Source organism: Streptomyces sp. NEAU-174 (assembly GCF_052665095.1).
This window is the reverse complement of record NZ_JBQTCE010000001.1, coordinates 569698-625973: the sequence shown is the minus strand read 5'-3', so window position 1 is coordinate 625973 and position 56276 is coordinate 569698. Positions and strand designations below refer to the sequence as shown.

Genomic DNA, 56276 nt, shown 5'->3' with positions numbered 1-56276 from the left:
GGGATGGGTAGCCCGTAGCGGACCCCGGCCCGTAGCCGGACGACGACTACGGGCCACCGTCGCACGGAGAGGTGCCGGCCCAGCAGTGACACAGCCCTTTCGACTCCCCGACTTCTACATGCCGTATCCGGCGCGGCTGAACCCCCATGTCCAGGCGGCACGGGAGCACTCCACCCGGTGGGCCCGCGAGATGGGAATGCTCGAGGGCTCGGGGATCTGGGAGCAGGAGGATCTCGACGCCCACGACTACGCCCTGCTGTGCGCGTACACCCACCCCGACTGCTCCGACGCGGAGCTCTCGCTGGTCACGGACTGGTATGTGTGGGTGTTCTTCTTCGATGACCACTTCCTGGAGACGTTCAAGCGCTCCCAGGACCGTGAGGCCGGCAAGGCGTATCTCGACCGGCTGCCCGCCTTCATGCCGATGGACCCGGCCGCCGGGACCCCGGAGCCCACCAACCCGGTCGAGGCGGGGCTCGCGGATCTGTGGGCGCGGACGGTGCCCGCGATGTCGGCGGACTGGCGGGCGCGGTTCCGGGAGAGCACCGAGAACCTGCTCAACGAATCGCTCTGGGAGCTCTCGAACATCAACATCCACCGGATCCCCAATCCGGTCGAGTACATCGAGATGCGCCGTAAGGTCGGCGGCGCGCCCTGGTCGGCCGGGCTGGTGGAGCACGCCGTGGGGGCCGAGGTACCGGCGGTGATCGCCGGGTCGCGGCCGATGCGGGTGCTGCGGGACGCCTTCGCGGACGCGGTGCACCTGCGCAACGACCTGTTCTCGTACCAGCGGGAGATCGAGGACGAGGGCGAGCTCAGCAATGGCGTCCTGGTCCTGGAGACGTTTCTGTGCTGCACCACCCAGGAGGCGGCCGACTCCGTCAATGAGCTGCTCACCTCACGGTTGCAGCAGTTCGAGGACACCGCCCTCACCGAGCTCGGGCCGCTCTTCGCCGAGCACGGTCTGGACCCGGCGGCCTGTGCGGGGGTCCTCGCCTACGTCAAGGGGCTCCAGGACTGGCAGTCCGGCGGCCATGAGTGGCATATGCGCTCCAGCCGGTACATGAACGGTGCGCACGGCCCGGAGGGTACGGACCGTGTGAATGGCGCGGACGGCCCGGACGACATGCAGGGGGCGGACGGCCCGCACAAGGCCCCGGTGTGGTCGCCCTTCGCGCTCAGCGGGCTCGGCACCTCCGCGGCGAGCCTGCCGCTGACCACGGGCCGGGCGGAGGCGGCCCGGACCCGCAGGTTCAGCCATGTCCCGTTCCGGAGCACCGGGCCCTCCCTGGTGCCGGACTTCTTCATGCCGTTCACCCTCCGGCTCAATCGGCATCTGCCCGCCGCCCGCGACCACCTGGCCGACTGGGCACATCGGATGGGCATCCTCGGGCCGCAGCCAGGGATCCCCGGATCGCACGTCTGGGACGAGCGGCGGATGCTCGCCGCCGACCTGCCGCTGTGCGCGGCCGGCATCCACCCGGACGGCTCCCCGGACGAGCTCGATCTGGCGTCGGGCTGGCTGGCCTGGGGCACCTACGCGGACGACTACTACCCGGCGGTCTTCGGCCGCACCCACGACCTGGCCGGGGCCCGGGTCTGCAACGCCCGGCTCAGTGCGTTCATGCCGCTCGACGCGGGCCCCACCCCGGCCCCGGCGAACGCGCTGGAGCGGTCGCTGGCCGACCTGTGGAGCCGTACGGCGGGCCCGATGGAGGACCAGTCGCGCCGTGAACTCCGTAAGGCCGTCGAGAACATGACCGCCAGCTGGCTGTGGGAGCTGGCCAACCACACGAAGAACCGGATCCCCGACCCGGTCGACTACATCGAGATGCGCCGGCACACCTTCGGCTCCGACCTCACCATGAGCCTGTGCCGACTGGCGCGCGAACGGCGGGTGCCGCCCGAGATCTACCGCAGCGGCCCGGTCAGGTCGCTGGAGAACGCCGCCATGGACTACGCGACGCTGCTGAACGACGTCTTCTCGTACCAGAAGGAGATCGAGTTCGAGGGCGAGATCCACAACGGCGTCCTCGTCGTCCAGAACTTCTTCGACTGCGACTATCCGACCGGGGTCGCCGTCGTGAACGATCTGATGACGTCCCGGATGCGGCAGTTCCAGCATGTCGCGGCGCATGAGTTCCCCGTGCTGTACGACGACTTCGGCCTGGAGCCGGAGGCCCGGACGGCGATGGACGGCTATGTGGAGGAGCTGCGCGACTGGATGTCCGGGATCCTGAACTGGCACCGGGAGGTCTCGCGCTACCGGGAGGAGGAACTGCTCCGCGCCCACCGGCGGCCGGTGGCCACCGGGGCGGTCCCGGCCCCGGCGGACAGCCGGACCGTGACGGGCGCCGGGGCCGTGACGGGCGCCGGGGCCGGTTCAGGGGCGCGTCCGGTGGCCCCGTGGCACGGGCCCACCGGGCTCGGCACCTCGGCCGCGCGGGTTCCGGTGCCCACCGGAGCACGTACGTAAGGCCTCCGTGGGGACCGTAAGGCCCTCGGGAACGGACCGCCCCCGCCTTTGTCCGCCGGGACAGGGCGGGGCGGCCGCGCCGTGAGACCCGTAAGGACGGCGATTCTTACGGGGCCCGCGGTCCGAAGACCCGCGCAGCGATGACCACCGAGGAAGGCGAGTGACCGTGACGACGACGGACGACGATCTCTGCTTCAGGACCGCGCTGGACCTCAGCGCGCTGCTGCGCTCCCGCGAGCTGTCCGCGCGCGAGCTGCTCGAGGCCCATCTGGCCCGTATCGAACGGGTCAACCCGGCCGTCAACGCGATCGTCACCCTCGTCGCGGACCGCGCCCGCGAGGCCGCCCGGCGGGCCGATGAGCGGATCGCGGCGGGGGAGGAGCTCGGTCCGCTGCACGGGCTGCCCATCGCACACAAGGACCTCCACAACACCGCGGGCATCCGCACCAGCCATGGCTCGCCGCTCGCCGACGGCGTGCCCGACCAGGACGATCTGCTGATCGAGCGGATACGGGCCGCCGGGGCGATCACCCTCGGCAAGACCAACGTGCCCGAGTTCGGGGCCGGTTCGCACACCTTCAACCCCCTATTCGGCGCCACCCACAACCCGCACGACCTGGGCCGCAGCGCGGGTGGCAGCAGCGGGGGCGCGGCGGCCGCGCTGGCCTCCGGCATGGTCCCGATCGCGGACGGCAGCGACACCGGCGGCTCGCTGCGCAACCCGGCCTCGTTCTGCAATGTCGTCGGTCTGCGCCCATCGCCAGGGCGCGTCCCCAATTGGCCCTCCCTGACCGCCTGGGGCACCCTCGGCGTCAAGGGGCCGATGGCCCGTACCGTGGCCGACACCGCCCTGCTGCTGTCCGCCATCGCCGGGCCCGACGCGCGGTCGCCGATCGCCCTGGAGGAGCCCGGCGCCCGCTTCGCCCGCCCCCTGGACCGCGATCTGACGGGGTTGCGGGTGGCCTGGTCGCCGGATCTCGGGGGGCTGGTGCCGGTCGAGCCCGAGGCGGCCGCGGTGGTCGAGTCGGCGGCGGAGGTCTTCACCGGTCTCGGCTGTGTCGTGGAGCGGGCCTGCCCGGACCTGACCGAGGCCGAGGAGGTCTTCCGCACGCTGCGCGCCTCGGCCTTCGAGGTCGCCTTCGGCCCGCTCATGGACCGCCACCCCGACGGGCTGAAGCGGGCGATCCGGGAGAACGCCGAGGAGGGGCGCAAGCTCACCGGGCCGGACATCGGCCGCGCGGAGGTGCTGCACACCCTGCTCTTCCACCGTGTACGGGAGTTCTTCGGCCGCTATGACGTGCTGCTGCTGCCGGTGAGCCAGGTGGTGCCGTTCGACGTCGGCATCGAGTACCCGACCGAGGTCGCCGGGGTGGCCATGGACGACTATCTGGACTGGATGCGCTCGGCGTATCTGATCAGCTCGACCGGCAGCCCGGCGCTGTCCGTACCGGCCGGGTTCACACCCGGCGGGCTCCCCGTCGGGGTGCAGATCGTCGGGCCGCACCGGGCGGACTTCGCGGTCCTCCAGGTCGGCCACGCCTTCGAGCGGGCCACCGGGCACTGGCGGCGGCGCCCGGCGGGGATCGAGTAGCGCACGCCCCTGGAGAGCCCGTGCGCTCTCGGCCTCCGGGCCAGTGCGGTGTCCGGCCCGCTTCCCCGATGATGGCGGTTCACCCATGGGAAGGAGCGCATCCGTGCCCACTGCCATCGGTCCGTCCCGCCCACCGCGCAGCGCCGTCGTCATCGGTGCGGGCATGGTCGGTCTCGCCACCGCCTGGTCGCTGCGGAACCACGGCGTCGAGGTCACCGTCGTGGAACGGCGCCACCCCGCGGCCGGGGCGTCCTGGGGGAACGCCGGCTGGCTGTCCCCGGCCCTGACGCTGCCGCTGCCCGAACCGGCGGCGCTCCGCTACGGGCTGCGCGGCCTGGTCTCCCCCGAGTCGCCCGTCTACATCCCGCCCCGGCCCGACCCCCGGCTCGCCCGCTTCCTGCTGACCTTCACCCGGAACTGCACCCCGCGCCGCTGGCGGGTCCTGGCCGCCACGTTCGCCACGCTGAACCGCCATGCGCTGGACGCGTACGACGCGCTCGCGGCGGACGGCGTCGCCGAGCCGACCCGGCCCGCCGAACCCTGTCTGATCGCGTTCCGCACCGCGGCCGAGCGCGCCGCGATGGTCGAGGAGCTGGAGCACGCCCGCGCGGCCGGTTTCCGAATCGCGTACGAGCGGATCGACGGGGAGCGCGCCCGGGCGCTGGAGCCCGCGCTGGGCGACCGCATCGGCGCGGCCGTGGAACTCCACGGCCAGCGCTATCTCAACCCCGGGAACTTCGTCCGCGCCCTCGCCGACGCGGTGCGCAAGCGCGGCGGCGAGATCCTGGAGCGGACGGAGGTGTCCGGTATCCGGGACCTCGGGCGGGCGGGCGTGGCCGTCACCACCTCCGGGGGCCAACTCCGCGCGGACGTCGCCGTCGTGGCCACCGGCGCCTGGCTGGACCCGCTGGTGCGTCCGTTCGGGGTCCGGGTGCCGGTCCAGGCCGGACGCGGCTACAGCTTCAGCGTCCCGGCCGAGGGCGCCCCCACCCGCCCCACGTATCTAGCCGCCCAGAAGGTCGTCTGCACCCCGCTGGGCGAGGGCCGGGTGCGGGTCGCCGGAATGATGGAGCTGGCCCCCGCGGACCGGCCGGTGGACCCGCGCCGGATACAGGCGATCATCGCGGCGGCCCGTCCGCTGCTGCGGGGCGTCGACTGGGAGGCCCGTACGGACACCTGGGTCGGCGCTCGCCCCTGCACCCCGGACGGACTGCCGCTGATCGGCCCGACCGGTTCGCCGCGCGTCTACGTCAACGGCGGGCACGGCATGTGGGGCGTGGCCCTCGGCCCGCTCAGCGGACGGCTGCTGGCGGACGCCATCGCGACCGGCACCTCCCCGGCCGAACTGGCCCCGCTGCACCCCTTGCGCTGAGCGGAACCGCTCCCCCCGACCGTTCATGTTTCGGCTCGGCGGTCCCGGAAACCCGCCGTGGTGCGCGACGCGACAACGTCGAAAGGAGTCACCGATGAGCACCGTGCGGGAGTCCGTCGAGGTTGGGGTTCCGCTCCACACCGCGTACAACCAGTGGACCCAGTTCACCGAGTTCCCGAGGTTCATGGAAGGCGTGGACCAGGTCACCCAGGTGGACGATCGCCATAACCACTGGGCGACCTCCATTGCCGGTGTGCACCGGGAGTTCGACACCGAGATCGTGGATCAGCTTCCCGACGAGCGCATCGCCTGGCGCACCACCTCCGGTGATGTCCAGCAGCAGGGCCTGGTCACCTTCGAGCCCTTGGACGAGCGCCACACCCGGGTCAATCTGGCCCTGGTCTTCGAGCCGAGCGGAATGGCGGAGAAGGCCGCGGACATGACCGGGACGCTCGACCGGCGGGTGAAGGGGGACCTGCGGAGGTTCAAGGACTTCATCGAGCACCGCGGTGAGGCGGAAGGCGCCTGGCGCGGCCGGATCTCCCCCGGCTGAGCGCGGCGCATCGCACCGCACCGCACCGAACCCATCCCATCCATAAGCCCGCGAGGGCGTCGGCCGCACCGGTCGGCGCCCTCGCGCGTGTCTCCGGTGGAGATCGGATCCAGCGAGATCACATCTTGCTCATCCGGTCACATCAGGAGCAAGCTGAATATATGGGTGCGCAAACGGCGCCTACGCTGATCTCATCCGTTCAGCGGGCTTTCCGGTTGATGGAGGCAGTGGGCGCACACGAGGGCGGTGCGCCGGCCAAGCGTCTCGCCCGGGAGACCGGGTTGCCGCTCGCGACCACGTACCACCTGCTGCGGACGATGGCCCACGAAGGCTATGTGTCCCGGCTGGACGACGGCGGCTTCGTGATCGGCGACAAGCTGCGCGCCCTCGAATCCGGCAGCCGTGAGCAGGCGATGCTCGCCCGGGTCCGGCCCACCTTGGCCGCGCTGCGCGACGAGCTCTCGGCCGCCGCGTATCTCACCTTCTACGACGAGGGCGAGATCCGGGTCGCGGAGATCGTCGATGGCCCGCAGGCGCCCCGGGTCGATCTGTGGGTGGGGTGCGAGGATGCCGGGCACGCCACCGCGCTGGGCAAATGCGTACTGCGCGAGCTGGACGACGAGGCCCGTCACGACTATCTCTCCCGCCATCCGCTCGTCGATCTCACCCCGCGCACCGTCACCCGCTCCGACGATCTGCTGCGCCGTCTCGACTCCCCGACCGGAAGTCCCCTGGTCGCGGACCTGGAGGAGTACGCTCTCGGCACGGTCTGCTTCGCGGTGCCGATTTACTACGGGGACCGGCTCGGCTCGCTCGGGATCTCGCTGCGGGCGGACCGGCTGGCCCGGCTGACGGAGCTGGATCCGCACCGTGAGCTGTTCCGGACCCGCCTGGTGCCGACGGCGAGCCGGGTGAGCAGGAACCTCTCGCTCACTATCTGAAAACGCGGGCCTTGCCGAACCTATCGAATCGCTGTTTCTCTGGATGAAACGGACAAACCCGGTATCACTTGCCCCCGTGGAGAGAGAGCAGCGAAGCAGGTCATGTTCCCGGCCCGACTCCGCCCGTACGACCCGGACCAGCCGGACGGCGCTGGGCGCATAGCCCCCGCGGTCCCCGTCATCATCATCATTGGCGTGGCTCTGCTCGCCCTCGTCACCTCGGAGGGGCTGGCCTGGCTGCCACTGCTCGCCGTCGGCCCGGCGCTCGCCGCCGCCCACTCCGGACCGTACGGGGTGATGAGGATCGGCCTGCTCGCCGTGGTGGTGGGCGCCCTGCTGGGCACCCAGGGCGATGAATCGATGCGCACCCAGGCGATCATCCTGGCCACGCCCGCCGCCGTGGCCCTGGCGAGCTGCGGGGCGAGCGCCCTGCGCAGACGCCGTGAGCAGGTACTCGCCGCCGTCCGCTCGGTCGCCGAGGCCGCCCAGAACGCCCTGCTCACACCGGTGCCCGCCCGGGTCGGCCAGTTCCAGGTGGCGGTCCGCTACAGCGCCGCCGCCGCGGAGGCACGGGTGGGGGGCGATCTCTATGCCCTGCTGCCGACCCCGCACGGGGTGCGGCTGATCGTCGGCGACGTACGCGGCAAGGGGCTGCCCGCGGTGAGCACCGCCGCCCTGGTGCTCGGCGTCTTCCGCGAGGCCGCCTACGACGAGCCGAACCTGCTCGACGTCGTCGCCAGGATCGAGCGCAGCCTGTCCCGCAACCTGGCGCCCGACGACTTCGTCACCGCCGTGGTCGCCGGATACCCCAGCGAGGGCCGTATGGAGCTCGTCAACTGCGGACACGCCCCGCCGCTGCTGGTCGGCGAGACCGGCATCGTCGCCGTCGAGCCCACCCGCCCGGCCCCGCCGCTCGGTCTGGCCTCCCTGGGCGGCGAACTGCCCAGCCTCCAGGTGGTGCCGTTCGCCGAGGGCGACCAGCTGCTGCTCTACACCGACGGGGTCATCGAGGCGCGGGACTGCGGCCGGGAGTACTTCCCGCTGCTGGAACGGGTGCCGCGGCACATCTGCGACGAGCCGTCCCGCACCCTCGCCTCGCTCCACGACGAACTGCTGTCGCATGTGGGCGGCCGGCTGCACGACGACGCGGCGCTGCTGCTGCTCCGCAAGCCGGTGCTGGGCGCGGTGCGCAGGGTGGCGGATGTGCCGTCGGCGGGAGCGGATGCGCCGTCGGCGTGAGCGGATGTTGATGGATCGGCTGTTGATGGGTCGGCTGTTGATGGATCGGCTCAGTTGATGGGTCGGCTCAGTTGATGGGTCGGCTCAGACGACGCCCTGGGCGGCCATCGCCTCCGCCACCCGCACGAATCCGGCGGCGTTCGCGCCCAGGGCGTAGTCGTCGGGGGAGCAGCCGTAGCGGTCGGCGGTGGCCCGGCACAGGGTGTGGACCTCGGTCATGACGGCGGCGAGGCGGGCCTCGGTCTGGGCGAAGGTCCAGCGCTCGCGGGAGGCGTTCTGCTGCATCTCCAGTGCGGAGGTGGCCACCCCGCCCGCGTTGGCGGCCTTACCAGGGCCGAAGAGCACATCGGCCTCCCGGAAGATCTCGATCGCCGCCGGGGTGCAGGGCATGTTGGCGCCCTCGGCCACGGCCATCACACCGTTCTTGACCAGGGCGATCGCGCTCTGCTCGGTCAGTTCGTTCTGGGTCGCGCAGGGCAGGGCGACCTCGCAGGGCAGCTCGAAGACCGAACCGCGGCGGGAGAAGATGGCGCCGGGCTTGGCGTCGGCATAGGCGGAGATCCGCTGCCGCCGGACCTCCTTGATCTCCTTGAGCAGCGCGAGGTCGACACCGTCCGGGTCGACCACATGGCCGGAGGAGTCGGAGCAGGCCACCACCCGGCCACCGAGGGCGTGGACCTTCTCGATGGCGTAGAGGGCCACATTGCCGGAGCCGGAGACGACGACCGTAAGGCCGTCGAAATCCCTCTTGCGGGTGCGCAGCATCTCCTGGGCGAAGTGGACGGTACCGTACCCCGTGGCCTCGGTACGCGCGGGTGAACCGCCCCAGGCGACCGGCTTACCGGTCAGCACACCGGCCTCGAAGCGATTGGTCAGCCGCTTGTACTGGCCGAAGAGATAGCCGATCTCGCGGGCGCCCACCCCGATGTCCCCGGCCGGTACGTCGGTGTGCTCGCCAAGATGGCGGTGGAGTTCGGTCATGAAGGACTGGCAGAAGCGCATCACCTCGCTGTCCGAGCGCCCCTTGGGGTCGAAGTCGGCGCCGCCCTTGCCGCCGCCGATGGCGAGGCCCGTCAGCGCGTTCTTGAAGATCTGCTCGAAGCCGAGGAACTTCACGATGCCCAGATCGACGCTGGGGTGGAAGCGCAAGCCGCCCTTGTAGGGGCCCAGCGCGCTGTTGAACTCCACCCGGAAGCCCCGGTTGACCTGGACCTCGCCGTCGTCGTCCACCCATGGCACCCGGAACACGAGCTGCCGCTCCGGCTCGCACAGCCGCTCCACGATCCGGGCCTCCAGATACTCCGGATGCGCGCCGAGCACGGGGGCGAGGGCCGGCAGCACCTCGCGCGCCGCCTGGTGGAACTCGGACTCCCCGGGGTTGCGGTGCACGATCTGCGCGTAGACGGCCTCGATACGGGCGCTGACGTCCATGGGTGCGTGGTGCCTCTCTGTGGGCTTCTGTCTCATATGCCGGTCCTGCGGGGGTCCAGGATCTTGTCCTCGGCGGGGTTCACCACGGCGGCGCGCCCGGGGAGTCGCCCGCGAACCGGGAAGACCGGGGCTTCGGTCAGTGGAGGGCCGGGGGAGACCGGGGCTTCAGGTCGGCGGAGGACCGGGGGAGACCTGCGGTGATCGAGAGGTGGTGGAGCCAGCTCCACTACCGGGCCGGAGCCCCGTACCCCTCCCCTTACGGGACCGCGCTCTCTCCCGCCCGCCCCCGCCCGTTTCTAGCGTTCTTCGTGACCGGCGGACCCGTTTGATCCGCCCGGCGCGACGGAGGGGCGGAGAGATGAACCGGCAGTGGCGTGGCCGTACGACGGCCACCGCGGAGCGGACGGGGACCTGGCACCATGCGCTGACCCTGGACGGGGTCACCCGGGAGTACCGGCCGGGGGCCGTGGCGCTGCACCCCATCCATCTGACGGTGCCGCGCGGACGGTTCCTCGCGGTGATGGGCCCCTCGGGATGCGGGAAGTCGACCTTGCTCCAGTGCGCCGCCGGGCTGGACCGGCCGACGGCGGGCACGGTGCGCATCGGCGGCACGGAGCTGTCCTCGCTGAACGAGGCGGCGCTGACCCGGCTACGGCGGGAGCGGATCGGCTTCGTCTTCCAGGCGCACCACCTGGTGCCGTCCCTGAGCGTCGCGGAGAACGTCTCCCTGCCGCTGATGCTCGGCGGCCACAGCGTCGACGGCCGGGACCTGCGGGCCCTCGCGGCGGTCGGGCTGGGGGACCGCGGCGGCGCCATGCCGTACGAACTGTCCGGTGGGCAGAGCCAGCGGGTGGCCATCGCCCGCGCGCTGGTGACCTCGCCCGACATCGTCTTCGCCGACGAGCCGACCGGGGCGCTCGACCCCGCCGCCGCGGAGGAGGTGCTGACGCTGCTACGGCAGGCCGTCGACCGTGACGGCCATACGGTCGTCATGGTCACCCACGACCCGTTCGCCGCCGCCTGGGCCGACGAGGCGCTGTTCCTGATGCGGGGGAAGCTGGTCTGGCGGCAGGAGCGGCCGGAAGCGGCCGACATCCGCCGCGTCCTCAAGGACCTGGGAGGGCGGACCGCATGAAGGTGTCCGCCCTACTGGCCGCGCGCGCCACTCGTGCCCACCGTAAGGCGTGGACCGCGGTCTTCGCCGCGCTCGCCCTCACCTCGCTGCTGCTCGGCGCCTTCGGGCTGACCCTCGTCTCGGCCTGGAGCGCGCAGCCACGGGTGGAGCGGTACGCCGGGGCCGATCTCGTGGTGGCCGGCGACCAGACCACCCGCTTCAGCGCGACGTCCCTGGGCGAGCGCGAGACCGCGAGCGCCGGGCTCACCGAGCGGGTCCGGATCCCCCGGACGGCGCTGAGCGCGGTGCGAGGGGTGCCCGGGGTGCGGACGGCCGTCGCCGACACGGAATTCCGGGTGGGCCTCGCGGGCCGGGCCGCCACCGGCCACCCCTGGGAGACCGCCCGCCTGGCGCCCTACGCACTACGAACGGGCCGCGCCCCGGAGCGGGCGGACGAGGTGGTGGTGGGCGATGGAGCGGGCCGCGGCGACGCGGGCAGTGCCGAGGCGGGCCGTGGTGGTGTGGGCAGTGCCGGGGCGGGCCGTGGTGGTGTGGGCAGTGCCGGGGCGGGCCGTGGTGGTGTGGGCAGTGCCGAGGCGGATCGTAACGGCTCGGGCAGTGCCGAAGCGGGCCGCGGCGGTGCGGGCAGTGCCGAGGCGGGCCGTGGCGGCGTGGGACGCATCGGCGCGCGGCTGACGCTGCGCGTGGGCGGCCGGGACGCGTCGTACACCGTCGTGGGCGTCGCCGACGGCCCCCGTACGGATGTCGGCGACGGCCCCCGTACGGCCGTGTGGTTCACCGGCGCCGAGGCCCGGCGCCTGTCCGGCCATCCGGAAGCCCTGGACGCCATCGGGGTCGTCGCCGAACCCGGCACGGACCGGGCGGAGCTGGCCGAACGGGTGCGGAAGGCCCTGGACACGGCCGGTGTCACCGGCATCGGGCACCGCGCGGACGGCGACCCGGCCGCCGTGCGCGTCCTGGCCGGAAGTGAGCGCGGCGAGGCCGAGTTCCTGGCCGCCGTGCCCGCCCGTGGCGAGCTGCTGGCGGCGCTCGGCTCCGTGGCCGGAGCCGTCGTCCTCGTGGCGCTGCTCGTCGTGTCCTCGACCATCGTCCAGGCGCTGCGTCAACGCTCCCATGAACTGGGCCTGTTGCGGGCGGTCGGCGCCACCCCCGGACAGCTGCGCGGCGCGGTGGGCCGAGAGGTCGGGCGGGTCGCGGCCTGGGCGGCGCTGGTGGGCGCGGCCGGGGCGGTCCCCGCGTACCTGGGGCTGCGCGCACTGCTGGACGCGCGCGGCGCCCTGCCCACCGGACTCGAACTGACGCTGCCCCCGCTGCTGTGGCCCGCGCCCCTGGTCACCGCCGCCGTCACCGTCCTGGTGGCCCGGATCGCGGCGCTCATCGGCTGCTCCAGGACCGCCACGGCGCGCCCGGCGGAGGCGCTGCGCGAGAGGGCACCCGGCAGGGCACGGGGCATCACCGGTCTTGTGCTGCTGGGCGTGGGCGCGAGTTCGGCCGGAACGGCCGCCCTCCAGCAGGGCGCGACCGCGGCGGCCGCGGCCGGTGCGGCGGCGGTGACGATGGTGATCGCGTGCGCGGTGCTGGGGCCGTGGATCGCCGAGGGGGCGATGCGGCTGCTGGGCGCCCCGTTGCGGCTGTTCGGCCCCGGCGGCCGCCTCGCCGCCGCCAACTGCGCCGCGTCCGCCCACCGGCTGGGCGCGGCGATCACCCCCATCGTGCTGGTCACCGCGTTCGCCGGGGTCCAGCTCTCCGGCGGCGCGACGATGACCCACGCGGCGGACGCTCAAGCCCACCGGATGCTGCGCGCCGACGTGGAGGTGCGCGCGGACGGCGGCCTTACGGCCGGTGCGGTGGAGCGGATCCGCGAACTCCCCGGGGTGCGGGCGGCGACGGAGGTCGTCCCCGGCACGGTGCTGCTGGCGCGCAGCGAGCTCGGCTCGCCCGAAATCGAGCGGCTGCCCGTCTTCGGCGTCACCCCGGAACGGCTGACGCGCACCCTCGACCCGGGCGTCCGGAACGGGGACCTCGCCCGGCTGCGCCCCGGCACGGTCGCCATCGGCGCCGACCGTGCGGACTCCCTCGGCGCCCGGCCCGGCTCCACGGTGACCCTGCGGTTCGGTGACGGCCAGGAGGCGCGGCTGCGGGTCGTGGCGACGTACGAACGCTCCATCGCGCTCGGGGACTTCCTCCTCTCCCGCGATGAGCTGCTGCGCCACACATCAATGCCCGGCACAGGTCGGATCCTGGTCGCGGCCGCGCCCGATGCCGACCGTAAGGCGCTCACGAAGGCCCTGGCGCGGGCGGTTCCCGGGGCCCGGGTGGAGCGGGACCCGGCGCCCGTAAGGGGCGAGGCGGCGGGCGAGGCGCTGGCCGAGGTGGTGTCGGTGGCGGTGGTCGCGGCGATCGGCGCCTTCACGGTGATCGCCGTCCTGAGCACCCTCGCCCTCATCGCCACCGGACGCCGCCTCGAACTCCGCCTGCTCCGCCTCGCGGGCGCGGGCCGCCGCCAACTGCGCCGCATGCTACGGCTGGAGGCGGCGGCCACGGTGGTGACCGGCCTGGCGGTGGGCGCGGCCGTAGCGTCCGTACCACTCCTGGCCTTCAGCGCGGCCACGGCGGGCACACTCCCGTACCTACCGCCGCTCCAGGCCGCGGCCATCGTCTCGGTGGTGGCGACCACGGCAGCGGCGGGCTCACTGCCACCGGTATGGGGAACACTGCGAGGACGGTATGTTCCCAGCCCCTCCGGCGATTGAGGGTTCCCAGCCCCTCCGGCGATTGAGGAGCGGGGTCCGGGGCAGAGCCCCGGCGGGGGCGAGGGGGCGGAGCCCCCTCTTTCGGGAAGGGGCGGGGCGGGGAAAACCACAGCTCACCCGGCCGCGAACGCCGCTGGGGCGGCGAACGCCGCTGGGGCCGAACCCCCGCCGGGGCCGGGGCCGCGAACGCCGCCGGGGCCGTGAACGCCGCTGAGGCCGAGCCCCTCGCTGGGCCGAGACCCCCGCCGGGCCGGGCCAAGACCCGCACCGGTGCCAAGACCCGCACCGGCCTCGACCTCACCCCCTGCCCGCCGACTCCCCCATGCCCGTCGCCCCCTTGTTGAGATACGCGAGAACCGCCAGCACCCGCCGATGCCCGCTATCACTCGGCGGCAAGCCAAGCTTCGCGAAGACATTGCCGATGTGCTTGCTGACCGCGCGCTCCGAAACCACCAACGTGCCGGCGATCGTCGCATTGTCCCGGCCCTCAGCCATCAGATGCAGCACCTCACGCTCGCGCGGCGTCAAGGAGTCCACCGGATCGTCCCGGCGCCGGGTCATCAGCTCCTTGACCACCTCCGGGTCCAGCGCCGTACCGCCCGCGACCACCCGTTCCAGCGCGTCCAGGAACTCCTCGACCCGCCCCACCCGGTCCTTCAGCAGATAGCCGAGCCCGCTCGCCCCGTCGGCCAGCAGCTCGGCCGCGTAGGTCTCCTCGACGTACTGCGAGAGCACCAGCACCGGCAGACCGGGCATCTCCCGCCGCGCCGCGAGCGCCGCGCGCAGCCCCTCGTCGCGGAAGCCCGGCGGCATCCGGACGTCGAGCACGGCCGCGTCCGGGCGGTGTTCGAGGAGGGCGGGCAGTACCTCGGGACCGCTGGAGGCGACGGCCACCACCTCGTGCCCGGCGGAGTTCAGCAGCAGGACCATGCCCTCCCGCAGCAGAGCGTTGTCCTCGGCGATCACCACACGCACGGCAGCTCCACTTCGATCAGCGTCGGCCCCCCGACGGGGCTGGTCATCTCCACGGTCCCGTCGAGCGCCGCGACCCGGCGCCGCATGCCGAGCAGCCCGCTGCCGCCCGAGGGATCGGCCCCGCCCCGCCCCTCGTCCCGTACCGCGACCCTCAACCTATCGGGCATCCGGACGAGGCCGACCGACGCCTGCCGCGCCCCGCTGTGCTTGGCCGCGTTGGTCAGCGCCTCCGCGATCACGAAGTACGCGGCCGCCTCGACCGCCGCCGGGGCCCGGGTCCCGTCCTCCACCCCGTCGTCCCGTACGGACACCTCGAGCCCGCTGCCCGCCGCGAGCGCCCGTACGGCGCCGACGAGCCCTCGGTCGGTGAGGATCGGCGGATGGATGCCGCGTACGACATGGCGCAGCTCGGTGAGGGCCTCCTCCGCCTGGTCCTGCGCGTCCGCCAGCAGCTTGTGCGCCGCGTCGGGGTCCTTCTCGTACGCGCGCCGGGCCAGCCCCACCCGCATCGAGAGCGCCACCAGGCGCGCCTGCGCACCGTCGTGCAGATCCCGTTCGATGCGCCGCAGCTCCGCCCCGTGCGCGGCGACGGCGCCCGCCCGGGTCTCGGACAGCTCCTCCACCCGCTCGGCGAGCCGCGCGCTGCGCAGCGCCTCCGTCGACGGCAGCAGCAGCGCCCGCGACCACGCCGCGTCGAGGTCGACGAGCCGCTCGATCAGCGGCAACACCACGGCCCGTTGCTTCAGCAGCCCGCACCACACCCCGTCCACGAGCAGCCCGATCACCCACACCGGCATCGCACAGCAGGCCAGCAGCCAGCCGTAACCCGCGTGGGCCACCAGCCAGCGCAGATCGCGGTACGTGGCCGGATCGCCGACCGCCACCCGCGCCCGCGCGAACGCCTCCCCGGTCAGCGGCCGGTACGCCTCGGGCACCGGCTCGCCCGTCCAGGCACCCACCAGCCGCCGCTTGTACCCGGCCGTCCTGCGCAGCAGCAACACCGACTCGGGCAGCACCCCGGCCCCCACGACGGTGGCCATGGCCACGGCGGCGAAGATCACCACCCCGATGGACAAGTACGAGGCCAGCGCCAGCCCGGCCGCACGCAGCAACTCGACCGAGGCCCACCCCGCCCGCCGCACCGTCTCCCGCATGGCCGTCAGGCTAAGCGACCGGCCGGGCCCGCGGGAGCGGAGTGGGCCGACCGGTAGGTGAATCGGCGGGGTGTAGCCCGCTACACCACGGATCCGGGGGCGTGGCCCATCGAGCGGACGAGACGAACCCGGAATCGTGGACCTCAGCAAACGAACGTCCGATACAACGCCCGAACCAAACGCCCGAACCAAGGGCGGCCCCTCCGAAAGGACCCCCTCATGAAGTCCCTGCTCTGGCTGGTCCTGGCCCTCGCCGCCATCGTGAACGTCGCCTCGAGCTTCGCCTTCGACGGCATCGAGCAGATCCTGATCAGCAGCGTCACCGGCCTCACCGCCATCGCCTCCGCCACGGCCCTCTACCTGACCCGCGCCCGCCGCACCGCCTGAGCGGATGCCCCGGCGCCTACCTCACCTCGGACATCCCCCGCCACCACCGACTGTCCGGAGCGTCCACACGAACGATCCTGGCCCTCGCCGTGATCTTGGCGTCGAGGGCCCAGATGAGAGCCCGCAACTCGCGCGCGCTCTTCTTGGGCAGGGCGTGGAGCGCGGTCTCGAGGAGGTCGCGAAACGACCCGGGATCGCACCCACACTCATAAATCCCGCACCGAGGCCCCCAGAAAGCGTCGGTCACACCTCTGAGCGGACCGTGGGCCAGGGCCCTCCAGTGCCAGAAGGCTTCCTCGACCGCCTCGGGCCAGAAGCGAGTGCGCTCGAGCCGCCGCAGATCGGCGGCGCAGCTCCCCGAGAGACGGCCGATCGGCGGATACCGCCGCCGCCTCAGGAGACGGACCGGAATATCGCCCCGCAGGGCTGATGGGCGCCTACGCGGCATGACCCTTTCGACAGCTGCTCATGCCGGCCAACGTACCGCCCACGAAGAGCGACCGACCAAGCGTTTTTCGGCAGTACGCTCCCGGGTCGCTCAGGTCCCGGGCGGTGCGGGCGTCGGCGTGCGAACCTGCCTTTCGTGAACCACCTCCCTGGATGACCTCCTTGCTGCTCCAGAGGAGCAGCCGACGACAGGGCGGCGCTCATCATTGTGCCCCTGTCGGGAACGGGTCCGTGGGCGCACGTCAGACCTGGCCGTAGAGGGTCGCCAGGTCGATTAGTCGGATATTCCGGTCGGTCGCCGCTGCGGCGTGCGCTTTGTCGTTGAATCCGGCTCCGCTGAAGCAGATGAGCCGGGCGTTGGTTGTGTCATAGCGCCCGGCCCGGCCGATGAGGTCGCGGATGTGCCGGAGGCGTTCGATGTGAGCGATGCCCATGGTGTCGTTCCACTTGGCCTCCCCGATGGCCAGGAGTGGCGGCTTGGCGCCGTCGGCGATTCCGATGGCCGCGACGTCGACTTCGTGGCCGGTGCGTGCCTTGGGGTCATGAACGACACCGTGTCCGACGCGGGCGGGCAGACCGCCCAGAAGCTCGGGATCCGCGTGATGCAGCGCCCAGTCGCGGCAGACTTGTTCGAAATGGGGCCCGAGGACATTGCTGACGAAGCGGCGACGGCTGGCCTGCCAGACCCGTGTCGCGCTACCGGGCCGCTCGAGCTGGTCCCAGAGTGGTCGCATGATCGCGTGGTAAAAGCCGATCAGTGGCTCGGCGATGCGGTACGTGGGCCGGTTGTCGCGGAAGGCATCCGCGTCCCGGTGGAGCAGGCCGGCGTCTTCGAGGATGTTGATGGGGTGGGCGATGTCGGTGGCCTTGCGTTCCAGGTAGCCGGCCATGCCCCCGCGGGTGGCGTTGCCGTCGGCGACGGCGGCCAGGACGGACAGGTACAGGGCGGTGTCGCGGAGGTCGGGTTCCTCGGCCAGTAGATAGCGGGCCTCGCGGAAGAGGGGGGTTTCGGGATTGAGGACGGTGCGGATGACCCAGTCGTCGAAGTCGTCCGGCCCCTTGGGTGTGTCGCCACGTGCGAATTCGCGCCGGTAGGCGGGAGTGCCGCCCACGATCGAGTTCACCTTCATCGCCAGGTGGGGGTCGGTGATGTCCCAGAACTCGGCGGCGAGGCGGTGGTCGAGGGGGCGGACGACCAGTTCCAGCCCCGCCCGTCCGCGCAGTGGGGCGTTGCCCGACAGCAGTCGGCCCATGAAGGACAACGCGGAGCCACAGAGCAGCAGCCGGGTACGTGAGCCGACGCGCTGGTCACGCAGAGGCCGCAGCGCCTCTTGGATGATCGAGGGCAGCTCGGGGTTGGCTTTGACGAGGTAGGGGAACTCGTCGATCACCACGGGGACAGGCCGCTCGGCGCCGAGCGCGAGCAGTGCATCGACGACCTCTGACCAGTTGGCGAAGTGGAACGGGCTGGCAGGGCGGACGTGGGCGCTCAGCGCTGCGCTGATCCGCCGTAGCGACTCGGCGTCGGCGGCCTCGGTCGCACCGAAGTAGAACCCTCCGGCGACCCGGCAGGCGGCATCCAGTAGGAACGTCTTGCCTTGGCGGCGACGCCCGGAGACCACACCCAGGGTCGCTCCTGGCTGAGGATCGGTGATGAACCGGCTCAGCGCCGACCACTCGTTGTCCCGATCGAACATCCCGGCAGGCTTGTCCACGAGCCGCTCCAGATATAGAAGTACGCCTACATAAAACATACCCCTACTTCCTGGGGGGTGCGGGTGCCTCTACGCGATCGTCCTCTCGTGGTGCTACGGCTGAGGGTCGGGTTCCGGCGCGCTCGGAGGCCTCGAGCAGCCGGTGGGCCAGGGCGTCGCGTCACGGGAGCGCGGACCGAAGCCGCTTCGGCGCGGAGTTCTTTGATGCCTGCGACCCTGAAAGGCCAACAATACTGGCCGCCTCGCCAAAGCCAATATGTTGTGGCAGGAGATCAGAGACTCGATAGTAGAGATTCTTCCCGTCCACCCTGCCTCATTACGGCAGCCACTGCGGATTTTGTCATGAAGGATCTTGGCGTGGCCCATGGCTCCCATTCGTTGCAATAGGGATCCTGTTCGCTCACCGCGAATTCTCTCATTCGCGTCGGGATCGCGCACCGTGCTGGCATCAATGATTGAGGATGCGCGCAGCGTGGAATCTTCTTCATGCGTGGCATCGGCGATCACATACTCTGCACTTACTGCACACGTTTCCGGGCTTCCGGCTTCCACCAGGCCACGAGCGCCGGCGAACGCGCGAGTCATCATAGTGTCCAGGAGTTTCTTGGAAGGTATGCCACTTGGCAGGGAAAACCCTGCCGCCAGGGCGCCTTCAATCATCGCAGACCTGATGTCGGAGACATCGTAATGCCATGTTCGTGTCAACTCTTTCGACCATCCCCCAAAATATGGAGTAAGTAGATCCAGCAGGATGATCGACCACTTCATGTTTAGCGGCACGGCAATATGCGGGTGCATGAGTAGCGGCACTCGCCAGGTGGCGCTCGGCCCGACTGCGTCAATCACAGCGGACGCCAGCCTGGCGACTGCTGCCCTGGGTGAACGCCGCGACATGCTCCACGGCTTGTACTCCCGTGGCGTCGCGCTTGCTGAGGCACTGCTCGTGCATGAGCTTGTGGCTGCGGCGGTTGCCGAGCGCTGGCAGGTGGTCGCCTTGGCCGTCGATGGCGACGAAGTGGAGGCCGTTGAGGGTGCCGTCCACTGCGTGCTGGGTTCGTGGAGGCAGCTCGGACCTCGTCGGGGAGGCCGTGGCATGTTCGGTGGTGACGATGCGGATGCCAACGGCGCAACCGAAGAAGGGCCCGGACCGTGATCGGTCCGGGCCCTTCGGCTGCCCTCGCAGGCGGGTGCGGAGGATACGAGATTCGAACTCGTGAGGGGTTGCCCCCAACACGCTTTCCAAGCGTGCGCCCTAGGCCTCTAGGCGAATCCTCCGCTGGAGACTCTACAAGACGATCGGGAGTGCTTGCGAACTCGTTCCCACCCGGGTCTATCCGCTAGGGTAGGTGCCAGCCCCTCACGTGGCGCTATCTCACCGAACTCCCCCAGGGCCGGAAGGCAGCAAGGGTAAGTGAGCTCTGGCGGGTGCGTGAGGGGCCCCTTGCGTCTCTGAGGGCTGCGGGGGGCCGCGGGGGGTGTGGGGATGTGGGTGGGGGCCCGTTGTCCGTGGTCCCCGATATCGTCGTAAGCGTGTCGTCCCTCGCGCTGTACCGCCGCTACCGCCCCGAGACCTTCGCGGAGGTCATCGGGCAGGAGCATGTCACTGGCCCGTTGCAGCAGGCGCTGCGCAACAACCGGGTCAACCACGCGTATCTCTTCAGCGGCCCCCGCGGATGCGGCAAGACGACCAGTGCGCGCATCCTGGCCCGCTGTCTGAACTGTGAGAAGGGTCCCACCCCGGCGCCGTGCGGCGAGTGCCAGTCGTGCCAGGACCTCGCGCGGAACGGGCCGGGGTCGATCGATGTGATCGAGATCGACGCCGCGTCGCACGGTGGTGTGGACGACGCCCGTGAGCTGAGGGAGAAGGCGTTCTTCGGGCCCGCGTCCAGTCGCTACAAGATCTACATCATCGATGAGGCCCATATGGTCACCTCGGCGGGGTTCAACGCCCTGCTGAAGGTGGTCGAGGAGCCGCCGGAGCACCTCAAGTTCATCTTCGCGACCACCGAGCCGGAGAAGGTCATCGGCACGATCCGGTCGCGTACGCACCACTATCCGTTCCGGCTCGTGCCGCCCGGGACGCTCCGCGACTATCTGGGGGAGGTCTGCGGGCGCGAGGCGATTCCGGTCGAGGACGGGGTGCTGCCGCTGGTGGTGCGGGCCGGGGCCGGGTCCGTGCGGGATTCGATGTCGGTGATGGACCAGCTGCTCGCGGGCGCGGCCGACGACGGCGTGACGTACGCCATGGCGACCTCGCTGCTCGGTTATACGGACGGCTCGCTGCTGGACTCGATCGTGGACGCCTTCGCGGCGAGCGACGGGGCGGCGGCCTTCGAGGTCGTCAACCGCGTGATCGAGGGGGGCAACGACCCCCGGCGCTTCGTCGCCGATCTGCTGGAGCGGCTGCGCGATCTGGTGATCCTCGCCGCCGTGCCGGACGCGGCGGAGAAGGGGCTCATCGACGCCCCGGCCGATGTGGTGGAGCGGATGCAGGCGCAGGCGTCGGTCTTCGGCGGCGCCGAGCTGAGCCGCGCGGCGGACCTGGTCAATGAGGGTCTTACGGAGATGCGCGGCGCCACCTCGCCGCGGCTCCAGCTGGAGCTGATCTGCGCCCGGGTGCTGCTGCCCGCCGCCTTCGACGATGAGCGGTCCGTCCAGTCGCGGCTGGAGCGGCTGGAGCGCGGGGCCCTCGCGGGCGGCCTGGGCGGTGGAGCCGGTGCCGGTGGTGGTGGCGTTGGTGGTGCCGGCGGTGGTGGCGTTGGGGGGCCCGGGCCCGCCATGGGGTACGTACCTGGGCCCGACGCGCACGCTCCTGTCGGTCCCCCCGCCGGTGGGCCGTCCGGTCCGGCCGCCGCGCGTGCGGCCATGGCCGGGGGCGGGCCTGGTCAGGGGCAGGCCCCAGGCGGTCCGGAGAGCGCGGGAAGTGGCGAGGCGCCTGGTGGGTGGCCTGCCGGGGCGCGCCCTGCCGCGGACAGCGGGCCGGGGGGTGCCGCGGACAGTGGACAGCAGGGCGGTGCCCCGGCTGCGGCCGCGCCCCCGGAGGGCGGTGGCGGGCAGCGGCCCGGAGCATGGCCGTCGGGTGCCCAGACCGGTGCCCAGACCCCGGCTGCCGAGGGCGGCGGATCGCGGCCCGGAGCCTGGCCTGCCGCCTCCGCGCCCGGCTCCGGGGCTTCCGGTGCGGGCAGTACAGGCAGTACAGGCAGTACGGGCAGTTCTGCTGATGGCGGTGGACAGGGCGCCGCGGCGCCCGCCCGGCAGCCCGGCGGCTGGCCCACGGCCACCGCGCCGGGGCAGGGTGGCGGTCCCTCCGCGCAGACACCCGCGGCGCCCTCCGCGCCGACCACCCCGAGTGCCCCCAGCGCCCCGAGCGCGCCTTCTGCCCCCGCCGCCGGACCGGGGCCCTCCGCACCCGCGCCGGGCGCGCCGAGCATGGCGCAGGGCGCCGTCCAGGTGCGGCAGATGTGGCCGGACATCCTGGAGGCGGTCAAGAACCGCCGCCGCTTCACCTGGATTCTGCTGAGCCAGAACGCGACGGTGTCCGGCTTCGACGGCACCACCCTCCAGCTCGGCTTCTCCAACGCGGGCGCGCGCGACAGCTTTGTGGGCGGCGGCAGCGAGGACGTCCTACGGCAGGCGCTCCAGGACGCCATAGGGGTGCAGTGGCGGATCGAGGCGATCGTCGACCCCTCGGGCGGCGCCGGACAGCAGGGCGGCGGCCCAAGTGGTCCGGGCGGTTTCGGTGGCGCCGGTGGGCACGGGGGACCCGGTGCCCAGGGCGGTCCCGGCGGCTACGGCGGCGCCGGTGCCGGTGGTGGTGGCGGCTTCAGCGGCGGGAGCGGCCCCAGCTCCGGCGGCGGCCCCGGCGGCTTCGGCGGCGGTTCCGGCGGCTTTGGCGGTGGCCAGTCCGCCCCGCCCCGCCAGTCCGCGCCCCAGCCCGCCGCTCCCGCCTCCCCGCCCCCGGCCGCGCCCTCCGCGTCCTCCGCACCGTCCGGCTCCGCGAACGCGGGCCCGCCCCCCGAGGCGGCGCCGTATCGGGAGCCCGCGCCACCGCGGGTCTCGATCGAGGACGACATGCCGGCCGAGGACGACCCGGACCTGGACGACACCGCGCTGAGCGGCCACGACCTGATCGTCCGCGAGCTCGGTGCCACGGTGATCGAGGAGATCGTCAACGAGTAGGAGGCGTGGGCCCCGCACCCGCGTTCCACGTCGCCGGGTCTCCTCCGTACGGCGTAGAGCAAGGCGCTCTGGGAGCACGTAGGCTCGGGCTATCGAAGAGAACGACTGTCGAGCGCCAGGAGCGAAGCCGTGATCCCCGGTGGTGGCCAGCCGAATATGCAGCAGCTGCTGCAACAGGCTCAGAAGATGCAGCAGGACCTCGCCGCGGCCCAGGAAGAACTGGCCCGTACCCACGTGGAGGGTTCCTCGGGCGGTGGCCTGGTGAAGGCGACCGTGACCGGTTCCGGTGAGTTGCAGGGCCTGGTCATCGATCCCAAGGCCGTGGATCCTGAGGACACGGAGACCCTCGCGGATCTGGTCGTCGCGGCCGTCCGGGACGCCAACCACGCCGCGCAGGAGCTCCAGCAGCAGAAGCTCGGCCCGCTCGCCCAGGGGCTGGGCGGTATGCCCGGGCTCCCGTTCTGACCTTCGGGTTCTCCGGAGTCTTCGGATTCTCCGGGGCCTCTGGGTTCCCCAGGTCTCGGGTTCCCCGGGGTCTCCGAGGTCTCGGGCTGCCCGGGCCCCGGGGCCCGGCCGCAGGAGCGTGATGCCCCCTGGCCGTGAGGGCACGGCGCAACCGAATATTCATGTGAAGTACGGCCACCGCGCGTCGGCGCGAGATTGGATGATGGCGTGTACGAGGGCGTGGTCCAGGACCTCATCGACGAGTTGGGCAGACTGCCCGGCGTCGGTCCCAAGAGCGCGCAGCGGATCGCCTTCCACATCCTGCAAGCCGAGCCCACCGACGTCCGCCGTCTCGCGCAAGCGTTGACGCAGGTCAAAGAGAAGGTGCGGTTCTGTGCGGTCTGCGGGAACGTCGCCGAGGCCGAGCAGTGCCGCGTCTGCCAGGACCCCCGTCGCGACCCCGCGATCATCTGCGTGGTCGAGGAGCCGAAGGACGTTGTCGCGATCGAGCGGACGCGTGAGTTCCGGGGCCGGTATCACGTGCTCGGCGGGGCGATCAGCCCCATCGAGGGCGTGGGCCCGGACGATCTGCGGATCAGGGAGCTGCTGGCGCGGCTCGCGGACGGTACGGTCACCGAGCTGATCCTGGCCACCGATCCGAATCTGGAGGGCGAAGCCACCGCCACGTACCTCGCGCGCATGATCAAGCCCATGGGTTTGAAGGTCACCCGCCTGGCCAGCGGCCTCCCTGTCGGTGGAGACCTGGAGTACGCCGACGAGGTCACGCTGGGTCGTGCCTTCGAAGGGAGAAGACTTCTCGATGTCTGACGCAACGCTGCACGACGCCCACCCGGACCCGGACGACTTCGCGGTCCAGATCTCCGACCAGATCGAGAGCTTCATTGTCGCGGTCACCGAAGTCGCCAAGGGGGACGAGCCGGACAGCGCTGTGCCGTTCCTGCTGCTCGAGCTGTCGCAGCTGCTCCTCGCGGGCGGTCGGCTCGGCGCGCACGAGGACTTCGTCCCGGACGAGCGGTACGAACCGGACGTCGGACCGGAGCCGGACGTCGACGAGCTGCGTGAGCGCTTCGCCCAGCTGCTGGAGCCGGTGGACATCTACTCGGAGGTCTTCGACCCGTACGTGCCGCGCAGCCAGCCCGTGGCCTGCCGGATCTCCGACGACCTGGCCGGGATCATCACCGATCTGCGGCACGGAATGGCGCACTACCGCGAGGGCCGGATCAGCGAGGCGCTGTGGTGGTGGCAGTTCTCGTACCTCTCCAACTGGGGGACGACCGCCTCGGCGGCCCTGCGCGCGTTGCAGTCGCTGGTCGCGCACGTACGGCTGGACAGCCCGCTGGACGAGCTGGACGGCCTGGACACGGACAGCAACGCGGGCGGTGACGAGGAGCTTGCGGAGGAGGCCGGCCGGGTCATGGCGGCGGAGATCGCAGGACCACTCGGGCTGCACTCGGGACCGCGCTGAGAAGCGCTTGAGACCGCGCTGAGGCCGCGCTTGAGACGGCCGCGGGGCTGGCGACGAGACGCCCCGCGACGCGGCCCGCCGGACGGCCCGCAAGGCCGTCCGATCCTGTGAGCTGGGTTACGTTCCCGTGTGCTTCCGCGGTAAGCGGGCAGGGTTCGTCGCTGAGCGGGTGGGAGGGACGCGGGGATCTCGCGAGCGCGTGGACGTTGCGCCGTGTGATGCCCCTCGTACTCCCCTGATCACTTTGCGAGGCATTCGTCTCGCTATGTGATATTGGGAGGGCGCATTCCGGCCGCTCGTTAGACTGAGCCGACCGCATTATTGAGAGCTGCGAGGAGCGCACGTGGGCCTTGTCGTGCAGAAGTACGGAGGCTCCTCCGTTGCCGATGCCGAAGGCATCAAGCGGGTCGCCAAGCGAATTGTGGAAGCCAAGAAGAACGGCCACCAGGTGGTCGTCGTGGTCTCCGCGATGGGCGACACGACGGACGAGCTGATCGATCTCGCCGAGCAGGTATCCCCGATTCCTACTGGGCGCGAGTTCGACATGCTGCTGACCGCGGGAGAGCGGATCTCCATGGCCTTGCTGGCGATGGCGATCAAAAACCTCGGTCACGAGGCGCTGTCGTTCACCGGCAGCCAGGCGGGAGTCATCACCGACGCGGTCCACAACAAAGCACGGATCATCGACGTCACGCCGGGCCGCATCCGTGACGCGCTGGAACTCGGCGCGGTCGCGATCGTCGCGGGCTTCCAGGGCGTGTCCCAGGAGAGCAAGGACATCACCACCCTCGGCCGGGGCGGTTCCGACACCACCGCGGTCGCGCTGGCCGCGGCCCTGGACGCCGAGGTGTGCGAGATCTACACCGACGTGGACGGCGTGTTCACCGCCGATCCGCGCGTGGTGAAGAAGGCTCGCAAGATCAACGAGATCCCGTACGAGGACATGCTGGAGCTCGCCGCGAGCGGCTCCAAGGTGCTGCACCTGCGCTGTGTGGAGTACGCGCGCCGGTACAACATCCCCATTCACGTACGGTCGTCGTTCTCCGGTCACCAGGGCACCTGGGTGCGCAACCGGCCGGAGGCGGGAGAAGGAGAAGAAGGCATGGAACAGGCGATCATCTCCGGAGTCGCGCACGACACGTCCGAGGCCAAGGTCACGGTCGTCGGGGTGCCGGACAAGCCGGGTGAGGCCGCGGCCATCTTCCGCACCATCTCCGACGCCGAGATCAACATCGACATGGTGGTGCAGAACGTCTCCGCCGCGTCGACCGGGCTGACCGACATCTCCTTCACGCTGCCCAAGACGGACGGTCACCGGGCGATGGAGGCGCTGACCAAGGCGAAGGCGCTGATCGGCTTCGACTCGCTGCGCTACGACGACCAGATCGCCAAGATCTCCCTGATCGGTGCCGGTATGCGCACCAACCCGGGGGTCACCGCGACCTTCTTCGAGGCGCTGTCGAACTCCGGGGTCAACATCGAGCTGATCTCGACCTCCGAGATCCGCATCTCGGTCGTGACCCGCGCCGACGATGTGAAGGACGCGGTCGTGGCCGTGCACAGCGCCTTCGGCCTGGACAGCGACACCGACGAAGCGGTGGTCTACGGAGGGACCGGACGATGACCGGCCATGGCGGTGCCGGCGGTGGCGACAAGCCCACCCTCGCGGTCGTCGGGGCCACCGGCGCGGTCGGCACCGTCATGCTCTCGATCCTCTCGGAGCGCGCCGACATCTGGGGCGAGATCCGGCTGATCGCCTCGCCCCGCTCGGCCGGCCGGAAGCTGACCGTCCGGGGTGAGCAGGTCGAGGTCGTCGCACTGAGCGAGGAGGCGTTCGAGGGCGTCGACGTCGCGATGTTCGACGTCCCCGACGAGGTCTCGGCGCAGTGGGCACCCATCGCGGCGAGCAAGGGCGCGGTGGCCGTCGACAACTCCGGCGCCTTCCGGATGGACCCCGATGTCCCCCTGGTGGTGCCGGAGGTGAACGCGCACGCGGCCCGGGTCCGCCCGCGCGGCATCATCGCCAACCCCAACTGCACCACCCTGTCGATGATCGTCGCGATGGGCGCGCTGCACGCCGAGTTCGGGCTGAGCGAGCTGATCGTCTCCTCGTATCAGGCGGTCTCCGGCGCGGGCAAGGAAGGCATCGACGCCTTGCGCGAGCAGATCGCGCTGGTCGCCGGTACGGAGCTGGGCACCCACCCGGGGGACGTACGGCGGGCGGTGGGCGACACCGGGCCCTTCCCGGCACCGATGGCGCTCAATGTGGTGCCGTTCGCCGGTTCGCTCAAGGAGGACGGCTGGTCCTCCGAGGAGCTCAAGGTGCGGAACGAGTCCCGCAAGATCCTGGGGCTGCCGGAGCTGAGGGTCACCGCGACCTGTGTACGGGTGCCCGTGATCACCACGCATTCGCTGGCCGTGCACGCGCGGTTCGAGAACGAGGTGACGGTCGAGGCGGCGCACGAGATCCTGGCGGGCGCCCCTGGTGTGGTGCTGTGCGACAACCCGGCGGAGGGTGAGTTCCCGACGCCCGCCGACGCCGTGGGGACCGACCCCACCTGGGTCGGCCGGGTGCGGCGGTCGCTGGACGACCCGAGGGCGCTGGAGCTGTTCGTCTGCGGCGACAACCTGCGCAAGGGCGCGGCGCTGAACACCGCGCAGATCGCGGAGGTCGTCGCGGCCGAGCTGGCGGGCGGGTCCGCCGCGCGGTGATCTTGGGCCCGCTGCTGGGTCAACCCGCTACTGGGCCAGGAGGGGGCCCGGCCGTCGTAGGAGGGGGCCGGGGCGGCGTAACGTGAGCGACCGTCTTAAAGTGACGTTTCACCAGTGCGTCGTCCGATGAATGTGAATATCCTGTGTGCGTGTCACTGGCCTGGACCAGCTGAGCTGGGCCGTTGATGTGATCGACATATTCGCTCCCCGCCCGCTGCAACCGGCAGTAGGCGGGGAGCGTCTTTCCAGCCGCCCCGCAGTGGGCGCTGGGATAACTGGGGCATTGGGGAAGAGTTGGTGCGCATGGGGGCATTCAACGCATCGTCAAAAGCGATGCCTCACGCGTACAACCCTGACAGGGGGCGGCGTGTCCAACAGGCGTGGCAGAGGTATTCGGCATCGCAACGGTTCCAGGGCATGGCGGCGCGGCAGTACGCCCCCCGCGTGCCCCAGGTGGCATGCCGGTGATCGCGCCATGGCCGTCGGCCCGCCCCGCGCACATCACAACAGGGCGCGAGGACACTGACGACGCGATGGCAGCGGGCACCACAGTCGATCACCTCACCGAGACCTACCGCGCCCATTACCGGTCGCTGCTCGGTCTCGCCGCGCTCCTTCTCGACGACACCGCCTCCTGCGAGGACGTCGTGCAAGAAGCGTTCATCCGTGTGCACTCGGCGCGCAAGAGAGTCCGGGATCCCGAGAAGACCCTCGCCTATCTGCGGCAGACGGTCGTCAATCTCTCCCGCTCCGCGCTGCGTCGGCGCATCCTCGGGCTGAAGCTGCTCTCCAAGCCGATGCCCGATATGGCCAGTGCCGAGGAGGGGGCGTACGAACAGCTAGAACGCGATCAACTGATCAAGGCGATGAGGGGACTTCAGCGCCGTCAGCGCGAGGTTCTCGTGCTGCGCTACTTCGCCGATATGACCGAGGCCCAGGTGGCCGAGACGCTGGGCATATCGCTCGGCTCGGTCAAGGCGTACGGTTCGCGCGGCATCGCGGCGCTCCGCGTCGCCATGGAGGCTCCGGCATGAACCACAACACATCTAGGCCGGACCGGGGGGATTCCGGCCGGCGGCACGGCCATGAGCCGGAATCCAGGGAGCCAGGGGAGCCCAGGGAGACCACGGAGCCCATGGAGCCGGTAGAGGCGACGGAGGCCGCGGAGGCGCCTGAGACCGCGGAGGCCGCAGAGCCCACGGCGGACGGGGAGCCCGACGGGTCCGAGCCTGGACGGGTGACGCCCCTCCGTATTCAGCTGGACGACGACGAGCCCGGCGGTGAGGACGAGGAGGCGCTGCGGCGGCTGCTGCACCGCGCCGTCGACGAGCTCGAACCGTCCCCCGAGTCCCTCGACCATCTGCGGCGCGCCGTGCCCGCCCGCCGTGCGCGGCGGCGCCAGGCCCTGGTCGGGGCCGCGGCGGCGCTGGTGCTGGGCTGCGCGGCCGTACCGGCGCTGGTGCACGTCGCGACCACCAACGACGGCTCGAACGACCGCCCGGCCAACGCCGCCAGCAGCCACCGCACCCCCGAGGCCGGCGGCGGCCCGCACGGCGAGGGCAGCGGCGGCAAGGACGCCGACGGGCCCTCCGACACGGTCGAGGAGCACAAGGGCGACAAGGGCAAGGACAAGGAGAAGGACAAGCCGCCGAAGGGCGAGCAGGCCGGCTCCGGCGGTACGGTCCCCGACCCCACCAACACCCTGAACGCCACCTCCCCCACGTGCAGCCGCGCCCAGCTCACCAGCGGTGGCGCCGGATCGATCGGAGCGGCCGACGCCGAGGGGCGGGTCTACGGCTCGTTCCGCGTCGTGAACATCTCGGACCGAGCCTGCACGGTCGAGGGCAGCGGCTCGGTGGGCGCGAGCGCCCAGGGTGGCGCGGACGCCTCGCGGATCCTGGTCGTGGACCATACGGCGGGGGACGCGGCGGCGGGGCTGCCCGACCCCTCCACCCAGCCGGGCACGCTCATCCTCAAGCCCGGCCAGGCGTACGAGGTGAAGTTCGCCTGGATCCCGGCGTCGGGCGGCGGCACCAGCGGCTGCTCCACCACCGGCACCCCGACCCCCGACCCGACCACGGACGCGGCCCAGGACGGACCGCAGGACGACCCCAGCACGGGCGATCCGGGCGGCACCCCAGGTGGCGGCGGCGGTGGCGGTGAGCCGCAGGACGCGAGCGTCCTGGTCAGCCACACACCGGAGGCGGGCGACCCGGCCTCGGCGAGCGTGTCGATCGGCGGCGCCTGCGCCGGAACGATCTACCGCACCGGTCTGCTGGCGTCCTAGGGCCCGCTGCCCTCCCTCCGGAGCCCGGTGGTGTCTCTCCGGCGGGATCCTGGGGGCGCGGCACGGGGCTCCGTGGGGCGGCCCCGCCGCCGGGGCCGCGACGCGAAGCCCGTACCGTGGGGGTGTGTATCGGTTTCTGCTGACACCCCGCTGGTGGGTGATCAACGTGTTCACCCTGCTGGCGATCCCGGTCTGTCTCTTCATGGGCAGCTGGCAGCTCAGCCGCTTCGAGACGCGTGTCAATACGCACAACCAGCAGCAGGACGAGGCGTCCGCCGAGCGGAAGGCCGCGGCCCGTCCGCTGGGCGAGCTGCTGCCGGTCACCGCGAAGACCTCCGGGGAGCGGGCCACCGCCGCCGGCCGATACGACACCGCACATCAACTCCTCGTGCCCGACCGGCGGCTGGACGATCGCGACGGCTTCTATGTACTGACTCTGCTGCGCGTGGATGAGGACAAGGTCGGAGGCAGGGGCGGGGGCAAGGACGGAGGCAGCGGCGAGGGCAAGGCCGGGGCCGAGGACGGGGCCAAGGCGCTGCCCGTCGTCCGTGGCTGGCTCCCCGGCGACGCCGACGATCCGGCGGCCACCGCCAAGGTGCCCGCACCCCCTTCCGGCGAGGTGACCGTCACCGGTGCGCTCCAGGCGTCCGAGCACCAGGGCGGCGACGGGGTGAGCGCGAGCGGCGGCCTCCCCCGGGGTCAGCTGGGCATGATCAGCGCCGCCTCCCTGGTCAACCTGGTGCCGTACCAGGTGTACGACGCCTGGGTCACCTCCGCCGAGGCTCCCGGGGCCCTGAAGCCGGTGCCCCCCACGGCGGCGGAGGGCACCGGGCTCGACATCAAGGCGTTCCAGAACCTGGGCTACACCGGTGAGTGGTTCGTCTTCGCGGGCTTCGTGGTCTTCATGTGGTTCCGGCTGTTCCGCCGCGAGGCCGAGACGGCCCGCGATCTGGCCCTCGGCATCACGCCACCCGAGCCGACGGCTCCGACGGCGCCGGGTGCGGACCCGACCCCAGATGACGCCGAGCGAACTCGATCTCCAAGCGCAACTGCTTGATCCGCTCCTCGACGACCAGCGAGCCGTGGCCCGCGTCATAGCGGTAGACCTCATGCGGGGTGCCGCGCCGCTCGAGCCGCTCCACATAGTTGTCGATCTGCCGTATGGGGCAGCGCGGGTCGTTCACCCCCGCCGAGATGTAGACCGGCGCCCGCACCTCCTCCACATAGGTCAGCGGGGACGACGCCTCGAACCGCTCCGGCACCTCCTCCGGGGTGCCGCCCAGCAGGGTGCGGTCCATCGCCTTCAGGGCCTCCATCTCGTCGTGGTAGGCCGTCACATAGTCCGCGACCGGGACCGCGGCCAGACCCAGCGCCCAGGACGCCGGCTGCGTCCCGAGCCCCAGCAGCGTCAGATAGCCGCCCCAGGAGCCGCCGGCCAGCACCAGCCGCTCGGGGTCGGCGAGCCCGGAGTCCACCGCCCACTCCCGCACGGCCGCGATGTCCTCCAGCTCGATCAGCCCGACCCGGTGCTTGAGCGCGTCCGTCCACGCCCGCCCATAGCCGGTGGAGCCGCGGTAGTTGACCCGCACGACGGCGAAGCCGTGGTCCACCCAGGCCGCGGGACCCGCCGCGAAGGCGTCGCTGTCATGCCAGGTCGGCCCGCCGTGGATGTCGAAGACCGTCGGGAAGGGGCCCTCGCCTGCGGGCTTCTGCACCAGCGCGTGCACCCGCCCGCCGGGGCCGTCCACCCAGACGTCGGTGACCGGCACCGACTCCGGGGCGATGAAACCGGGCGGGTCAAGCACCGTACGCCCGCTCGTGGACCGCACCTGGGGCGGCTTCTCGGCCGACGACCACAGGAACTCCACCGTGCCGTCCGGCCGTGCCGTGGCGCCCGAGATCGTGCCCGGCGGGGTCTCCAGGCGGGTCAGCTCGCCCGAGGCGAGGTCGTACCGCCACAGCTCGCTGCGGGCCTGATGGCTGTGCTCGACCAGCAGCGCCGATCCGTCCGGGAACCAGTCCGCCCCCACGTCGCCGGGCAGGTCGATCGCCAGCGCCGTCTCCACACCGGTCGTCGGATCCCACACCATGGGCTCCCACCGGCCGCGCCGCTGATGCCCGACCAGCAGCCGCGTGTCGCCCTCGACGGGCGCGAAGCCCATTACGGACAGGCCCAGCTCCTCCGTGCCGCCCTTGGTGTCGTCCAGCTCCGCGACGGCCGTCCCGTCCGGCCGCAGGACCCGGATCGCCGAGTGCATCGCGTCGCCGTGCTCGGTGTGCTCGATCGCGATCAGCGTCCCGTCATGGGAGAGATCGCCCACACCGGCGGACTCGCGGTGCCGGTAGATCTCCTCGGGCTCACCGCCCGGCCGCAGCACATGGATGGTCGAGCCGTCCTCGTCGGTGGACCGCCCGACGACCGCCGTGCCGTCCCGGCCCAGCGCGAGCCCCGCGGGGTAGGAGGGCTCCAGACCCGGGGTCGCGGGCTCGTCGGCCGGGCGCTCGGCACCCTCGTCACCCTCGCCGCGGCTGAACGGCTGGCGCAGCCACACCCCGAACTCATCGCCGTCGGTGTCCGAGAACCACCAGATCCACCGGCCGTCCGGCGACAGCACCCCGTCGGTCGTCCCGTTCGGCCGGTCCGTCACCTGCCGCTGGGCACCGGTGGCCCGGTCCCATGCGTACAGCTCGTACGTACCCGTGGCGTTCGAGACGAACAGCGAGTGGTCCGGGGCGTCTTCCGCCCATTCGGGCAGCCCCACTCGCGGCGCCCGGAAGCGCTTTTCCCAGTCCGGCATGGACTCCGTGCTCTCAGTCATGCCCACCATTCTGCGCCGCACCCCGACATGCGCGCTGGCGTCGCCCCGCGCCTGTGGATAACGTTCCCGGCGGGATGGACGCCAGGCCGCACACCGAGGGGGAGCTGATGGCCGACATAGGCGCGACGGTGGAGACGTACTGGGCAACGGCCCAGGCCAGGGACTGGCGGGCGTTCGGCGCCACCCTCGCCGACGACGTCCGCTACGAGCTGCCGCAGACCCGCGAGCGGGTGCTCGGCCGGGACGGCGTGGTCCGCTTCAACGCGGAGCACGTGGGCGAGTGGAGCCTGGAGGTCGAGCGCGTCATCACCGACGGCGATCAGGCGGTCTCCTGGGTCAGTTTCAGCGTGGACGAGGAGGAGACGCAGGCGATCAGCTTCTTCACCGCCGCCGCGGACGGCCGGATCCAGACCATCACCGACTTCTGGCCGGCGTCGTACGAGCCCCCGCGTGAGCGCGAGCACTTGGTCGAGCGCTTCTGAACACCCTCCCGGTCTCCGGAACACCCTCCCGGTCCCGGAATGCCCTCCCGGTATCTGAACACCCTCCCGGTATCGGATGTCCGATGCCCGATACCCTCCCGCCCCTCCGGGCCCCTGCCCCTCCGGCCCCCGCCCCCTCCCTTTCACCCCGCCCCCTCCCCGGGCTCGGCTACTTCAGCAGCACCGGCAGCTCCTCCACGCCGTAGACGATGGAGAGCTTGCGGAACGAGAGCTTCTCCGCCGGTACCGCGAGCCGCATCTCCGGGAACCGCCGTATGAGCGCGGGGTAGGCGGCCCGGAGTTCCATCTTGGCCAGCTCGGCGCCGATGCAGCGGTGGATGCCGTACCCGAAGGCCAGGTGAGAGGGGGCCTGCCGGTGCGGATCGACCCGCTCCATGTCCGGGCCCAGCTTCTCGTCCCGGTTGGCCCCGCTCAGTGAGCACAGCACCAGATCACCGGCGGATATTCGGGTGCCCGCGATCTCCATGTCCTCGCGGGCGAACCGCGGGAAGGCCACCTGCACCACGGTGAGATAGCGCAGCAGCTCCTCCACGAACGGATCCACGACATCGTCCTGGTCGCGTATCGCGGCGAACTGCTCGGGGGCCTGGAGCAGCACCAGCGTGCCGAGCGCCAGCATGCTCGCCGTCGTCTCCAGACCGCCGGTCAGCACCCCGTCGGCGAGCCCGGCCAGCTCATGGTCGTCGAGCTCGTCGCCGTGCTCCTTCACCAGCATGCCGAGCAGCCCGTCGCCGGGCGTCTCACGCTGCTTCCGCACGATCCCGTGCAGATAGGAGAGCGAGTCCGACATCGCGCCGAGGGAGGCGTTCGCCCCGTCGAAGAGGTCGAACCGCGCCGTGCTGTGGCGCTGGAAGTCGTCGCGGTCCTCGTACGGCACACCCAGCAGTTCGCAGATGACCAGGGCGGGAATGGGGAGCGCGAACGCCTGTACGAGATCCACCGGGCCCTCGGCCGCGGCCATCTCGTCGAGGCGCTCCTCCACGATGGAGTGGATGCGCGGGGTGAGCCTGCTGAGCCGCCGCATGGTGAATTCGGGCGTCAGCAGGCGTCGCAGTCTCGTATGCGTCGGTGGATCGCTGAAACCGAGGCCTCCCGGATTCTGCTGCGGGGCGACGCCGATGTTCCGTTCCGCGAGGTTGGTGAAATCGGAGCTGAAGCCCTTCGCCTTTCCGAGCACCGCCTTGGTCTCGTCATATCCGGTGACAAGCCAGGCATTGATTCCGAAAGGCAGCCATATCTTGCTGATGGGTTCCTTTGCCCTGGTTCGGGACAGATCGGCGATGGGGTCGAGGCCGTCGCGCCTCAGCGGTGCCAGTGTGGCGTCCGGGAGGAACGACATCTTGGACAAGTCGAAGCCGTTCTTCTGGATTCTCGAAAAGTACTTGCGGCCCAGCCAGGCGACGATGTTTGAGCGGAGATTCGACATGGCGCAATACTGCCCTGCCATGCCCGGACGGCCATGCTCCGATGCCGGACGCGCCCCGGTGTGATGCGCCACAACGGCGTGTGCGCCCTCCCCGCGCGGGCACTTCGGAGAGCACGCCCGTGGGTGCGGGCGGGCACTCCGGAGGACGCGCGAGCGGGCATCAACGCGCCGGTGGGCACCAAGGTGGCGCCGACCGCAAAATCGGAGGAAGGTGTAGATATCGGGCGTGAAGCCCGAGCGGTGACGGCTGCCTGCGGGACGTCTGTGGCGTCCCCAGGGATATGAGTGAGGTGAGCGGCCTTGCGGGAGAGGTTCCGTGCTGTCCAGGGCGCGCCCTGCTGGGTGAGTCTGATGGCAGCGGATCTGGACCGCGCGCACCACTTCTACGGAGAGCTCTTCGGCTGGGGCTTCCGCCCCACCCGGCAGGGTCACGGCCGTTACACCATCGCGTACACCGAGGGCGGCGTACCGACCGTCGGCATCGGCGCCTCGTCGCCGTCGGCAGGGGTGAACCTGCCGGTCACCTGGACCACGTACTTCGCGGCGGACAGCGCGGACGAGGTGGCCTCCCGCGTCCAGGAGCGCGGCGGCACGGTCGCGGTCGGGCCGCTGGAGTTCGGCAGCGGCCGGGTGGCCTGGGCGGCCGACCCGGACGGGGCCAACTTCGGCATCTGGGAGGGCGATCTGACCTCCGCCTGGTGGGGCGAGCGCAGACCGGGCGCTCCCGTATGGCTGGAGCTGCGCACCCGTGACGCCTTTGAGGCGGCGCTCTTCTACGGTCAGGCCTTCGGCTGGGACACCCAGGGGCGGGAGCGCTGCGACGTCCGCTTCGAGCACGACCGGGTGGTCCTCCATATCGACGGTAAGGCGGTCGCGGGGCTGCGCGGCGGCGCCATCGAGGCCGCCCCTGACCCGAATGTCCGGCCCCGCTGGCGGGTCTACTTCTGCGTGAAGGACGTCGACGAGGTCGCCGAACGCGCCGCGGAGCTCGGCGGCGGCGTCATCTCCCTGCCGGCCGACACCCCCTATGGGCGCATCGCGACGCTGCGCGACCCGGAGGGCGGGATCTTCAGCGTGGCGGCCGTGCGGAAGGGACCCGCGGACGGGGATCCTGGCGGTGACGGTCGTAGCTGAGGAGGGGGCGTAGCTGAGGAGGGGGAGGGGGCTGGGGCCCTCTGTGCCTGTAGTTGAGGGGGCTGTGGGCCCTCGACGGCCGTAGGCGTCGGCGCCTACGATCGGAAGTACGGCATCGCGTGTCGGTCACCGACTGGGTGAGGCATGGAGGTGCCCGTGAGATTGCCTTACGGAGGCATTCCACAGTGTCTGTCGAGTTGAATCACACGATCGTCCATTCTCTGGACAACCACGAATCCGCGGAATTCCTGGCGAATATTCTCGGCCTCGAGGTGGGAGAAGAATGGGGCCCGTTCGTTCCGGTGGAGACCAGTAACGGTGTCACCCTGGACTTCGCCACCATTCCCGGCGAGTCGATCGTCATGCAGCATTACGCGTTCCTCATCTCGGACGAGGAGTTCGACGCGGCCTTCGGGCGGATCCGGGAGCAAGGGGTCACGTACTACGCCGATCCCCATCTGAAGCAGCCGGGCGAGATCAACCACCATCACGGCGGGCGCGGGCTGTACTTCATGGACCCGGCCGGTCATGGCATGGAGATCATCACTCGCCCGTACGGCAACGAGGAGTAGTCCGGCACCGCGGGTGGACCGGGGCGCCGTACGCCCCGGTCCACCGGCTCAGCACCGACTCAACCGGCTCAGTCGTCCCCTGCCTGCTCTTCTTGCTCGCGGTCCCGGCGCTCCCTGCGCTCCCGCCACGCCCGTACGGCCTCGTCGACGTCGAAGGGCGCGAGATTGAGCGGTGGGCCGGGCGGGGGCCGCCGGATCGCCTCACGGATCTTGTCATTGACCTCGGAGAGGATCTCCCGCACCATTCGCTCCGACGGCGCCTTTTCCACGGCGGCGAGCGCGTCCTCCGCCTCTTTTCGCAGTACGAGTGTCGGCGGCAGAAACGACAGATTCTCGCGGGCCATCTTCTCCTTGACCCACCACAGATCGTCATAGGGCCGGTCGAGATGGGGGAGGGGTTTTCCCTTCCCCTGAAGATTGGCGAACGCGCCGCGTTCCTCGGCCTCACGGATCTGTCGGTCGGCCCACGTTTCGAAACTGATACCCGGTGGCTTTCGCTCGGTCACCCTCAGATTCTCCCTCGGGCGGCGCGAAACGCGCCACAGGCCGTATGGGAATGGGAGGTCAGAGGTGGGAGGCGAGGACCGGCAGCAGATCCTGGAACGTCCGCCCGGTGGCGGGCGCGCCGATCGCCGACATCTGCCAGGCGCCGCCCGCGCCGCCCCCGCCCGCCCCACCCGCGCGGTGGACCTTGGCCATGATCTGAGCCGTGTACGGACCGCCGCCGCTCAGGGTGTAGCGGGCCAGCTCCTGGCCATTGGTCTCGTCGACCAGACGGCAGAAGGCGTTCTGCACCTCGGCGAAAGTCTGTCCGGAGAAGGAGTTCACCGTGAACAGGATCTGATCGACATGGACCGGAACACGCTGTAGATCGATCAGGATCGATTCGTCGTCGCCGCCCTGGCCCGCGCCGCCGACGAGGTTGTCGCCGGTGTGCCGTACGGATCCGTCGTCGCTCGTCAGATGCTGGAAGAACACGACGTCGACGGCTTTGCGCCCGGCGAAGAGCACGGCCGAGGCGTCCAGGTCGATCTCCTTGGCGGTCAGCCGGGCGAGGAAACCCTTGCGCGGCGCGGCCTGCCAGCCCAGGCCCATGCGCACCGCGGTGAGCTCACCCCCGTCGGACTTGCTCAGGCTGATCCGCTGGCCCTTGGCCAGGTTTACCGTCATGTGGTTCCTCTCTCGCTCTTCTGACTCGACTCTTCCGACTGGACTCGACTCGTCCGGGACGGGCTGTGCGACCTCTCCAGCCGGTCGCGCAGAAACGGCAGGATGCCGCGGTGAAGAAGGGCCCTCAGCCAGGCGTCGCGGGCCGTGGCGACGGCCGCGTCAACCCGGTGCCCGAGGTGGGGCGGGCGCGTGGGTGGATGCCGGTGAAGACGTAGACGCCCATGAGGACGTGGACGTGGACGTGAGCGCGGACGTGGACGCGGGCGCGGGTCGGGGGCCGGGGTTCGGTGGCGTACGGCGGTGACGAGCAGGCAGGCCGCCCCCACCACCAGAGTGAACGCCGCGATCGTCGCGCTGGTCAGCCCGGCGGTCAACAGCGCGTCGGCCAGCTCGCGTTGGGAGTCGAGGAGCCCCAGCAGCCCGCCGAGGAGCAGAAAGGCCGCGGTCGAGGCGCCGGCCAGAGCGGGGGTGAGGACGGCGAGCACCGGCAGCAGTCCACGGACGCCTGCCGCGGGGGTGGGTGAGCCGGATCGGACAGATGCAGCGGGCGCGGTGGACGCGGTGGACGCGGTCGTCGCCGCGGCGGCGGCGCGTTGCCGGAGGTATGCGGCGTATTCGGGGGCGGCAGCCGTCGCGATCAGCTTGCTCGCCACGAGCGCTTGGGAGCGCAGCCGTTGGATGTCCGCGTCCCCGGTGGCCCCGTTGCGCCGCAGGGCCGCACGGATCTCCGCCGTACGCAGCGCCTGGTGCAGCGCCCGCTCGAAGTCGGGTCTGTCCTCGGCCTGTAAGCCGGGTGGGGCGGTCATGTCCGCGCTTCCTCGAAGCTCGATGAGTTGAAATGAACCCGCCGCCGGGCCCGACTCACCGCCTCACCGTCTCAGGGGGAAGGCCGGGCCCGGCGGCCGCAGGAGGGCGCCGGTCAGAGGTTGACGCCGAAGTCGGAGGCGATGCCCGCGAGCCCCGAGGCGTACCCCTGGCCGACCGCGCGGAACTTCCACTCCGCGCCGTTGCGGTAGAGCTCGCCGAAGACCATCGCCGTCTCGGTCGCGGCGTCCTCGCTCAGGTCGTAGCGGGCGAGTTCGACGTTGTCGGCCTGGTTGACCACCCGGATGAAGGCGTTCCGGACCTGTCCGAAGTTCTGGCTGCGGCTCTCCGCGTCGTGGATGGAGACGGGGAAGACGATCCTGGCGACCTCGGCGGGCACGGCGGCCAGATTGACCTTGATGGCCTCGTCGTCGCCCTCGCCCTCACCGGTGAGGTTGTCACCGGTGTGCTCCACGGAGCCGTCGGGGCTGGTGAGGTTGTTGTAGAAGACGAAGTGCCGGTCGGACGCGACCTTCCCGGCCTCGTCGCACAGCAGCGCGCTCGCGTCGAGGTCGTAGTCGGCGCCGGTCGTCGTCCGCACGTCCCAGCCCAGGCCGACGAGGACGGCGGTCAGGCCCGGCGCCTCCTTGCTCAGCGAGACATTGCCGCCTTTGGACAGGGAAACTCCCACGATCTTCTCCTCGTGCTCGGTGGACCGGAGTCAAAATCTACAGCACTGTAGAAGTTGGTAGGGCAGGGACGGAGGGGTTGGCGAGATCTGGGCGGAACGAGGCGGAGGCGGGGCAGGACGAAGGCGAGGCAGGAAGGACGAAGGCGAGACAGGACCCACCCATCACCCACCACCCATAGGCCTACGCGGTGGCGAGCGACACCTCGGTCGACTTGATCAGAGCGGTGACCCGGCTGCCCTCGGCGAGCCCCAGCTCCGCCGCCGCGTCCTGGGTGATGGCGGCCGTGAGCTCCTGGCCGCCGCCGATGTCGATGACGACGGTGGCCATGGCGGCCCCGAGGGTGAGGCGGCTGACGGTGCCCGGGAAGCGATTGCGGATGCTCAGCCCCGAGACCTCCCCGGTGGCCAGCGCCACCTCGGTGGCCTTGGCCAGCGCCGTCACCTCGGAGCCCTCCCCGATCCCGAGCTCCTTCACGGCACTCATGGTCACGGCGGCCGTCACCATCTGCCCCCCGGACAGCCGCCCCTGGATCGTTGCCATGGCCTCGCCGGGCGTCACGGAGACGACGGTGGCGGGAAGCTGATTGCGGATGCTGAGACTCATGGATGCACCACCCCGGAGGCGGAGGTCAAGGGCCTGATACGCCTCACCCTAGGCATCCGTCCAAGGATCCGCGCGCCGACGCACGACGGCCCCATACGCCGCACAGGGCTGAGCGGCGCCCCGCAACCCCCTGACCCGCACCCAGCCACCGCACCCCTCCACGTACGATCGGACGAATGCGCCGCTCTCCCGCCGACCTCGTCCGCGAATTCCACCTGGCCTTCGGCCTTGACGCCCGCAAGACCCCCACCGAGGTCTCACCGGAACTCGCCGCCCACCGCCAGGACCTCCTGGCCGAGGAGTGCGCCGAAGTGGCCGAGGCGAGCGCCCACGGCACCCTCGACCACCTCGCCCACGAACTGGCCGACGTCGTCTACGTCGCCTACGGCACGGCCCTGGTCCACGGCATCGACCTCGACGAGGTGATCGCCGAGATCCACCGGGCCAATATGACCAAACTCGGCCCTGACGGCCGCCCCACCCTCCGAGCCGACGGCAAGGTCCTCAAGGGCACCCACTACCAGGCCCCCGACATCCCGTCCGTCCTCCGCCGCCAGGGCTGGACCGACGCGGCCGAATAGTCGGCGGGCGTCATCCATGTGCCGTTGGAGAACGGGATCGCTGCCTTCGTGCTGCCGCCGGTCGATGATTGCTTCCAACTGGGGCCCCATGGACGCGCATTGAGTGGGCGTGAGGTCGTGGCCGTAGTCGTCCGGATGGTCGAATAGCGCTGCCAGTGCCTGAACCTGTTGAAGCCGCCGAGCACACGTGGCGAGTGAGGTGCGCCACGGCGCGAGGCGGCTGCCCCACCACTGGAGTCGGCCCCCAAGATGGCCCCCGGAAACGAGTCAGGGGCCCGACCCGCTTTCGCGGATCAGGCCCCTGACCTGTGTTCCTTCAGTCGGGGTGGCGGGATTTGAACCCACGACCTCTTCGTCCCGAACGAAGCGCGCTGCCAAGCTGCGCTACACCCCGAAGCAACGAGCTCTACTTTAGCGGACCTGTGGCCAGAGACGAAATCCGGTTTTGGAGGTCCCGCAGGTCGGGGCGGTCGGGGTGGTCCCGGTGGGTGGGGGGTGGGTCAGGGGGTCTGGGGGGTGAGGGTGAGCAGGGTGGCTTCCGGAGGGCAGGCGAAGCGGACCGGGGTGTAGCGGTTGGTGCCGCAGCCTGCGGAGACGTGGAGGTAGGAGGTGTGGCCGCCGGCCTGGTGCTCGGAGAGGCCCTTCACCCGGCGGGCGTCCAGGTCGCAGTTGGTGACCAGGGCGCCGTAGAAGGGGATGCACAGCTGGCCGCCGTGGGTGTGGCCCGCGAGGATCAGGGGGTAGCGGTCCGCGGTGAAGGCGTCGAGGACGCGCAGATACGGGGCGTGGACCACGGCCAGGGAGAGGTCGGCGCCGGACTCGGGGCCGCCCGCCACCTCGGCGTAGCGGTCGCGCTTGATGTGGGGGTCGTCGAGGCCGGTGAGGGCGATCTCGACGTCCTCCAGCTTCAGCCGGCCGCGGGTGTTCGAAAGGCCGACCCAGCCGGCCGCGTCGAAGGCGTCGCGGAGCTCCGTCCACGGGTTGTGGATGGCGCCGACGATCGGGGGATTGCCGTTCAGGCCGTGCTTACCGCTGGCCTTCTCCAGCAGGTAGCGGGCGGGGTTGCGCGGCTTCGGGCCGTAGTAGTCGTTCGAGCCGAAGACATACGCACCGGGGAACTCCATCAGCGGGCCCAGCGCGTCCAGGACCTCCGGCACGCCCTCCGGGTCCGAGAGGTTGTCCCCCGTGTTCACCACGAAGTCGGGGCGCAGCCCGGCCAGGGACTGGAGCCAGCGCTGCTTCTTGCGCTGTCCGCTCACCATGTGGATGTCGGAGACTTGCAGGACGCGCAGGGGGCGCATCCCCCGCGGGAGCACCGGAACGGTGATCCGCCGGAGCCTGAAGGACCGGACTTCGAAGCAGGCGGCGTAGGCGAGGCCGGCCGCCCCGACCGCCGTGATTCCCAGGGGTACTCCGTATCGCGCGCGCATGCCGTCCATGGTCGCAGAACGCCGCGGGGGGAGAAATCTTCGGGTGATTCCCGGCCAGTGCTGGCACACTCGACGCCATGACCACCACGCTCAAGTCCAGGCTTCAGGACGATCTCACCGCGGCGATCAAGGCGCGCGACGAGCTGCGCTCCTCGACTCTCCGGCTCACCATCACCGCGATCACCAAGGAAGAGGTCGCGGGCGAGAGCGCACGTGAGCTGTCCGACGCCGAGGTGGAGAAGATCGTCGCGCGGGAGGCCAAGAAGCGCCGGGAGGCCGCCGAGGCGTTCGAGAAGGGCGGACGCGCCGCGCAGGCCGAGCGGGAGAAGGCGGAGGGCGAGGTGCTCGCCGAGTATCTGCCGAAGCCCCTTACGGACGACGAGCTGAACGCCCTGGTGGCCGATGCGGTCCGGGAGGCCGCGGCGGGCGGCGCGGAGGGGCCGCGGGCCATGGGCGCCGTGATGAAGATCGTGAACCCGAAGATCGCCGGGCGGGCGGAGGGCGGCCGGGTCGCCGCCGCGGTGAAGCGGCAGCTCGCGGGCGGGTAGTCCCCGCTCGGAGGGTACGTCGTCGCGTTGTGTTATGAGTCATGTGCAGTGCGCGCACCGTGCCATCGGGTGCGCACATAAGAAGGGGGCCGGACGTCTTCGTCCGGCCCCCTTCAGCGCTCCATTACGCGCCACCGCTACCGCGGAAAGTTCCAGCCGCCGTTCCCGTTGCCGTTACCGCCATTCCCATTGCCGCCGCCGATCAGGTCCGGGGGCAGGGAGATGTCCGGCCACGGGTTGTCCTGGCCGCCGTTGCCGCCGTTGTCGTTGCCCCTGTCGCGGCCCGGCTTGCGGTCGCCCGGCTTCTTGCGGTCGTGGGGCTTGCGCTGGTTCGGGTCCTTTATCTGGACGTTCACGAAGTTCGGCGCCTCCTTGCCCTCCAGCGCGCCGCTCATCGCGTCCTTCCAGATCGGGCCGGGGGTGTCCGCGCCGTAGACCTTGTCGTGGGGGACGCCGCCGATGGTGATGTTCTCCATCTTGACGCCCTTGGGGCCAGGACCGCCGACCCACACCGCACCGGCCATGTTCGGGGTGTAGCCGACGAACCACGCGGCCCTGCGCTCGTCCGTCGTGCCCGTCTTACCGGCGCTCGGGCGGCTCTGGAGCCCGGCCTGCTTGCCGGTGCCGTCCTCGACCACTCCGCGCAGCAGCGTGTTGATGGTGTCCGCGGTCTTCTCCGACATCGCGCGGGAGCACTTCGACTGCGGCACCTTCAGCTTCTTGCCGCCGGGGCCGGTGATCGACTCGATGAAGACCGGGGAGCAGTAGACACCGCGGTTGGCGAAGGTCGCGTAGGCGTTGGCCATCGTCAGCGGCGAGAAGCCCTCGGAGCCGAGGGTGACCGAGGGCACCTGGTTGTGCTCCTGGCCGTCGGCGCGCTTCGCCCCCATCTTGTCGGCCATCCGCGTCACCGGGCAGACCCCGATGTCGCTGATCAGCTGGACGAAGTAGGTGTTGACCGACTTGGCGGTCGCCTCCTTCATCCCGTACGGGCCGACCTCCTTCTCGTTCTCGTTCTCGACGGTCGCGCCCTCGTCGTTGCTCCAGGTGCCCTTGCAGGTGGTGACCGGGCTCGGGTACTTCATCTTGTACGGCGAGGAGTAGCGCTGGTACGGCTTCTTGCCCTGCTCGATGGCGGCCGCCGCGGTGATCGGCTTGAACGTGGAGCCGACCTGGAAGCCGTAGTTCGAGCCGCCCATGGACTTGTCCGCGGACAGGTTGATCTGGGTCTCGTTCTCGCCGAAGCCGTACGGCCTGGACTGGCCCATCCCCAGCACCTTGCCGGTGCCCGGCTCGACCAGCGTCACCGCGGTGGCCACCGGGTCGGACTGGTAGACATGCTTCTTGATCGACTTCTGGACCGACTCCTGGGCCTGCGGGTCGAGCGTCGTGCGGATCGTCAGACCGCCCTGGGTCCAGCGCTTGGCGCGCGCCTCCGCTGTCTTGCCGAAGGTCGGGTCGTTCAGCAGGGTCTCGCGGACATAGTCACAGAAGAACCCGGCGCCCTTGACGGCCGTGATGCAGCCGCTCCTGGGCATGCTGACCTTGAGGCCGAGCGGCTTCTTCTGGGCCGCGGCGGCCTGCGCCGGAGTGATGTCCTTCACCTCGGCCATGCGCCGCAGAACGGTGTCGCGGCGCGCCTTGGCGGACTCCGGGGCGTTGATCGGGTCGTAGCGGCTGGGCGACTGGACGAGACCGGCCAGCAGCGCCGCCTGCTCCAGCTTCAGATCCTTGGCGGACTTGCTGAAGTAGCGCTGGGAGGCCGCCTCGATGCCGTACGCCTGCTGCCCGAAGAAGGTGATGTTCAGGTAGTTCTCGAGGATCCGCTTCTTGCCCAGTTCCTTCTCGACCTTGATCGCGTACTTCAGTTCCTTGATCTTGCGGCCTATGGACTGCCGGGTGGCCTGGGCGACCTTCTCCTTGTCGTTGCCCGCCTCCTCGACGAACACGTTCTTCACATACTGCTGGGTCAGGGTGGAGGCGCCCTGGGAGACCCCGCCGTCCTGCGCGTTGCTGTTGACCGCGCGGAGCACGCCCTTGAGGTCGACCGCCCCGTGCTCGTAGAAGCGGGCGTCCTCGATCGCGACGATCGCCTGCCGCATGTACGAGGAGATGTCGTTCAGCTTCACGATCGTCCGGTCGCGGGAGTAGACCTTCGCGATCTCCCCGCCCTTGGCGTCCAGGATCGTGGTCCGCTGGCTGAGCGGCGGTGTCTTGAGATTGGCCGGAATTCCGTCGAACTCCTCGACCGTTCCCTTGGCCGCCAGGCCGAGCGCCCCGACGGCGGGAAGCGCGAGCCCGGCCATCACGGCACCGGCCAGCGCGCTGACGCCGAGGAACTTGGCGGCCTGTTGAGCGGTGGACAGTCCCCCGCTCGAGCGCGTGTTTCCCATAGGACGCAGCCTACGTCTCGAATCGCCGGACAGGGGACCGGGCGTTCGCATAAGCTGTTTCACGCCAGTCACAGCTGTGTGGCTGAGCCACACCCCCACTCTCACTCAAGTGAGTGATGAGGCCTGCCCGGATTGCGGCCCCTGTCCTGAGCTGCCCGCTGTTCGGCGCGTGAACTGCCCTGATTTGCACTAGTAATCGCAAATGTCACCAGCTCACTCCGTTGGGTGATCTGCCGCGTACCCATAGTCCGTTCGGACCATCCAAGATTGGGCCCGCAGGGGGTGTTGCGCTGTGTCTCGCTTCCGTAACGTCCTCAACTGGCGACGGTGAATATGCCGTTTGTCGCCGTGGGGGAGCTCCGATTCGGGAGAGGACGGCGCCAGCATGGGCTGGGTAACCGACTGGAGTGCGCAGGCCGCCTGCCGCACTACTGATCCAGATGAACTGTTCGTCCAGGGCGCGGCACAGAACAGGGCCAAAGCGGTCTGCACCGGATGCCCGGTGCGCACCGAGTGCCTTGCGGATGCCTTGGACAACCGCGTGGAGTTCGGTGTGTGGGGAGGGATGACCGAGCGGGAGCGGCGAGCACTGCTGCGCCGCCGGCCGACTGTGACCTCCTGGCGCAGGCTCCTGGAGACCGCGCGCATCGAGTACGAGCGCAGCGCGGGGATTCTGCCCTTCGACGACGAGGACTATGAGCGCTTCGCCGCGGTCGGATAGGCCGGACGGCGGTCCGCCGGTGGTCGGCTGACAGCCTGCCGGGCTGACGGCCTGCCGGGCTGACGGCCCGCTGGGTTGACGGCCCGCTGGGTCGACCTGGTTTGACCTGGGTTGACGCCTGCCGGTGTGAGCGTTTCGCCTCATCATCACCTCACCCACCTCTCGTCTCGGCATGTCTCGGCACGAGTGGGGGTGCGAGTACGGGCGCGCCTCGTCAGGGGCGGGTACGGGTACGCGCACGCCTCCGAGCACGACCGCGGCCACAGCCGCGGTCGGCCGTGGGGCTGTGGGGGCGCGTCTGACACGGCCTCGGGCGACCTGGCCTCCCGTGGCATGCCTGGTGCGGCATGGCCCGGTGTGACATGGCTAACAGGTCCTCGGGGGCCGGGGGTTGGTCCGCCGCTTGGGCCCGCCGCCTGGGCCACTGGTGCCGCCTTCGGCCTTCGGCTGCCAGTTATGCCCTCGGCCACCGGTGACCGTGGCCTGCCTGCTTGTCTGCCTGCCCGTGTGTGGGGCGTGGGTCGGCCTGTGCGTGCCGTAGGCCGCCGGCCGGGCGGACGCGTCCGCCGGAACCTGAGGGAAGAGGCAAGAGGGCCGTTGTGCTGTCGCGGTTGTGGTCGTGCTGTCGTGCGTCTCCATCCATGCGCGGGCGGCCGACCGCCCGGCGGGCACCGACTCAGCCCGCCACGCGATTGGTCCGCTCCGGCGGGACCGCGAGGCGTTCGCCGATCGCCCGCAGTCCTGCCAAGTCGTGTACGTCGCCAGGGAGTGCGGCCACTTGGGCCACCGGAACCTCGGGGTGGAGCGCCGTGAAGCGGTCGTGTGTGCGCTGCTCGCGTCCGAGCACCTGCATACGCTCCGCGTGCAGCCGAAGCAGTCCCGCGGCGAGCCGCTCCGCCGACGAGTCCGCCGACGTGGGGGAGACGTCGGGGTCCGCTGCCGAGGGGTTCCGCGCTTGAGCATTCCCTGAGGGGGGATCGACAAATCCGCCGTCGGCAAGATTTTCTGCCCCGGCGCCGTTCTTGGCCGGATCGCTTCCCTCCGCGCCGTTCGCGAGCGCATCGTCCGGTTCCACGGGATCGCCCGTCAGGGTGAGGATCTCCGCGGCGGCCAACGCACGTTCCGCCGACAGCTGTTCTGCACCGCTGCCGTGCACCCGGTTCAGCACCAGTCCGGCCAGCGGCATCTGGTCCGCGGCCAGCCGTTCCACGAAGTACGCGGCCTCCCGAAGGGCGTCCCGCTCGGGCGCGGCCACCACGAGGAAGGCCGTGCCCGGAGCCTGTAGGAGCCGGTAGGTGGCCTCGGCGCGAGTACGGAATCCGCCGAACATGGTGTCCATCGCGGCAGCAAACGTCTGAACGTCGCGCATCAGCTGTCCGCCGAGCACCTTGCTGACCGTGCCCGTCATCATCGAGACGCCCACGTTCAGGAACTTCATCCCGGCCTTGCCGCCCACCTTGGCCGGGGCCATCAGGACCTTGATGAACTTCCCGTCCAGGAAGGAGCCGAGACGTTTCGGCGCGTCCAGGAAGTCCAGCGCCGACCGGCTGGGCGGGGTGTCGACGACGATCAGGTCCCATTCGTCGCGGGCCCGGAGCTGGCCGAGCTTCTCCATGGCCATGTACTCCTGCGTGCCCGCGAAACCGGCCGAGAGCGACTGGTAGAAGGGGTTCGCGAGGATCGCCCGGGCGCGCTCGGGGTCGGCGTGCGCCTCGACGAACTCGTCGAACGTCCGCTTCATGTCGAGCATCATGGCGTGCAGTTCGCCGCCGTTCCCGCCGCCGATGCCCTCCACCCGGCGCGGGATGTTGTCCAGCGCGTCGATGCCCATGGACTGCGCGAGCCGGCGGGCCGGGTCGATGGTGAGGACGACGACCTTACGGCCGCGCTCGGCGGCCCGTACGCCCAGGGCGGCGGCGGTGGTGGTCTTACCGACGCCACCGGAGCCGCAGCACACCACGATGCGGGTCTGCGGATCGTCCAGCAGGACGTCGGTGTCCAGCCGGGGTGCCACGTCCATGCTCATGCCGCCTCCTGCGTACGACTCGTCGTCCGTGGCGCCCTTACGGCGGGCGCCGCTCACGCCGGCCACTGCTTGCGCAGATCCGCCGCGAGCCGGTACAGCCCGGCCAGGTCGATGCCGTCCGTGAGCAGCTCCAACTCGTGCAGCGGCAGCCCCAGCCCGGTCAGCTCGGCGCGCTGCGCCCGCTCCAGCGCCACCCGCTCGGCGTGCTCGCGCGCCTGCTCCAGCAGCGGGTCGACCAGCCGCTCGGCCATGCCGCCGCGGCGCGCACCGCCCAAGCCCGCCTGGGAGAGCGCCTTGGCGACGGCCGCGCGCTGCCCGTTGGCGGCCACCTCGACGGCCTCGTGGTCGAGGATCGCGGGCCGGACCATGTTGATGATGATCCCGCCCGTCGGAAGGCCGTCGGCGCGCAGCTCGGCGATGCCGTCCGCGGTCTCCTGGACCGGCATCTCCTCCAGCAGGGTCACCATGTGGACCGCGGTCTGGGGGGACTTCAGGACGCGCATCACGGCCTGGGCCTGATTGTGTATCGGACCGGTCCTGGCCAGCCCGGCCACCTCGTGGTTGACGTTCAGGAAGCGGGTGATGCGGCCGGTGGGCGGCGCGTCCATGACCACGGAGTCGTAGACGAAGCCGCCGTCCTTGCCCTTACGGCGCACCGCCTCGCACGCCTTGCCGGTCAGCAGGACGTCCCGCAGCCCCGGGGCGATGGTGGTCGCGAAGTCGATCGCGCCGAGCTTCTTGAGGGCGCGTCCGGCCGAGCCCAGCTTGTAGAACATATGGAGGTAGTCCAGGAGTGCGAACTCCGGATCGATCGCCAGGGCGTGCACCTCCCCGCCGCCCGGCGCGGTGGCGATCTTCCGCTCCTCGTAGGGCAGCGGCTCCGTCTCGAAGAGCTGCGCGATGCCCTGGCGGCCCTCGACCTCCACCAGCAGGGTGCGCCTGCCATTGGCCGCTAGGGCCAGCGCGAGTGCGGCGGCGACCGTGGTCTTGCCGGTTCCGCCCTTGCCACTGACGACATGGAGCCTGCTCACAGTGGGGAGCCTAACCAGTCCCCCCTCGCCCTACGCACCAGGGCCCGGCGGAGAGGCATTACAGTCGGCCCCATGACCAAGTGGGAATACGCGACCGTACCGCTGCTCGTGCACGCCACGAAGCAGATTCTGGACACCTGGGGCGAGGACGGCTGGGAGCTGGTCCAGGTGGTCCCCGGCCCGAACCCGGAGCAGCTGGTGGCCTATCTGAAGCGGGAGAAGGGCTGATGGCGGGCGGCACGGTCGAGGGCAGGCTCGCCGGGCTCGGCCTGACGCTGCCCGCGGTCGCGGCGCCCCTGGCCTCCTATGTGCCCGCGCTCCGCACCGGCCCGTACGTCTACACCTCGGGTCAGCTGCCGCTGGTCGAGGGGAAGCTGGGCGTGACCGGCAAGGTCGGCGCGGAGGTCACGCCCGAGGAGGCCAAGGAGCTGGCGCGCACTTGTGCGCTGAACGCGCTGGCCGCCGTGAAGTCGGTCGTCGGCGACCTCGACCGGATCGTGCGGGTCGTCAAGGTCGTCGGCTTCGTCGCCTCGGCGGCGGACTTCACCGGCCAGCCGGGCGTCATCAACGGCGCGAGCGAGCTGCTGGGCGAGGCCCTGGGCGACGCTGGCGTGCACGCGCGCAGCGCGGTGGGCGTGGCGGTGCTGCCCCTGGACGCGCCGGTCGAGGTCGAGATCCAGGTCGAGGTCGCGGACTAGCCGCGGACTGGCGGCCGCCGGGATCGCGGACGCCGGGATCGCGGACCGGCGAGCGGCCCCATGGGTGGTCCCGTCGGCGGTCCCGTCGGCGGGCCGGTGGGCGCACGGGCGGACGTACGTGGACGCGGACCGGTTGTGGCGGCCGGTGCGCGGACCCGCCCCGGCGTGGCGCCGCGAGGGCCACTCGAACATCAGCCCGTAAGCGCATAGCATCCGGCCATGTCCACTACGAATGGCCAGTGGTATCCACCCGAGTGGCCAGAGCGGATCCGGCTCCTGTCGGCCGGTGAGCTCACACCGGTGACACCGCGCCGGGCCGCCACCGTTCTGCTGCTGCGGGACGGACCGCACGGAACGGCCGGGCAGGACGCACCACAGGACGCACAGGACGCTCAGGGCGGGGACGGGGAGCACACACCGGACGAGTCCGACGCCGCGGCGCGGCCTGGCGCGGCGCGGGAGTCCGCGGCGGCGCCGGAACCCGGGGCGGCCGCGGAAGGCCCTGAAACGCCCCCGGAGGGCTTGCCGAACGCGGCGGGAGAGGCCGTCGGCCCCGCCGTCTACATGCTGCGCAGACGCGCCTCCATGGCCTTCGCCGGAGGCGCGTACGCCTATCCGGGCGGTTCCGTGGACCCGCGCGACGAGCGGATGGTCACCTGGGCCGGCCCCTCGCGGGCGCAGTGGGCGCGGCGGCTGGGCCTGGACCCGAGCGAGGGCACACAGGCGCAGGCCATCGTGTGCGCGGCGGTCCGCGAGACCTTCGAGGAGGCGGGGGTGCTGCTCGCGGGCCCGACGCCGCACACCGTGGTCGCGGACACGACGGGGGACGACTGGGAGGCGGACCGCGCGGCGCTGGTCGCCCGGGATCTGTCCTTCGCGGAGTTCCTGGACCGCAGGGGGCTCGTACTCCGCTCGGACCTGCTGAGCTGCTGGGCGCGCTGGATCACCCCGGAGTTCGAACCGCGCCGCTACGACACCTGGTTCTTCGTGGCTGCGCTGCCGCGGGGGCAGCGCACCCGTAACGCCTCCACGGAGGCGGACCGGACCGTCTGGATCCGTCCGGGAGACGCGGCCGACGGCTACGACCGGGGCGAGCTGCTGATGATGCCGCCCACGATCGCGACGCTGCGCCAGCTCGCGGACTACGGCTCGGTCGCCGACGTGCTGGCCGCCGCGGTGGACCGGGATCTGACGCCGGTCCTGGCCCGGGCGCGGGTGGAGAACGGGGAGCTGGTGCTGAGCTGGCCGGGCCATGATGAGTTCACCAAGCACATCCCGGGAGCCACGGGGGGACCTTCCGCATGACGTACGCATCCGCTCTGCCCGGCCAGCCGCGCGGTGGCACCATCGGCGGCCCGGCCACCGACCGGGCCGTCTGCGTCCTGGCGCCGAACGCCTCGCCCATGACCCTGGACGGCACCAACACCTGGATCGTCGCCGAGCCCGACTCCGACCTCGCCGTCGTCATCGACCCCGGGCCGCTGGACGACGCCCACCTCGAGGAGGTCATCGCGACCGCCGAGCGGGCGGGCAGGCGGGTGGCGCAGACGCTGCTCACCCATGGCCACCCGGACCACGCGGAGGGCGCGGCGCGCTTCGCGGAGCTGACGCGGACGTCCGTAAGGGCGCTGGATCCGGCGCTGCGGCTGGGGGACGAGGGGCTGGAGTTGGGGGACGTCATAACCACCGGCGGTCTGGAGCTGCGGGTGGTGCCCACGCCCGGCCACACCGCTGACTCGCTGTCCTTCCACCTTCCGGCCGATGGCGCGGTCCTTACGGGCGACACGGTGCTCGGGCGGGGCACGACCGTCGTCGCGCATCCGGACGGGCGGCTCGGCGACTATCTGGACTCCCTGCGGCGGCTGCGCTCGCTGGCGGTGGACGACGGGGTGGACACCGTCCTGCCGGGCCACGGGCCGGTGCTGAACGACGCCCGGGGCGCCGTGGAGTACTACCTCGCGCATCGCGCCAACCGGCTCGCGCAGGTGGAGACGGCGGTCGAGAACGGCTACCGGACGCCCTCGGAGGTCGTGGCGCATGTGTACGCGGACGTGGACCGGTCCCTGTGGCCGGCGGCGGAGCTGTCGGTCCGGGCCCAGCTGGACTATCTGCGTGAGCACGGGTTGATCTGACCGGGCCCGCGGCCTGTGGGACCGGCCGTTCATGAGTGCCGTGCCGTCCTTGAGCGCCGTAGCCCTTCATGAGCGCCGTAGCACTTCATGAACGCCGTAAGGGGCCTGCCGGAATCCGGCGGGCCCCTTACGGTCGGTCTTCCCGTCCCGTCCGGCGTCAGCGGGAGCGCTTGGCCAGCCGCTCGACGTCCAGCAGGATCACCGCGCGCGCCTCCAGCCGCAGCCAGCCGCGGCCCGCGAAGTCGGCGAGCGCCTTGTTGACGGTCTCGCGGGAGGCGCCGACCAGCTGGGCCAGCTCCTCCTGGGTCAGGTCGTGGACGACGTGGATGCCTTCCTCCGACTGCACGCCGAAGCGGCGCGACAGGTCCAGCAGGGCCCTGGCGACCCGGCCCGGAACATCCGAGAAGACCAGGTCGGACATCTGGTCGTTGGTCTTGCGCAGGCGCCGGGCGACCGCGCGCAGCAGCGCGGAGGCGACCTCGGGCCGGGCGTTCAGCCACGGCTGGAGATCGCCGTGGCCGAGGCCGAGCAGCTTGACCTCGGTGAGGGCGGTGGCGGTGGCGGTGCGCGGGCCCGGGTCGAAGAGCGACAGCTCGCCGATCAGCTCGCCGGGGCCGAGCACGGCCAGCATGTTCTCGCGGCCGTCGGGAGAGGTGCGGTGGAGCTTCACCTTGCCCTCGGTGACCACGTACAGGCGATCGCCGGGGTCCCCTTCGTGGAAGAGTGCGTCACCCCGCGCGAGGGTGACCTCTCCCATGGAGGCGCGCAGCTCAGCGGCCTGCTCGTCATCGAGCGCCGCGAAGAGCGGGGCGCGCCGCAGAACGTCGTCCACGAGTCTCTCCTTGTCGACATGCACAGGGGACCGACGTCCCCATGATGCCGGACGGTAAAACAGTGCGATCAATCACAAGTTTGACGCACTGGCCTGCCGAGCTGTGCGGCAGGGGTCCGATTGGGGGCCTCTTCGCGGTGGCCGGGCCGGATGTCAGTGGGTGGGCTTAGGCTGGCCGGGTGTCCAATACGCCGGTGAGAGCACAGGGCAAGGGGGCCGGACGGGTGACCGCACCTCGTAATTCCGCTGTGGGCGAACAGGAGTCCGCCGATTCGACAGAAGCCTCGAAACCGCATAAATCGGTCAAGGGCTCGAAGGGCGCCCGTCCCGAGTCCCGGCTCGCCCTCGTCCGCCGCGCCCGGCGCATCAACCGCGAGCTCGCCGAGGTGTATCCGTACGCCCATCCCGAGCTGGACTTCGAGAACTCGTTCCAGCTGCTCGTGGCCACGGTCCTCTCGGCCCAGACCACCGATCTGCGGGTCAACCAGACCACCCCCGCGCTCTTCGCCGCCTATCCGACGCCCGAGGACATGGCCGCCGCCGACCCGGAGGCCCTGGAGCAGCTGATCCGGCCCACCGGCTTCTTCCGCGCCAAGGCCAAATCGCTGCTCGGCCTGTCCGCCGCCCTCCGCGACCGCTTCGGCGGCGAGGTCCCGGGCCGGCTCGAGGACCTGGTCACCCTGCCCGGTGTCGGCCGTAAGACGGCCAATGTGGTGCTCGGCAATGCCTTCGGGGTGCCGGGCCTGACCGTGGACACCCACTTCGGGCGGCTGGTGCGGCGCTGGAAGTGGACCGCCCAGGAGGACCCCGAGAAGGTCGAGGCCGAGATCGCCGCGCTCTTCCCCAAGAGCGAGTGGACGATGCTCTCGCATCGCATCATCTTCCACGGCCGCCGTGTCTGCCACGCCCGCAAGCCCGCGTGCGGCGCCTGCCCGATCGCCCCGCTCTGCCCGGCGTACGGGGAGGGCGAGACCGACCCGGACAAGGCGAAGAAGCTGCTGAAGTACGAGATGGGCGGCCAGCCGGGCCAGCGCCTGCGCCCGCCGTCCGACTACCCCGGCCGTCCCGCCGCCCCCCTGGGAGCCGCCGAATGACGAGCACCTACGGGGATGTGGAGGTCAGCGCCCAGGGGCTGCCGGAGTGGCTGCTCCCGGTGGCCCGGCTGGCCGAGACGATCGAGCCGCGCCAGCTGAGCCGGTTTCTGCCGCCCGCGCAGGGCGGGGGCCGCCCCTCCGCCGTGCTGGTGCTGTTCGGTGAGGGCCCCGCCGGTCCGGAGCTGCTGCTCATGGAGCGCTCCGGTTCGCTGCGCTCGCACGCCGGCCAGCCCTCCTTCCCCGGCGGTGCCCTCGACCCGGAGGACGGCGATCCGGAGGAGGAAGGTCCGCTGCGCGCGGCGCTGCGCGAGGCCGAGGAGGAGACCGGGCTCGACCCCTCGGGGGTCCAGGTCTTCGCGGTGCTGCCGCGGCTCTACATCCCGGTGAGCGGTTTCGTCGTCACCCCGGTGCTGGGCTGGTGGCGCCGGCCGACCCCGGTCGGGGCGGTGGATCCGGCCGAGACGGCCCGGGTCTTCACGGTCCCCGTGGCGGATCTCACGGACCCGGCGAACCGGGCCACCACCGTCCACCCCAGCGGCCACCGAGGGCCCGCCTTCCTGGTGGGATCCGCTCTGGTCTGGGGTTTCACCGCCGGAGTGATCGATCGCATCCTGCACTACGCGGGGTGGGAGCGACCGTGGGACCGGGCCAAGCGCGTCCCACTCGACTGGCGCGCGTGAGACGGTGTTCCGGTGAATGTGCTGGACATCCTGCTGCTGCTCGCCGCCGTGTGGTTCGCGATCGTCGGCTACCGCCAGGGTTTCGTCGTCGGCGTGCTGTCGGTGACGGGATTCATCGGAGGCGGGCTGATCGCGATCTATCTGCTGCCCCTCATATGGGACGGCACCACCGACGACAAGGCATCCCCCGGCACCGTCGGTGCCGTGGTGGCGATCGTCCTGGTGATCGTGTGCGCCTCGGTCGGCCAGGCGGCCACCACCCACCTGGGGAACAAGCTGCGGCGGTACATCACCTGGTCACCGGCGCGCGCCCTGGACGCGACCGGCGGCGCGCTGGTCAACGTGCTGGCGATGCTGCTGGTGGCCTGGCTGATCGGCTCCCTGGTGGCCCAGACCTCGCTCCCCACGCTGGGCAGGGAGGTCCGTGACTCCAAGGTGCTGCTCGGGGTGTCCCGCGTCGTTCCCGACGAGGCGAACACCTGGTTCACCGACTTCTCGTCCGTGCTCGCGCAGAACGGCTTCCCGCAGGTCTTCTCGCCCTTCGCCAACGAGCCGATCACCTCGGTGCCGCAGCCCGACCCCGCGCTCGCCCAGTCCCCGGTGGCCACGCGGGCGCAGGAGAGCATCGTCAAGGTCGTCGGCACCGCTCCCAGCTGCGGCAAGGTCCTCGAGGGCAGCGGCTTCGTGTTCGCCCCGAACCGGGTCATGACCAACGCCCACGTCGTCGGCGGCGTCAGCGACCCGACCGTGCAGATAGGTGGCGAGGGCCGGCTCTATGACGCCAAGGTCGTGCTCTACGACTGGAAGCGCGATATCGCGGTCCTCGATGTGCCCTCGCTCCAGGCCCCGCCGCTCCAGTTCGCGCAGGACGACGCGCGCACCGGTGATGGCGCGATCGTCGCCGGCTTCCCGGAGAACGGCGCCTTCGATGTGCGCGCGGCCCGCGTCCGCGGCCGTATCGAGGCCAATGGCCCCGACATCTACCGCCGCTCCACCGTGCACCGCGATGTGTACTCGCTGTACGCGACGGTGCGGCAGGGCAACTCCGGCGGTCCGCTGCTCACCCCGCAGGGGCGGGTGTACGGCGTGGTCTTCGCCAAGTCCCTCGACGACGCCAACACCGGATACGCGCTGACGGCGGACGAGGTGAGCGAGGACATCCAGAAGGGGCGCACGGCCGACCAGCCGGTGGACAGCCAGGGGTGTGCCCTCTAGTTTCCGGTGTCGCTGTGGCCCCGGGCCGCGCCCAGGAGACTGCTAGCGGCTGCGTGGATGGCGCAGTCGCGCCGAGACCCACCGGGCCCGGCGGCGGATGATGCGGGGAATCCCGATATTCGGGTCATGGCCTTGGGTAGGCCCGGAGCCGCCCCGCTCGGAAACACTCAGCGCGGCATTGGCAGTAGCGGCGGCCTCGGGGCCGCGGCTGTTTGGTGCGTCACGGTAGTCGTGCGTCCAGCCCATACCTCGGTGTGTGCCCCTGACCCAAGGTCCGTAATCGCCGCTGGCTGCGGCAATTGGCGTATGCTCCAGGCAATTGGCTGTTCGAAAAACAGATGTTCGCTCGCGCGTGAGGGCGCGGTCGGAATGCGTACGTCCGATGACGCTCAGCGGTCGGGTTCGGGGTCCTTCAGCCAGTTGATCAGCTCGGTGGTGAAGGCCCGGGGGTCCTCCTCGTGCGGGAAGTGGCCGAGCCCGTCGAAGAGCCGCCAGCGGTAGGGGGCCTCGACATACTCCCCGGAGCCCGCGGCGCTGCGGGTGCGCATCACCGGGTCGAGTGAACCGTGCAGATGCAGGGTGGGCACCCGCACCGGCCGCTTCATCCGCCGGTTGAACTGGAAGCCGTCCGGCCGTGCCAGCGACCGCACCATCCAGCGGTACGGCTCGATCGAGCAGTGCGCGGTCGAGGGGATGCACATCGCCCGCCGGTAGACGTCCACCGCCTCGTCCTCGGGCAGCCGCGGTCCGGACCAGTCCCGGAGCAGCCGCCCCACGGCCGCCGCGTCGTCCGCGACCAGCTGGCGCTCGGGCAGCCAGGGCCGCTGGAAGCCCCAGATATGGGAACCGGCGGCGCTCTGCTTGACGTCCGCGACCATCGCAGAACGCCAGCGGCGGGGATGCGGCATCGAGGCCACCGCGAGCCGCCGCACCAGCTTCGGCCGCATCACGGCGGCCGTCCACGCCAGGTATCCGCCCAGGTCATGGCCGACGAGCGCGGCGTCCGGCTCACCCAGTGAGCGGATCACACCGGTGATGTCGAGGGCGAGGTTGGCCGGGTCGTAGCCCCGCGGCGTACGGTCGCTGCCGCCCACCCCGCGCAGATCCATCGCGACCGCGCGGTAGCCGGCGTCGGCGAGCGCGGGCAGCTGGTGCCGCCAGGTCCACCAGAACTGCGGAAAGCCGTGCAGCAGCAGCACCAGCGGGCCGTCACCCAGCTCGGCGATGTGGAAGCGCGCGCCGTTGGCCGCGACATCCCGGTGGGTCCAGGGGCCGTCGAGCCGTACGACCGACGCGGAGGTATCAGGGGCGGTCATGCCGACGAGCGTGTCACATCCCGCGCGGGGCGTCCGCCATTGCTCCCGGCACGCGGATGCGGCTTGACGCTCCCCAGTACGGCGGCCGTCTCCTTGGACGAGGAGATCGACCGCTTCGGCGCCTTGACCTTCTTGAACTTCAGCAGCGCCACCAGACCCAGGATTCCGGCGAACAGCCAGTAGATCCCGCCCACGATAAGGAAGCACCAGGCGAGGCCGAGGCCGGTCCACGAGCGCATCCCGTAGGCGAGGGCGAAGCTCAGCACCGGCAGCGAGAACAGCAGCAGCACCCCGGCCACCACCCCCGCGCCGCTGCCGACCGCCGCCTTCTTGGCCCCCACCCGGAGCTCGGCCTTGGCCAGCGCGATCTCGTCGTGCACCAGCGCCGACAGCTCGGTGGTCGCCGTCGCCACCAGCTGGCCGAGGCTGCGGTTGCCGCCGTCGTCGGCTGCGCTCATCGCCATCTCCCTCTGCTCTTGTGCGTCTTACCGCTCGTGTCGTGTGCGTCTTGCGCTCGTATGTCGTGCGTGCTTGTTATGTCGTCAGTGCTTGCTGTGTCGTCTGAAGTGCTTGCTACGT

General features: G+C 71.1%; 52 protein-coding genes, 2 tRNA genes and 1 other RNA gene. 32 read left to right on the top strand and 23 right to left on the bottom strand.

Annotated features, from left to right (window positions below):
* Window positions 1–85: 85 nt before the first annotated feature.
* From ACT2CW_RS02590 to ACT2CW_RS02565, 6 genes are all read left to right on the top strand, one after another.
* The gene (locus ACT2CW_RS02590) at window positions 86–2476 is read left to right on the top strand and encodes a family 2 encapsulin nanocompartment cargo protein terpene cyclase (RefSeq protein WP_445515342.1); all 2391 of its coding nucleotides are present in this window, start codon (window positions 86–88) and stop codon (window positions 2474–2476) included.
* A 166-nt stretch (window positions 2477–2642) separates the two neighbouring features.
* Window positions 2643–4067, top strand: a complete 1425-nt coding sequence (locus ACT2CW_RS02585; protein WP_445515672.1) for an amidase — start codon at window positions 2643–2645, stop codon at window positions 4065–4067.
* Between the two features lie 103 nt (window positions 4068–4170).
* Complete coding sequence (locus tag ACT2CW_RS02580; RefSeq protein WP_445515341.1) at window positions 4171–5439, top strand: NAD(P)/FAD-dependent oxidoreductase; 1269 nt, start codon at window positions 4171–4173, stop codon at window positions 5437–5439.
* 94 nt (window positions 5440–5533) lie between these two features.
* Window positions 5534–5992: an SRPBCC family protein gene (locus tag ACT2CW_RS02575; protein ID WP_164427216.1), complete on the top strand. Its 459-nt coding sequence runs from the start codon at window positions 5534–5536 to the stop codon at window positions 5990–5992.
* A gap of 161 nt (window positions 5993–6153) precedes the next feature.
* On the top strand, window positions 6154–6933 hold the full coding sequence (locus tag ACT2CW_RS02570; RefSeq protein WP_445515340.1) for an IclR family transcriptional regulator: 780 nt from the start codon (window positions 6154–6156) through the stop codon (window positions 6931–6933).
* Between the two features lie 102 nt (window positions 6934–7035).
* Entirely contained in the window at window positions 7036–8172 is a 1137-nt protein-coding gene (locus tag ACT2CW_RS02565; RefSeq protein WP_445515339.1) for a PP2C family protein-serine/threonine phosphatase, read from the top strand.
* Window positions 8173–8256: 84 nt separating this feature from the next.
* Here ACT2CW_RS02565 and gdhA read toward each other — a convergent pair whose 3' ends face one another.
* Window positions 8257–9603 (bottom strand): NADP-specific glutamate dehydrogenase, encoded by a 1347-nt coding sequence (gene gdhA / locus ACT2CW_RS02560; protein WP_445515338.1) that lies wholly within the window; start codon window positions 9601–9603, stop codon window positions 8257–8259.
* Between the two features lie 358 nt (window positions 9604–9961).
* On the opposite strand from gdhA, the gene ACT2CW_RS02555 reads away from it, so the two are divergent.
* Together ACT2CW_RS02555 and ACT2CW_RS02550 are read left to right on the top strand one after the other, a co-directional pair.
* Entirely contained in the window at window positions 9962–10738 is a 777-nt protein-coding gene (locus ACT2CW_RS02555) for an ABC transporter ATP-binding protein (protein ID WP_445515337.1), read from the top strand.
* On the top strand, window positions 10735–13491 hold the full coding sequence (locus ACT2CW_RS02550) for an FtsX-like permease family protein (protein WP_445515336.1): 2757 nt from the start codon (window positions 10735–10737) through the stop codon (window positions 13489–13491). The genes ACT2CW_RS02555 and ACT2CW_RS02550 overlap by 4 nt, the downstream gene beginning before the upstream one ends.
* A gap of 297 nt (window positions 13492–13788) precedes the next feature.
* Here the strand turns inward: ACT2CW_RS02550 and ACT2CW_RS02545 are convergent, their stop codons facing one another.
* A complete protein-coding gene (locus ACT2CW_RS02545) occupies window positions 13789–14466 on the bottom strand; it encodes a response regulator transcription factor (RefSeq protein ID WP_445515335.1) in 678 nt (225 codons plus the stop codon).
* Entirely contained in the window at window positions 14454–15620 is a 1167-nt protein-coding gene (locus ACT2CW_RS02540; protein ID WP_445515334.1) for a histidine kinase, read from the bottom strand. The genes ACT2CW_RS02545 and ACT2CW_RS02540 overlap by 13 nt, the downstream gene beginning before the upstream one ends.
* A gap of 219 nt (window positions 15621–15839) precedes the next feature.
* On the opposite strand from ACT2CW_RS02540, the gene ACT2CW_RS02535 reads away from it, so the two are divergent.
* Window positions 15840–16007: a hypothetical protein gene (locus ACT2CW_RS02535; protein ID WP_167442834.1), complete on the top strand. Its 168-nt coding sequence runs from the start codon at window positions 15840–15842 to the stop codon at window positions 16005–16007.
* A gap of 689 nt (window positions 16008–16696) precedes the next feature.
* Here ACT2CW_RS02535 and ACT2CW_RS02530 read toward each other — a convergent pair.
* From ACT2CW_RS02530 to ACT2CW_RS02515, 4 genes are all read right to left on the bottom strand, one after another.
* Complete coding sequence (locus tag ACT2CW_RS02530; RefSeq protein ID WP_445515671.1) at window positions 16697–18169, bottom strand: AAA family ATPase; 1473 nt, start codon at window positions 18167–18169, stop codon at window positions 16697–16699.
* A gap of 93 nt (window positions 18170–18262) precedes the next feature.
* Window positions 18263–18937, bottom strand: a complete 675-nt coding sequence (locus ACT2CW_RS02525) for a hypothetical protein (RefSeq protein ID WP_445515333.1) — start codon at window positions 18935–18937, stop codon at window positions 18263–18265.
* Window positions 18938–19007: 70 nt separating this feature from the next.
* Window positions 19008–19211, bottom strand: coding sequence for a hypothetical protein (locus tag ACT2CW_RS02520; RefSeq protein ID WP_445515332.1), 204 nt, complete (start codon window positions 19209–19211; stop codon window positions 19008–19010).
* Window positions 19212–19359: 148 nt separating this feature from the next.
* Window positions 19360–19444 (bottom strand) — tRNA-Ser (locus ACT2CW_RS02515).
* Window positions 19445–19517: 73 nt separating this feature from the next.
* Here ACT2CW_RS02515 and ffs point away from each other — a divergent pair.
* From ffs to ACT2CW_RS02465, 10 genes are all read left to right on the top strand, one after another.
* Window positions 19518–19614, top strand: an RNA gene (ffs, locus tag ACT2CW_RS02510) — signal recognition particle sRNA small type.
* Between the two features lie 85 nt (window positions 19615–19699).
* Window positions 19700–22348 (top strand): DNA polymerase III subunit gamma and tau, encoded by a 2649-nt coding sequence (locus ACT2CW_RS02505; protein ID WP_445515331.1) that lies wholly within the window; start codon window positions 19700–19702, stop codon window positions 22346–22348.
* Between the two features lie 129 nt (window positions 22349–22477).
* The gene (locus ACT2CW_RS02500) at window positions 22478–22813 is read left to right on the top strand and encodes a YbaB/EbfC family nucleoid-associated protein (protein WP_020870188.1); all 336 of its coding nucleotides are present in this window, start codon (window positions 22478–22480) and stop codon (window positions 22811–22813) included.
* Between the two features lie 207 nt (window positions 22814–23020).
* Entirely contained in the window at window positions 23021–23620 is a 600-nt protein-coding gene (gene recR, locus ACT2CW_RS02495) for a recombination mediator RecR (RefSeq protein WP_020870189.1), read from the top strand.
* On the top strand, window positions 23613–24278 hold the full coding sequence (locus ACT2CW_RS02490) for a DUF5063 domain-containing protein (RefSeq protein WP_138914931.1): 666 nt from the start codon (window positions 23613–23615) through the stop codon (window positions 24276–24278). The genes recR and ACT2CW_RS02490 overlap by 8 nt, the downstream gene beginning before the upstream one ends.
* A gap of 343 nt (window positions 24279–24621) precedes the next feature.
* Window positions 24622–25902 (top strand): aspartate kinase, encoded by a 1281-nt coding sequence (locus tag ACT2CW_RS02485; RefSeq protein ID WP_164427201.1) that lies wholly within the window; start codon window positions 24622–24624, stop codon window positions 25900–25902.
* Window positions 25899–26990, top strand: a complete 1092-nt coding sequence (locus ACT2CW_RS02480; RefSeq protein WP_164427199.1) for an aspartate-semialdehyde dehydrogenase — start codon at window positions 25899–25901, stop codon at window positions 26988–26990. Before ACT2CW_RS02485 ends, ACT2CW_RS02480 begins: the two co-directional genes overlap by 4 nt.
* A 458-nt stretch (window positions 26991–27448) precedes the next feature.
* Window positions 27449–28024, top strand: a complete 576-nt coding sequence (locus ACT2CW_RS02475) for a SigE family RNA polymerase sigma factor (protein WP_037956857.1) — start codon at window positions 27449–27451, stop codon at window positions 28022–28024.
* Between the two features lie 101 nt (window positions 28025–28125).
* Window positions 28126–29277: a DUF4232 domain-containing protein gene (locus ACT2CW_RS02470; RefSeq protein ID WP_445515330.1), complete on the top strand. Its 1152-nt coding sequence runs from the start codon at window positions 28126–28128 to the stop codon at window positions 29275–29277.
* Between the two features lie 124 nt (window positions 29278–29401).
* Window positions 29402–30334 carry an SURF1 family protein gene (locus ACT2CW_RS02465; RefSeq protein ID WP_445515329.1) on the top strand — a complete coding sequence of 311 codons (933 nt, stop codon included), beginning with the start codon at window positions 29402–29404 and terminating at the stop codon, window positions 30332–30334.
* Here the strand turns inward: ACT2CW_RS02465 and ACT2CW_RS02460 are convergent.
* Complete coding sequence (locus ACT2CW_RS02460; RefSeq protein ID WP_445515328.1) at window positions 30240–32096, bottom strand: S9 family peptidase; 1857 nt, start codon at window positions 32094–32096, stop codon at window positions 30240–30242. The two genes, ACT2CW_RS02465 and ACT2CW_RS02460, sit on opposite strands and share 95 nt — an antisense overlap.
* Window positions 32097–32203: 107 nt before the next feature.
* Between ACT2CW_RS02460 and ACT2CW_RS02455 the strand changes: the two genes are divergently transcribed.
* Window positions 32204–32578 (top strand): nuclear transport factor 2 family protein, encoded by a 375-nt coding sequence (locus tag ACT2CW_RS02455; RefSeq protein WP_037956918.1) that lies wholly within the window; start codon window positions 32204–32206, stop codon window positions 32576–32578.
* A 169-nt stretch (window positions 32579–32747) separates the two neighbouring features.
* Here the strand turns inward: ACT2CW_RS02455 and ACT2CW_RS02450 are convergent, their stop codons facing one another.
* The gene (locus ACT2CW_RS02450; protein WP_445515327.1) at window positions 32748–34025 is read right to left on the bottom strand and encodes a cytochrome P450; all 1278 of its coding nucleotides are present in this window, start codon (window positions 34023–34025) and stop codon (window positions 32748–32750) included.
* Window positions 34026–34376: 351 nt separating this feature from the next.
* Here ACT2CW_RS02450 and ACT2CW_RS02445 point away from each other — a divergent pair, with 351 nt between their 5' ends.
* Window positions 34377–35159 carry a VOC family protein gene (locus ACT2CW_RS02445; RefSeq protein ID WP_182467655.1) on the top strand — a complete coding sequence of 261 codons (783 nt, stop codon included), beginning with the start codon at window positions 34377–34379 and terminating at the stop codon, window positions 35157–35159.
* Window positions 35160–35344: 185 nt separating this feature from the next.
* A complete protein-coding gene (locus tag ACT2CW_RS02440) occupies window positions 35345–35731 on the top strand; it encodes a VOC family protein (RefSeq protein WP_044573040.1) in 387 nt (128 codons plus the stop codon).
* Window positions 35732–35799: 68 nt separating this feature from the next.
* Here ACT2CW_RS02440 and ACT2CW_RS02435 read toward each other — a convergent pair whose 3' ends face one another.
* The 5 genes from ACT2CW_RS02435 to ACT2CW_RS02415 all read right to left on the bottom strand — a co-directional run bounded on the left by ACT2CW_RS02435 (window position 35800) and on the right by ACT2CW_RS02415 (window position 39000).
* Window positions 35800–36237: a DnaJ family domain-containing protein gene (locus ACT2CW_RS02435; RefSeq protein WP_445515326.1), complete on the bottom strand. Its 438-nt coding sequence runs from the start codon at window positions 36235–36237 to the stop codon at window positions 35800–35802.
* Between the two features lie 58 nt (window positions 36238–36295).
* Window positions 36296–36901 (bottom strand): TerD family protein, encoded by a 606-nt coding sequence (locus ACT2CW_RS02430; protein WP_445515325.1) that lies wholly within the window; start codon window positions 36899–36901, stop codon window positions 36296–36298.
* Window positions 36898–37707 carry a hypothetical protein gene (locus ACT2CW_RS02425; protein WP_445515324.1) on the bottom strand — a complete coding sequence of 270 codons (810 nt, stop codon included), beginning with the start codon at window positions 37705–37707 and terminating at the stop codon, window positions 36898–36900. The genes ACT2CW_RS02430 and ACT2CW_RS02425 overlap by 4 nt, the downstream gene beginning before the upstream one ends.
* Before the next feature lie 113 nt (window positions 37708–37820).
* Entirely contained in the window at window positions 37821–38396 is a 576-nt protein-coding gene (locus tag ACT2CW_RS02420) for a TerD family protein (protein WP_182467659.1), read from the bottom strand.
* Window positions 38397–38577: 181 nt separating this feature from the next.
* Window positions 38578–39000 carry a TOBE domain-containing protein gene (locus ACT2CW_RS02415; protein WP_164427182.1) on the bottom strand — a complete coding sequence of 141 codons (423 nt, stop codon included), beginning with the start codon at window positions 38998–39000 and terminating at the stop codon, window positions 38578–38580.
* Window positions 39001–39176: 176 nt separating this feature from the next.
* Here ACT2CW_RS02415 and ACT2CW_RS02410 point away from each other — a divergent pair, with 176 nt between their 5' ends.
* Complete coding sequence (locus ACT2CW_RS02410; protein ID WP_138914941.1) at window positions 39177–39581, top strand: MazG nucleotide pyrophosphohydrolase domain-containing protein; 405 nt, start codon at window positions 39177–39179, stop codon at window positions 39579–39581.
* Between the two features lie 320 nt (window positions 39582–39901).
* Here the strand turns inward: ACT2CW_RS02410 and ACT2CW_RS02405 are convergent.
* Together ACT2CW_RS02405 and ACT2CW_RS02400 are read right to left on the bottom strand one after the other, a co-directional pair.
* Window positions 39902–39975: transfer RNA gene (locus ACT2CW_RS02405), tRNA-Pro, on the bottom strand.
* A gap of 106 nt (window positions 39976–40081) precedes the next feature.
* A complete protein-coding gene (locus ACT2CW_RS02400; protein ID WP_445515323.1) occupies window positions 40082–41011 on the bottom strand; it encodes a metallophosphoesterase in 930 nt (309 codons plus the stop codon).
* A gap of 77 nt (window positions 41012–41088) precedes the next feature.
* Here ACT2CW_RS02400 and ACT2CW_RS02395 point away from each other — a divergent pair, with 77 nt between their 5' ends.
* Complete coding sequence (locus ACT2CW_RS02395) at window positions 41089–41559, top strand: GatB/YqeY domain-containing protein (RefSeq protein WP_138914942.1); 471 nt, start codon at window positions 41089–41091, stop codon at window positions 41557–41559.
* Window positions 41560–41696: 137 nt separating this feature from the next.
* Here the strand turns inward: ACT2CW_RS02395 and ACT2CW_RS02390 are convergent, their stop codons facing one another.
* A complete protein-coding gene (locus ACT2CW_RS02390; RefSeq protein ID WP_445515322.1) occupies window positions 41697–43952 on the bottom strand; it encodes a transglycosylase domain-containing protein in 2256 nt (751 codons plus the stop codon).
* A 385-nt stretch (window positions 43953–44337) separates the two neighbouring features.
* Here ACT2CW_RS02390 and ACT2CW_RS02385 point away from each other — a divergent pair, with 385 nt between their 5' ends.
* A complete protein-coding gene (locus tag ACT2CW_RS02385) occupies window positions 44338–44673 on the top strand; it encodes a WhiB family transcriptional regulator (protein ID WP_020870211.1) in 336 nt (111 codons plus the stop codon).
* A 676-nt stretch (window positions 44674–45349) separates the two neighbouring features.
* Here the strand turns inward: ACT2CW_RS02385 and ACT2CW_RS02380 are convergent.
* Window positions 45350–46699 carry an ArsA family ATPase gene (locus ACT2CW_RS02380; protein ID WP_445515670.1) on the bottom strand — a complete coding sequence of 450 codons (1350 nt, stop codon included), beginning with the start codon at window positions 46697–46699 and terminating at the stop codon, window positions 45350–45352.
* A 53-nt stretch (window positions 46700–46752) separates the two neighbouring features.
* A complete protein-coding gene (locus tag ACT2CW_RS02375; RefSeq protein WP_164427148.1) occupies window positions 46753–47730 on the bottom strand; it encodes an ArsA-related P-loop ATPase in 978 nt (325 codons plus the stop codon).
* A gap of 72 nt (window positions 47731–47802) precedes the next feature.
* On the opposite strand from ACT2CW_RS02375, the gene ACT2CW_RS02370 reads away from it, so the two are divergent.
* The 4 genes from ACT2CW_RS02370 to ACT2CW_RS02355 all read left to right on the top strand — a co-directional run bounded on the left by ACT2CW_RS02370 (window position 47803) and on the right by ACT2CW_RS02355 (window position 50560).
* On the top strand, window positions 47803–47958 hold the full coding sequence (locus ACT2CW_RS02370; RefSeq protein ID WP_020870215.1) for a DUF4177 domain-containing protein: 156 nt from the start codon (window positions 47803–47805) through the stop codon (window positions 47956–47958).
* Window positions 47958–48428, top strand: coding sequence for a RidA family protein (locus ACT2CW_RS02365; protein WP_164427146.1), 471 nt, complete (start codon window positions 47958–47960; stop codon window positions 48426–48428). The genes ACT2CW_RS02370 and ACT2CW_RS02365 overlap by 1 nt, the downstream gene beginning before the upstream one ends.
* 219 nt (window positions 48429–48647) lie before the next feature.
* Entirely contained in the window at window positions 48648–49733 is a 1086-nt protein-coding gene (locus tag ACT2CW_RS02360) for an NUDIX hydrolase (RefSeq protein WP_445515321.1), read from the top strand.
* Window positions 49730–50560, top strand: coding sequence for an MBL fold metallo-hydrolase (locus ACT2CW_RS02355; protein WP_086884998.1), 831 nt, complete (start codon window positions 49730–49732; stop codon window positions 50558–50560). The genes ACT2CW_RS02360 and ACT2CW_RS02355 overlap by 4 nt, the downstream gene beginning before the upstream one ends.
* Before the next feature lie 157 nt (window positions 50561–50717).
* Here ACT2CW_RS02355 and ACT2CW_RS02350 read toward each other — a convergent pair whose 3' ends face one another.
* The gene (locus tag ACT2CW_RS02350) at window positions 50718–51392 is read right to left on the bottom strand and encodes a Crp/Fnr family transcriptional regulator (RefSeq protein ID WP_014061749.1); all 675 of its coding nucleotides are present in this window, start codon (window positions 51390–51392) and stop codon (window positions 50718–50720) included.
* Between the two features lie 224 nt (window positions 51393–51616).
* Here ACT2CW_RS02350 and nth point away from each other — a divergent pair, with 224 nt between their 5' ends.
* The 3 genes from nth to ACT2CW_RS02335 are packed head-to-tail and all read left to right on the top strand — an operon-like array spanning window position 51617 to window position 54381.
* Complete coding sequence (gene nth / locus ACT2CW_RS02345) at window positions 51617–52486, top strand: endonuclease III (RefSeq protein ID WP_106969116.1); 870 nt, start codon at window positions 51617–51619, stop codon at window positions 52484–52486.
* The gene (locus ACT2CW_RS02340; RefSeq protein WP_182467664.1) at window positions 52483–53166 is read left to right on the top strand and encodes an NUDIX hydrolase; all 684 of its coding nucleotides are present in this window, start codon (window positions 52483–52485) and stop codon (window positions 53164–53166) included. The genes nth and ACT2CW_RS02340 overlap by 4 nt, the downstream gene beginning before the upstream one ends.
* 12 nt (window positions 53167–53178) lie before the next feature.
* Window positions 53179–54381 carry a MarP family serine protease gene (locus ACT2CW_RS02335; protein WP_037955323.1) on the top strand — a complete coding sequence of 401 codons (1203 nt, stop codon included), beginning with the start codon at window positions 53179–53181 and terminating at the stop codon, window positions 54379–54381.
* Between the two features lie 42 nt (window positions 54382–54423).
* Here the strand turns inward: ACT2CW_RS02335 and ACT2CW_RS02330 are convergent, their stop codons facing one another.
* From ACT2CW_RS02330 to ACT2CW_RS02320, 3 genes are all read right to left on the bottom strand, one after another.
* Window positions 54424–54627, bottom strand: coding sequence for a hypothetical protein (locus ACT2CW_RS02330; RefSeq protein WP_075200444.1), 204 nt, complete (start codon window positions 54625–54627; stop codon window positions 54424–54426).
* A gap of 143 nt (window positions 54628–54770) precedes the next feature.
* Complete coding sequence (locus ACT2CW_RS02325) at window positions 54771–55697, bottom strand: alpha/beta fold hydrolase (RefSeq protein ID WP_445515320.1); 927 nt, start codon at window positions 55695–55697, stop codon at window positions 54771–54773.
* Window positions 55694–56155, bottom strand: coding sequence for a phage holin family protein (locus ACT2CW_RS02320; protein WP_445515319.1), 462 nt, complete (start codon window positions 56153–56155; stop codon window positions 55694–55696). Before ACT2CW_RS02320 ends, ACT2CW_RS02325 begins: the two co-directional genes overlap by 4 nt.
* Window positions 56156–56276: the final 121 nt, after the last annotated feature.

Bases quoted from the DNA above. Each gene is read 5' to 3' on its own strand.
- ACT2CW_RS02575 (WP_164427216.1), top strand. From the start codon at position 5,534: ATGAGCACCGTGCGGGAGTCCGTCGAGGTTGGGGTTCCGCTCCACACC.
- ACT2CW_RS02570 (WP_445515340.1), top strand. From the start codon at position 6,154: ATGGGTGCGCAAACGGCGCCTACGCTGATCTCATCCGTTCAGCGGGCT.
- ACT2CW_RS02565 (WP_445515339.1), top strand. From the start codon at position 7,036: ATGTTCCCGGCCCGACTCCGCCCGTACGACCCGGACCAGCCGGACGGC.
- gdhA (WP_445515338.1), bottom strand. From the start codon at position 9,603: ATGGACGTCAGCGCCCGTATCGAGGCCGTCTACGCGCAGATCGTGCAC.
- ACT2CW_RS02555 (WP_445515337.1), top strand. From the start codon at position 9,962: ATGAACCGGCAGTGGCGTGGCCGTACGACGGCCACCGCGGAGCGGACG.
- ACT2CW_RS02550 (WP_445515336.1), top strand. From the start codon at position 10,735: ATGAAGGTGTCCGCCCTACTGGCCGCGCGCGCCACTCGTGCCCACCGT.
- ACT2CW_RS02540 (WP_445515334.1), bottom strand. From the start codon at position 15,620: ATGCGGGAGACGGTGCGGCGGGCGGGGTGGGCCTCGGTCGAGTTGCTG.
- ACT2CW_RS02535 (WP_167442834.1), top strand. From the start codon at position 15,840: ATGAAGTCCCTGCTCTGGCTGGTCCTGGCCCTCGCCGCCATCGTGAAC.
- ACT2CW_RS02525 (WP_445515333.1), bottom strand. From the start codon at position 18,937: ATGAAGTGGTCGATCATCCTGCTGGATCTACTTACTCCATATTTTGGG.
- ACT2CW_RS02490 (WP_138914931.1), top strand. From the start codon at position 23,613: ATGTCTGACGCAACGCTGCACGACGCCCACCCGGACCCGGACGACTTC.
- ACT2CW_RS02480 (WP_164427199.1), top strand. From the start codon at position 25,899: ATGACCGGCCATGGCGGTGCCGGCGGTGGCGACAAGCCCACCCTCGCG.
- ACT2CW_RS02475 (WP_037956857.1), top strand. From the start codon at position 27,449: ATGCCGGTGATCGCGCCATGGCCGTCGGCCCGCCCCGCGCACATCACA.
- ACT2CW_RS02470 (WP_445515330.1), top strand. From the start codon at position 28,126: ATGGAGCCGGTAGAGGCGACGGAGGCCGCGGAGGCGCCTGAGACCGCG.
- ACT2CW_RS02460 (WP_445515328.1), bottom strand. From the start codon at position 32,096: ATGACTGAGAGCACGGAGTCCATGCCGGACTGGGAAAAGCGCTTCCGG.
- ACT2CW_RS02455 (WP_037956918.1), top strand. From the start codon at position 32,204: ATGGCCGACATAGGCGCGACGGTGGAGACGTACTGGGCAACGGCCCAG.
- ACT2CW_RS02450 (WP_445515327.1), bottom strand. From the start codon at position 34,025: ATGTCGAATCTCCGCTCAAACATCGTCGCCTGGCTGGGCCGCAAGTAC.
- ACT2CW_RS02445 (WP_182467655.1), top strand. From the start codon at position 34,377: ATGGCAGCGGATCTGGACCGCGCGCACCACTTCTACGGAGAGCTCTTC.
- ACT2CW_RS02430 (WP_445515325.1), bottom strand. From the start codon at position 36,901: ATGACGGTAAACCTGGCCAAGGGCCAGCGGATCAGCCTGAGCAAGTCC.
- ACT2CW_RS02425 (WP_445515324.1), bottom strand. From the start codon at position 37,707: ATGACCGCCCCACCCGGCTTACAGGCCGAGGACAGACCCGACTTCGAG.
- ACT2CW_RS02415 (WP_164427182.1), bottom strand. From the start codon at position 39,000: ATGAGTCTCAGCATCCGCAATCAGCTTCCCGCCACCGTCGTCTCCGTG.
- ACT2CW_RS02410 (WP_138914941.1), top strand. From the start codon at position 39,177: ATGCGCCGCTCTCCCGCCGACCTCGTCCGCGAATTCCACCTGGCCTTC.
- ACT2CW_RS02400 (WP_445515323.1), bottom strand. From the start codon at position 41,011: ATGCGCGCGCGATACGGAGTACCCCTGGGAATCACGGCGGTCGGGGCG.
- ACT2CW_RS02395 (WP_138914942.1), top strand. From the start codon at position 41,089: ATGACCACCACGCTCAAGTCCAGGCTTCAGGACGATCTCACCGCGGCG.
- ACT2CW_RS02390 (WP_445515322.1), bottom strand. From the start codon at position 43,952: ATGGGAAACACGCGCTCGAGCGGGGGACTGTCCACCGCTCAACAGGCC.
- ACT2CW_RS02385 (WP_020870211.1), top strand. From the start codon at position 44,338: ATGGGCTGGGTAACCGACTGGAGTGCGCAGGCCGCCTGCCGCACTACT.
- ACT2CW_RS02380 (WP_445515670.1), bottom strand. From the start codon at position 46,699: ATGAGCATGGACGTGGCACCCCGGCTGGACACCGACGTCCTGCTGGAC.
- ACT2CW_RS02370 (WP_020870215.1), top strand. From the start codon at position 47,803: ATGACCAAGTGGGAATACGCGACCGTACCGCTGCTCGTGCACGCCACG.
- ACT2CW_RS02365 (WP_164427146.1), top strand. From the start codon at position 47,958: ATGGCGGGCGGCACGGTCGAGGGCAGGCTCGCCGGGCTCGGCCTGACG.
- ACT2CW_RS02360 (WP_445515321.1), top strand. From the start codon at position 48,648: ATGTCCACTACGAATGGCCAGTGGTATCCACCCGAGTGGCCAGAGCGG.
- ACT2CW_RS02355 (WP_086884998.1), top strand. From the start codon at position 49,730: ATGACGTACGCATCCGCTCTGCCCGGCCAGCCGCGCGGTGGCACCATC.
- ACT2CW_RS02340 (WP_182467664.1), top strand. From the start codon at position 52,483: ATGACGAGCACCTACGGGGATGTGGAGGTCAGCGCCCAGGGGCTGCCG.
- ACT2CW_RS02330 (WP_075200444.1), bottom strand. From the start codon at position 54,627: ATGGGCTGGACGCACGACTACCGTGACGCACCAAACAGCCGCGGCCCC.
- ACT2CW_RS02325 (WP_445515320.1), bottom strand. From the start codon at position 55,697: ATGACCGCCCCTGATACCTCCGCGTCGGTCGTACGGCTCGACGGCCCC.
- ACT2CW_RS02320 (WP_445515319.1), bottom strand. From the start codon at position 56,155: ATGAGCGCAGCCGACGACGGCGGCAACCGCAGCCTCGGCCAGCTGGTG.